The organism is Arthrobacter sp. Soil782, assembly GCF_001428435.1.
GTDB classification, from domain to species: Bacteria; Actinomycetota; Actinomycetes; order Actinomycetales; family Micrococcaceae; genus Arthrobacter_D; species Arthrobacter_D parietis.
On sequence record NZ_LMSO01000010.1, the window covers coordinates 115344 to 172706 of the forward strand.

General features: G+C 61.1%; 58 protein-coding genes (2 of these 58 running past the window's edge). 25 read left to right on the forward strand and 33 right to left on the reverse strand.

The features are described from left to right. The 6 genes from ASH00_RS13945 to ASH00_RS13970 all read left to right on the forward strand — a co-directional run. Nucleotides 1–769, forward strand: partial view of a dipeptidase gene (locus tag ASH00_RS13945; protein WP_157359147.1) — the 3' portion only. Its footprint begins 632 nt before the window's first position; 769 of the gene's 1401 nt are visible here — the last part of the coding sequence; its start codon lies beyond the left edge, outside the window; its stop codon occupies nucleotides 767–769. 204 nt (nucleotides 770–973) lie between these two features. Beyond that, on the forward strand, nucleotides 974–1357 hold the full coding sequence (locus ASH00_RS13950; protein ID WP_026544041.1) for a HesB/IscA family protein: 384 nt from the start codon (nucleotides 974–976) through the stop codon (nucleotides 1355–1357). Between the two features lie 221 nt (nucleotides 1358–1578). Then, nucleotides 1579–2460, forward strand: a complete 882-nt coding sequence (gene ctaC, locus ASH00_RS13955) for an aa3-type cytochrome oxidase subunit II (protein ID WP_056549517.1) — start codon at nucleotides 1579–1581, stop codon at nucleotides 2458–2460. A 4-nt stretch (nucleotides 2461–2464) separates the two neighbouring features. Then, on the forward strand, nucleotides 2465–4186 hold the full coding sequence (gene ctaD / locus ASH00_RS13960; RefSeq protein ID WP_056549519.1) for an aa3-type cytochrome oxidase subunit I: 1722 nt from the start codon (nucleotides 2465–2467) through the stop codon (nucleotides 4184–4186). Beyond that, on the forward strand, nucleotides 4187–4588 hold the full coding sequence (locus tag ASH00_RS13965) for a cytochrome c oxidase subunit 4 (protein ID WP_056549522.1): 402 nt from the start codon (nucleotides 4187–4189) through the stop codon (nucleotides 4586–4588). A gap of 184 nt (nucleotides 4589–4772) precedes the next feature. Next, nucleotides 4773–5555: a GntR family transcriptional regulator gene (locus ASH00_RS13970; protein WP_056549524.1), complete on the forward strand. Its 783-nt coding sequence runs from the start codon at nucleotides 4773–4775 to the stop codon at nucleotides 5553–5555. 104 nt (nucleotides 5556–5659) lie between these two features. Here the strand turns inward: ASH00_RS13970 and qcrB are convergent, their stop codons facing one another. The 4 genes from qcrB to ctaE all read right to left on the reverse strand — a co-directional run bounded on the left by qcrB (nucleotide 5660) and on the right by ctaE (nucleotide 9981). After that, entirely contained in the window at nucleotides 5660–7345 is a 1686-nt protein-coding gene (gene qcrB / locus ASH00_RS13975) for a cytochrome bc1 complex cytochrome b subunit (protein ID WP_056549526.1), read from the reverse strand. Continuing rightward, nucleotides 7342–8370, reverse strand: coding sequence for a cytochrome bc1 complex Rieske iron-sulfur subunit (gene qcrA, locus ASH00_RS13980; protein WP_056549529.1), 1029 nt, complete (start codon nucleotides 8368–8370; stop codon nucleotides 7342–7344). The genes qcrB and qcrA overlap by 4 nt, the downstream gene beginning before the upstream one ends. 72 nt (nucleotides 8371–8442) lie before the next feature. Further along, the gene (gene qcrC, locus ASH00_RS13985) at nucleotides 8443–9231 is read right to left on the reverse strand and encodes a cytochrome bc1 complex diheme cytochrome c subunit (protein WP_056549531.1); all 789 of its coding nucleotides are present in this window, start codon (nucleotides 9229–9231) and stop codon (nucleotides 8443–8445) included. 111 nt (nucleotides 9232–9342) lie between these two features. Beyond that, nucleotides 9343–9981, reverse strand: a complete 639-nt coding sequence (gene ctaE, locus ASH00_RS13990) for an aa3-type cytochrome oxidase subunit III (protein WP_082566157.1) — start codon at nucleotides 9979–9981, stop codon at nucleotides 9343–9345. A gap of 149 nt (nucleotides 9982–10130) precedes the next feature. On the opposite strand from ctaE, the gene trpD reads away from it, so the two are divergent. Then, a complete protein-coding gene (gene trpD / locus ASH00_RS13995; RefSeq protein ID WP_056549536.1) occupies nucleotides 10131–11201 on the forward strand; it encodes an anthranilate phosphoribosyltransferase in 1071 nt (356 codons plus the stop codon). Here trpD and ASH00_RS14000 read toward each other — a convergent pair. Both ASH00_RS14000 and ASH00_RS16500 read right to left on the reverse strand, forming a co-directional pair. Next, nucleotides 11198–11479, reverse strand: coding sequence for an Lrp/AsnC family transcriptional regulator (locus ASH00_RS14000; protein WP_056549538.1), 282 nt, complete (start codon nucleotides 11477–11479; stop codon nucleotides 11198–11200). The genes trpD and ASH00_RS14000 overlap by 4 nt on opposite strands. Further along, complete coding sequence (locus ASH00_RS16500; RefSeq protein ID WP_082566158.1) at nucleotides 11476–11919, reverse strand: DUF3054 domain-containing protein; 444 nt, start codon at nucleotides 11917–11919, stop codon at nucleotides 11476–11478. Before ASH00_RS16500 ends, ASH00_RS14000 begins: the two co-directional genes overlap by 4 nt. A 115-nt stretch (nucleotides 11920–12034) precedes the next feature. Here ASH00_RS16500 and ASH00_RS14005 point away from each other — a divergent pair, with 115 nt between their 5' ends. The 4 genes from ASH00_RS14005 (at nucleotide 12035) to ASH00_RS14020 (ending at nucleotide 14797) form a co-directional block, all read left to right on the forward strand. Further along, nucleotides 12035–12307, forward strand: coding sequence for a DUF2277 domain-containing protein (locus ASH00_RS14005; protein WP_056549540.1), 273 nt, complete (start codon nucleotides 12035–12037; stop codon nucleotides 12305–12307). Nucleotides 12308–12466: 159 nt separating this feature from the next. Beyond that, on the forward strand, nucleotides 12467–12886 hold the full coding sequence (locus ASH00_RS14010; RefSeq protein WP_056549542.1) for a VOC family protein: 420 nt from the start codon (nucleotides 12467–12469) through the stop codon (nucleotides 12884–12886). A gap of 31 nt (nucleotides 12887–12917) precedes the next feature. Beyond that, nucleotides 12918–14168 (forward strand): MFS transporter, encoded by a 1251-nt coding sequence (locus tag ASH00_RS14015; protein ID WP_056549544.1) that lies wholly within the window; start codon nucleotides 12918–12920, stop codon nucleotides 14166–14168. Next, on the forward strand, nucleotides 14168–14797 hold the full coding sequence (locus ASH00_RS14020; protein WP_056549546.1) for a peptide deformylase: 630 nt from the start codon (nucleotides 14168–14170) through the stop codon (nucleotides 14795–14797). The genes ASH00_RS14015 and ASH00_RS14020 overlap by 1 nt, the downstream gene beginning before the upstream one ends. A 27-nt stretch (nucleotides 14798–14824) precedes the next feature. On the opposite strand, the gene ASH00_RS14025 is transcribed toward ASH00_RS14020, so the two are convergent. After that, complete coding sequence (locus tag ASH00_RS14025) at nucleotides 14825–16840, reverse strand: S9 family peptidase (protein ID WP_056549548.1); 2016 nt, start codon at nucleotides 16838–16840, stop codon at nucleotides 14825–14827. A 66-nt stretch (nucleotides 16841–16906) separates the two neighbouring features. Between ASH00_RS14025 and ASH00_RS14030 the strand changes: the two genes are divergently transcribed. From ASH00_RS14030 to ASH00_RS14045, 4 genes are all read left to right on the forward strand, one after another. Continuing rightward, complete coding sequence (locus ASH00_RS14030; RefSeq protein WP_235563320.1) at nucleotides 16907–17782, forward strand: putative RNA methyltransferase; 876 nt, start codon at nucleotides 16907–16909, stop codon at nucleotides 17780–17782. A 130-nt stretch (nucleotides 17783–17912) separates the two neighbouring features. Beyond that, the gene (locus ASH00_RS14035) at nucleotides 17913–18392 is read left to right on the forward strand and encodes an NfeD family protein (protein ID WP_056549549.1); all 480 of its coding nucleotides are present in this window, start codon (nucleotides 17913–17915) and stop codon (nucleotides 18390–18392) included. 36 nt (nucleotides 18393–18428) lie between these two features. Beyond that, entirely contained in the window at nucleotides 18429–19376 is a 948-nt protein-coding gene (locus ASH00_RS14040; RefSeq protein ID WP_056549550.1) for an SPFH domain-containing protein, read from the forward strand. A gap of 235 nt (nucleotides 19377–19611) precedes the next feature. Continuing rightward, nucleotides 19612–19959: an RNA polymerase-binding protein RbpA gene (locus tag ASH00_RS14045; protein ID WP_056549551.1), complete on the forward strand. Its 348-nt coding sequence runs from the start codon at nucleotides 19612–19614 to the stop codon at nucleotides 19957–19959. Nucleotides 19960–20073: 114 nt separating this feature from the next. Here ASH00_RS14045 and ASH00_RS14050 read toward each other — a convergent pair whose 3' ends face one another. The 18 genes from ASH00_RS14050 to ASH00_RS14135 form a co-directional block, all read right to left on the reverse strand. Continuing rightward, complete coding sequence (locus ASH00_RS14050) at nucleotides 20074–20811, reverse strand: polyprenol monophosphomannose synthase (protein ID WP_056549552.1); 738 nt, start codon at nucleotides 20809–20811, stop codon at nucleotides 20074–20076. A gap of 444 nt (nucleotides 20812–21255) precedes the next feature. Further along, the gene (locus ASH00_RS14055) at nucleotides 21256–22884 is read right to left on the reverse strand and encodes an amidohydrolase (RefSeq protein WP_235563321.1); all 1629 of its coding nucleotides are present in this window, start codon (nucleotides 22882–22884) and stop codon (nucleotides 21256–21258) included. Nucleotides 22885–22918: 34 nt separating this feature from the next. After that, nucleotides 22919–25738: a DEAD/DEAH box helicase gene (locus tag ASH00_RS14060; RefSeq protein WP_056549554.1), complete on the reverse strand. Its 2820-nt coding sequence runs from the start codon at nucleotides 25736–25738 to the stop codon at nucleotides 22919–22921. A 50-nt stretch (nucleotides 25739–25788) separates the two neighbouring features. Next, entirely contained in the window at nucleotides 25789–26574 is a 786-nt protein-coding gene (gene tatC, locus ASH00_RS14065) for a twin-arginine translocase subunit TatC (protein ID WP_235563322.1), read from the reverse strand. 47 nt (nucleotides 26575–26621) lie between these two features. After that, nucleotides 26622–26912: a Sec-independent protein translocase subunit TatA gene (tatA, locus tag ASH00_RS14070; protein WP_056549557.1), complete on the reverse strand. Its 291-nt coding sequence runs from the start codon at nucleotides 26910–26912 to the stop codon at nucleotides 26622–26624. Between the two features lie 39 nt (nucleotides 26913–26951). Then, entirely contained in the window at nucleotides 26952–27287 is a 336-nt protein-coding gene (locus ASH00_RS17065) for a hypothetical protein (protein WP_056549559.1), read from the reverse strand. Nucleotides 27288–27297: 10 nt separating this feature from the next. Then, the gene (locus ASH00_RS14080) at nucleotides 27298–29277 is read right to left on the reverse strand and encodes a helix-turn-helix transcriptional regulator (RefSeq protein WP_056549562.1); all 1980 of its coding nucleotides are present in this window, start codon (nucleotides 29275–29277) and stop codon (nucleotides 27298–27300) included. Between the two features lie 90 nt (nucleotides 29278–29367). Beyond that, complete coding sequence (locus ASH00_RS14085; protein ID WP_056549564.1) at nucleotides 29368–29763, reverse strand: FKBP-type peptidyl-prolyl cis-trans isomerase; 396 nt, start codon at nucleotides 29761–29763, stop codon at nucleotides 29368–29370. Between the two features lie 11 nt (nucleotides 29764–29774). Then, nucleotides 29775–30710: an FKBP-type peptidyl-prolyl cis-trans isomerase gene (locus ASH00_RS14090; protein ID WP_056549566.1), complete on the reverse strand. Its 936-nt coding sequence runs from the start codon at nucleotides 30708–30710 to the stop codon at nucleotides 29775–29777. A gap of 129 nt (nucleotides 30711–30839) precedes the next feature. Beyond that, entirely contained in the window at nucleotides 30840–32201 is a 1362-nt protein-coding gene (gene pafA / locus ASH00_RS14095; protein WP_056549568.1) for a Pup--protein ligase, read from the reverse strand. Beyond that, nucleotides 32201–32932: a proteasome subunit alpha gene (prcA, locus tag ASH00_RS14100; protein ID WP_056549570.1), complete on the reverse strand. Its 732-nt coding sequence runs from the start codon at nucleotides 32930–32932 to the stop codon at nucleotides 32201–32203. Before prcA ends, pafA begins: the two co-directional genes overlap by 1 nt. 2 nt (nucleotides 32933–32934) lie before the next feature. Next, nucleotides 32935–33753, reverse strand: coding sequence for a proteasome subunit beta (gene prcB / locus ASH00_RS14105; RefSeq protein WP_442854361.1), 819 nt, complete (start codon nucleotides 33751–33753; stop codon nucleotides 32935–32937). A gap of 6 nt (nucleotides 33754–33759) precedes the next feature. Next, nucleotides 33760–33969, reverse strand: coding sequence for a ubiquitin-like protein Pup (locus ASH00_RS14110; RefSeq protein ID WP_056549574.1), 210 nt, complete (start codon nucleotides 33967–33969; stop codon nucleotides 33760–33762). A 38-nt stretch (nucleotides 33970–34007) separates the two neighbouring features. After that, nucleotides 34008–35591, reverse strand: a complete 1584-nt coding sequence (gene dop, locus ASH00_RS14115; RefSeq protein WP_082566167.1) for a depupylase/deamidase Dop — start codon at nucleotides 35589–35591, stop codon at nucleotides 34008–34010. Between the two features lie 62 nt (nucleotides 35592–35653). After that, nucleotides 35654–37420: a proteasome ATPase gene (arc, locus tag ASH00_RS14120; protein ID WP_056549621.1), complete on the reverse strand. Its 1767-nt coding sequence runs from the start codon at nucleotides 37418–37420 to the stop codon at nucleotides 35654–35656. 108 nt (nucleotides 37421–37528) lie between these two features. After that, complete coding sequence (locus ASH00_RS14125; protein ID WP_056549576.1) at nucleotides 37529–38620, reverse strand: tRNA (adenine-N1)-methyltransferase; 1092 nt, start codon at nucleotides 38618–38620, stop codon at nucleotides 37529–37531. A 64-nt stretch (nucleotides 38621–38684) separates the two neighbouring features. Continuing rightward, nucleotides 38685–39839: a site-2 protease family protein gene (locus ASH00_RS14130; RefSeq protein WP_056549578.1), complete on the reverse strand. Its 1155-nt coding sequence runs from the start codon at nucleotides 39837–39839 to the stop codon at nucleotides 38685–38687. Continuing rightward, nucleotides 39836–40606, reverse strand: a complete 771-nt coding sequence (locus ASH00_RS14135; RefSeq protein WP_082566160.1) for an HAD family hydrolase — start codon at nucleotides 40604–40606, stop codon at nucleotides 39836–39838. Before ASH00_RS14135 ends, ASH00_RS14130 begins: the two co-directional genes overlap by 4 nt. Before the next feature lie 149 nt (nucleotides 40607–40755). Between ASH00_RS14135 and ASH00_RS14140 the strand changes: the two genes are divergently transcribed. Further along, a complete protein-coding gene (locus ASH00_RS14140) occupies nucleotides 40756–41607 on the forward strand; it encodes a proteasome assembly chaperone family protein (protein ID WP_056549625.1) in 852 nt (283 codons plus the stop codon). Here ASH00_RS14140 and mshC read toward each other — a convergent pair. Together mshC and ASH00_RS14150 are read right to left on the reverse strand one after the other, a co-directional pair. Beyond that, entirely contained in the window at nucleotides 41604–42887 is a 1284-nt protein-coding gene (gene mshC / locus ASH00_RS14145) for a cysteine--1-D-myo-inosityl 2-amino-2-deoxy-alpha-D-glucopyranoside ligase (protein WP_056549579.1), read from the reverse strand. The genes ASH00_RS14140 and mshC overlap by 4 nt on opposite strands. Before the next feature lie 48 nt (nucleotides 42888–42935). Next, nucleotides 42936–43760, reverse strand: a complete 825-nt coding sequence (locus ASH00_RS14150) for an undecaprenyl-diphosphate phosphatase (RefSeq protein ID WP_056549581.1) — start codon at nucleotides 43758–43760, stop codon at nucleotides 42936–42938. Between the two features lie 105 nt (nucleotides 43761–43865). Between ASH00_RS14150 and ASH00_RS14155 the strand changes: the two genes are divergently transcribed. Beyond that, a complete protein-coding gene (locus ASH00_RS14155; RefSeq protein ID WP_056549583.1) occupies nucleotides 43866–44801 on the forward strand; it encodes an aldo/keto reductase in 936 nt (311 codons plus the stop codon). 58 nt (nucleotides 44802–44859) lie between these two features. Here ASH00_RS14155 and ASH00_RS14160 read toward each other — a convergent pair whose 3' ends face one another. After that, nucleotides 44860–45126: a hypothetical protein gene (locus tag ASH00_RS14160; RefSeq protein ID WP_056549585.1), complete on the reverse strand. Its 267-nt coding sequence runs from the start codon at nucleotides 45124–45126 to the stop codon at nucleotides 44860–44862. Between the two features lie 41 nt (nucleotides 45127–45167). Here ASH00_RS14160 and ASH00_RS14165 point away from each other — a divergent pair, with 41 nt between their 5' ends. Next, nucleotides 45168–45401: a DUF5703 family protein gene (locus ASH00_RS14165; protein WP_056549587.1), complete on the forward strand. Its 234-nt coding sequence runs from the start codon at nucleotides 45168–45170 to the stop codon at nucleotides 45399–45401. Between the two features lie 10 nt (nucleotides 45402–45411). On the opposite strand, the gene ASH00_RS14170 is transcribed toward ASH00_RS14165, so the two are convergent. Together ASH00_RS14170 and ASH00_RS14175 are read right to left on the reverse strand one after the other, a co-directional pair. Next, on the reverse strand, nucleotides 45412–46569 hold the full coding sequence (locus tag ASH00_RS14170) for an acyl-CoA dehydrogenase family protein (protein WP_056549589.1): 1158 nt from the start codon (nucleotides 46567–46569) through the stop codon (nucleotides 45412–45414). Continuing rightward, the gene (locus tag ASH00_RS14175; protein ID WP_056549590.1) at nucleotides 46569–47870 is read right to left on the reverse strand and encodes a M20/M25/M40 family metallo-hydrolase; all 1302 of its coding nucleotides are present in this window, start codon (nucleotides 47868–47870) and stop codon (nucleotides 46569–46571) included. The genes ASH00_RS14170 and ASH00_RS14175 overlap by 1 nt, the downstream gene beginning before the upstream one ends. A 183-nt stretch (nucleotides 47871–48053) precedes the next feature. Here ASH00_RS14175 and ASH00_RS14180 point away from each other — a divergent pair, with 183 nt between their 5' ends. Further along, the gene (locus ASH00_RS14180) at nucleotides 48054–48656 is read left to right on the forward strand and encodes a DUF6318 family protein (protein WP_056549592.1); all 603 of its coding nucleotides are present in this window, start codon (nucleotides 48054–48056) and stop codon (nucleotides 48654–48656) included. A 58-nt stretch (nucleotides 48657–48714) separates the two neighbouring features. Here ASH00_RS14180 and ASH00_RS14185 read toward each other — a convergent pair whose 3' ends face one another. Then, nucleotides 48715–49047, reverse strand: coding sequence for a hypothetical protein (locus tag ASH00_RS14185; RefSeq protein ID WP_056549594.1), 333 nt, complete (start codon nucleotides 49045–49047; stop codon nucleotides 48715–48717). Between the two features lie 196 nt (nucleotides 49048–49243). On the opposite strand from ASH00_RS14185, the gene ASH00_RS14190 reads away from it, so the two are divergent. The 3 genes from ASH00_RS14190 to istB all read left to right on the forward strand — a co-directional run bounded on the left by ASH00_RS14190 (nucleotide 49244) and on the right by istB (nucleotide 52175). Beyond that, nucleotides 49244–49588, forward strand: coding sequence for a hypothetical protein (locus ASH00_RS14190; RefSeq protein WP_157359148.1), 345 nt, complete (start codon nucleotides 49244–49246; stop codon nucleotides 49586–49588). 581 nt (nucleotides 49589–50169) lie between these two features. Next, complete coding sequence (gene istA, locus ASH00_RS14195) at nucleotides 50170–51387, forward strand: IS21 family transposase (RefSeq protein WP_157359149.1); 1218 nt, start codon at nucleotides 50170–50172, stop codon at nucleotides 51385–51387. Further along, nucleotides 51387–52175 carry an IS21-like element helper ATPase IstB gene (istB, locus tag ASH00_RS14200; protein ID WP_056549599.1) on the forward strand — a complete coding sequence of 263 codons (789 nt, stop codon included), beginning with the start codon at nucleotides 51387–51389 and terminating at the stop codon, nucleotides 52173–52175. The genes istA and istB overlap by 1 nt, the downstream gene beginning before the upstream one ends. Nucleotides 52176–53052: 877 nt before the next feature. On the opposite strand, the gene ASH00_RS14205 is transcribed toward istB, so the two are convergent. Beyond that, nucleotides 53053–53955: a hypothetical protein gene (locus ASH00_RS14205; RefSeq protein WP_056549600.1), complete on the reverse strand. Its 903-nt coding sequence runs from the start codon at nucleotides 53953–53955 to the stop codon at nucleotides 53053–53055. Between the two features lie 249 nt (nucleotides 53956–54204). Here ASH00_RS14205 and ASH00_RS14210 point away from each other — a divergent pair, with 249 nt between their 5' ends. After that, nucleotides 54205–54906, forward strand: coding sequence for an ATPase, T2SS/T4P/T4SS family (locus tag ASH00_RS14210; RefSeq protein ID WP_162252861.1), 702 nt, complete (start codon nucleotides 54205–54207; stop codon nucleotides 54904–54906). A gap of 112 nt (nucleotides 54907–55018) precedes the next feature. Beyond that, entirely contained in the window at nucleotides 55019–55468 is a 450-nt protein-coding gene (locus tag ASH00_RS14215) for a hypothetical protein (RefSeq protein ID WP_056549602.1), read from the forward strand. Nucleotides 55469–55713: 245 nt separating this feature from the next. On the opposite strand, the gene ASH00_RS14220 is transcribed toward ASH00_RS14215, so the two are convergent. Further along, on the reverse strand, nucleotides 55714–56532 hold the full coding sequence (locus ASH00_RS14220) for a hypothetical protein (RefSeq protein ID WP_056549603.1): 819 nt from the start codon (nucleotides 56530–56532) through the stop codon (nucleotides 55714–55716). Between the two features lie 479 nt (nucleotides 56533–57011). Between ASH00_RS14220 and ASH00_RS14225 the strand changes: the two genes are divergently transcribed. After that, a protein-coding gene (locus tag ASH00_RS14225; RefSeq protein WP_157359150.1) for a hypothetical protein crosses the window boundary here: on the forward strand, nucleotides 57012–57363 show its 5' portion. The gene runs 86 nt beyond the window's last position; the window shows 352 of its 438 coding nt (coding positions 1–352); the start codon lies at nucleotides 57012–57014; the stop codon falls past the right edge of the window.

The window sequence follows — 57363 nt, forward strand, 5'->3', positions numbered from 1 at the left end:
AACCAGCCTGCGCGGATTGGTTGATGGTGTCATCGAGGTCAGAGTCCTGGAACACGCTGTCCATTCCGGTATGTTCGGCGGCCCTGTATTGGATGCGCCGACCCTGCTTGCCCGATTAATTGCCACCCTTCACGACGACGATGGCAGCGTCGCCATCCAGGGCCTTGTTTCGAATGACGACGCGGATGTGGACTATGCGGAAGCTGACTATCGCGCGGATGCCTCGGTTCTCGACGGCGTACAGCTGGCTGGTACCGGCTCCCTTGCGTCACGGTTGTGGACGAAGCCCGCACTGTCCATCATCGGCATCGATGCGCCAGGAGTAGCTGTCTCATCGAACACGCTCCTGCCCACAGCGCGGGCGAAGTTCAGCCTTCGGCTAGCGCCCGGACAGGAGCCCCAGAAAGCTATGGCCGCCGTCGAGCGCCACGTGCGCTCCCACGCTCCGTTCGGCGCCACGGTGATGTTCACGCCGGGGGAGTCAGGCAACCCCTTCTCCACCGACACAACGAGGCCGGCAGCCCAGATCGCACTGTGGGCCTTGCAGACCGCCTGGGGAACGCAAGCCGTTGAAGCGGGGATCGGAGGGTCCATACCCTTCATCGCCGATCTGACTGAAGTCTATCCGGAGGCGCAAATTCTGGTGACCGGCGTCGAGGACCCGGACTCACGGGCGCACAGCGCCAATGAATCGCTCCACCTGGGTGAGTTCAACCGTGCGGTGCTCGCAGAGGCTCTGATGCTCGCGCGGCTCAACGCAGGCGGCTGACACCAGTGCCCCGCCGCGCACTGCCCGGCCGGCCCGGAATGTTTGACCAGCATGGATCGTTACACAGCTGGGCAGGCTGTGCTCACCGGACGTACCATGGGACGGACAGCGCTGCGAGGCGCTGAAAGCCACACGCCGCCCGGCGTTATGATCGCAGGCGGGGGAACCGGCGCGGCGGGCACATAGTAAAGGAGAACGCACACCATGAGCACATCAACAAGCGAACCAACCACTGAGACGGCCGCAGATACCGAACTGCCGGTACATGAGGTTAACCTGTCAGATGTTGCTGCCGGCAAGGTACGCAGCCTCCTTGAACAGGAGGGCCGGACTGATCTGCGTTTGCGCGTGGCGGTCCAGCCCGGCGGGTGTTCGGGGCTGATCTACCAGCTTTACTTCGATGAACGCGTCCTCGATGGCGATGCGGTTCGTGACTTCGACGGCGTGGAGGTCATCGTTGACCGCATGAGCGTTCCCTACCTCGCCGGGGCCTCCATTGACTTTGAGGACACCATCTCCAAGCAAGGCTTCACCATCGACAACCCGAACGCCGGCGGGTCCTGCGCCTGCGGTGACTCCTTTCACTAGAGGTCCATCCCGAAAGTGGGGTACCAAAGCCCCCGTCACGTATCCGAAAACGGTGCGGACGGGGGCTTTGTTGTCACACGATGGCTGTCGTTGCGGGTAAGCTCTACAGTGAGTAGTAAAACTGAAAGTGCATCGCGTTTGAGTAGCAGCTCAGTCAGCACCGTGCACGGAAATGCTGTCACCGTCGGTGGCACCGCACGTGAGAAAAGGAAGGGCCGTCTGTGAGTTCGCAGGACCGAACCGGCAGCCGACGCGCAAAGATTTTCAAGGTCTCAAGCCTCGTGGTCGTGGCTGCGCTGTTCTTGTCTGGTTGTTCATCAGAAGTCCAAAAGGGTTGGTTACCCACCGAGCGTGATACCACCAACCACACCGGCCGGATCATTGACCTGTGGGTCAACTCCTGGATCGCTGCCCTGATAGTAGGCGTCATCACCTGGGGCCTGATCATCTGGTGCATCGTCGCGTACCGTCGTCGTCGCAACGAGACCGGGTACCCGCGCCAGATCAGCTACAACCTTCCGCTGGAAGTGTTCTACCTGACAATTCCGATCTTCATGGTGCTGGTGCTCTTCTACTTCACCGACCGTGATCAACAAATCATCGACGCCCGTGTCGAGGACCCCGATGTCATCATCGATGTGCGCGGCAAGCAGTGGTCGTGGGACTTCAACTACGTGCTCGAGGACAAGTATTCCTCAGGTGTCCAGGCTCAACTCGATGGTGAGCCGGGCGTCCCGGAAACTCTTCCGACGCTTTATCTGCCGGTCAACCAAACGGTGGAATTCCGACTCAACTCCCGCGACGTAATCCATTCGTTTTGGGTTCCGGCCTTCCTTCAAAAGCGGGACATGATTCCCGAACGGGAAAACTACATCACCCTGACTCCCACGCGTGAGGGCGTCTTCGAAGGGAAGTGCGCCGAGCTGTGCGGCGAGTACCATTCGGAGATGTTGTTCAACGTAGCGGTTGTCTCCGAGGAGGAGTACCAGGCCTATCTGGAAACCCTTGAGGACGGCCAGCTGGGCGAAGAGTATGACCGCAATCCGCAGACTGTGACCGGCGACAGCCCCAGCGGAGCTGACGAGCAAATTGGGCAGGATTAATTAGATGTCTACTTACGAATACACTGCCGAGGACGCCGGCACCACGGTTGCTCCACGGGTTGTACCGCGGTCCAAGGGACGCATAGTCGTCAACTGGATCACCTCCACTGATCACAAGACCATCGGGTATATGTACCTGATCGCATCATTCGTGTTCTTCTGCCTGGGTGGGGTAATGGCGCTTGTCATCCGCGCCGAGCTGTTCGAACCGGGAATGCAGATTCTGCAGACCAAAGAGCAGTACAACCAGCTCTTCACCATGCACGGCACGGTTATGCTGCTCATGTTCGCAACCCCGCTGTTTGCCGGGTTCACAAACGTCATCATGCCGTTGCAGATCGGTGCACCCGACGTCGCCTTCCCACGGCTGAATGCCCTTGCTTTCTGGTTCTTCCTTTTCGGCAGCACCATCGCAGTGTCCGGATTCATCACCCCGCAGGGCGCTGCCTCGTTCGGCTGGTTCGCGTACGCCCCGTTGTCCAATACAACGTTCTCGCCTGGTGTTGGTGGTGACTTATGGGTGTTCGGGCTTGCTCTTTCCGGATTCGGCACCATCCTTGGCGCCGTCAACTTCATCACCACAATCATCTGCATGCGTGCTCCCGGCATGACCATGTGGCGCATGCCGATTTTCACCTGGAATGCACTCGTCACGTCGATCCTCGTGTTGATGGCGTTCCCGCCGCTCGCTGCCGCTCTGTTTGCGCTCGGTGCCGACCGGCGGTTCGGAGCACACATTTTCGATCCGGACAACGGAGGAGCGATCCTATGGCAACACCTCTTCTGGTTCTTCGGACATCCAGAGGTGTACATCATCGCGCTGCCGTTCTTTGGTATTGTCTCGGAGATCTTCCCGGTCTTCAGCCGTAAGCCGATATTCGGCTACAAGGGCATCGTTTTCGCAACGATCGCCATTGCAGCACTTTCCGTGACGGTGTGGGCGCACCATATGTACGTGACCGGCGCCGTTCTGCTGCCGTTCTTCGCCTTCATGACGATGCTGATCGCGGTGCCCACGGGAGTGAAGTTCTTCAACTGGATCGGCACTATGTGGCGGGGATCGATAACATTCGAGACCCCGATGCTCTGGAGCCTCGGTTTCCTCGTCACCTTCCTGTTCGGTGGTCTGACCGGAATCATCCTTGCATCCCCGCCGTTGGACTTCCACGTGTCCGACACCTACTTCGTAGTGGCTCACTTCCACTACGTGGTCTTCGGTACCGTAGTCTTCGCGATGTTCGCCGGCTTCTACTTCTGGTGGCCTAAGTGGACGGGAAAGATGCTGAACGAGCGGCTGGGCAAGATCCACTTCTGGCTCCTGTTCCTTGGCTTCCATGGAACGTTCCTGATCCAGCACTGGTTGGGGGTCATCGGTATGCCACGGCGCTACGCTGACTATCTCCCAGAAGACATGTTCACTGCAATGAACCAGTTCTCCACCATTGCTTCCTTCGTTCTGGGCGCGTCGTTGATTCCGTTCTTCTGGAACGTTTACATCACCTGGCGGATCGGTACAAAGGTCGAGGTCGACGATCCGTGGGGCTTTGGAGCATCCCTGGAGTGGGCTACCTCCTGCCCGCCACCACGGCACAACTTCACCTCCCTGCCACGTATCCGCTCGGAACGCCCTGCGTTGGATCTACACCACCCGGAGCTTGCGCAGTGGCACACACCAGGTTCACCGGCAGGCCAGCTGCTCGGATCCGCTGATCGGAAGGACGCTTAAGTGAAGGTAGAAACACGACTGTTCCTTCTACTGGTTCCCTTCTTTGTACCTGTAGCAGTGGTCTACGGTTTCCTGACCAATTGGTCTGAGTGGGTTGGCATTCTAGGCATCCTGCTTGTGGGCGGTGTCGCCGCCATGATCGGCTTCTACCTCGGGTTCACGGGGCGCCGCGTGGGAATGCGCCCGGAGGATCGCCGCGACGCGGAGATTCATGAAGGCTCGGGCGAGCAGGGGCATTTCAGCCCTTGGAGCTGGTGGCCGCTTGTCCTCGGCCTTGCTGCAGCCGGCGGTTTCTTAGGCCTCGCTGCTGGATGGTGGATTCTCTACGTGTCGGCGGGCCTGGCCGTTATCGCACTGGTTGGATGGGTCTTTGAGTACAGCAGGGGAGACCACGCGCACTAGTCGTCCAAAGCGTGTTCGAAATGGAGGGTCCCGTACATATTTTGTGCGGGACCCTTTGTGTACTTCCTCTTGAGAGTAGTTGCTCTGGATTACTCCGTCGCCGCTCCTGCTACCAAGCTATAGAATATGGTGACCATACCGGTCTATCTAGCTGGGTTCGCACCCGTGCATAACAGGAGCCGTCATGCCGGATCAACTCGACGCACTGCGTACTACTCTCGACGGCAAGGCGGCCAAGCATGTTCAGCTTCGCGAACTGCTCCGCGAGTACATCCTGTGTCACGCCGAGCCTGGTACAGCCATTCCGTCTGAGCGGAAGCTGACCGAACACTTCGGTGTTGCGCGGATGACTGTACGGCACGCCATCGACGCACTGGTTGCCGAGGAGGTTCTGGAACGAATCGTAGGCCTTGGAACCTTCGTAGCCCACACAAAGCTCGATCTGCAGATGAAGCTCACCTCCTACAGCGAAGAGATGCACCGGAGGGGCATGGTCCCGGATGCTCGGGTACTCAGCTTCGAGCAGATGGCAGCCACGCCGCTCATTGCCCGCGAACTGCAGATTGAGCAGGGCGTCCCGGTTGTCAGGTTCCGGCGTCAGTTGTTGGCAGACCGCGAACCAATGAGTGTGGACGAAAACTTCATCCCGGCACACCGCGTACCGGGAATACTTGATGATGCTCCGCCGACGTCGCTGTATAACGTTCTCAGCGAGAGATACGGGCTCGTGATGGAATGGGGGGAAGACACAGTTGAGGCGACTGCGGCCTCGCCCTCTATTGCCCGTCTTCTGAACGTCGAGATGGGCGCCCCTCTCCTGAAGATTCAACGCCATGCGTACGTGGCCCGGGCCATGGTGGACTATTCGGTCTCGTACTACCGGGCTGACAGGTACAAGCTGTGGGTTCCACTTCAGCGCCCCGGTGTCCGCACACCTCGCACCTACACTGCCAAGCGCTTTAGCTGAACGTCATCTGCCAAACGAGCCCAGCCCGATCGAGAGACAGCTATAGAAAGAGGAGTGGGGCGCACTGGGCGCCCCACTCCTCTTTCTATAGCTCTCAGCCCGGACTACTTGTTGGAGATGGCAGCCTTGTCATGCTCGCTTGCAACTTCGCCATGGTGGCCGTGCGAGTGAGCCTCTTCAAGCTCCGCTGGTGTGACTGGTGCGACACGATCCTCGAAGAAGAACTTCGAAGCCCATGCGCGGCCCTTCTCACCCTTTGACACATGACCGTTGACGTCCGCTTCAGCGGACAGAGTGACGGGCGAATCGAAACTAACCAGCTTGTAACGCTTGTACTCGTCCACCGGCTCGTGGACCTCGATGAACTCGCCGTGGGGGAGCCTCACGATACGACCCGTCTCTCGTCCGTGGAGCACAATCTCGCGATCCTTGCGCTGGAGGGCCAGCGCGATACGACGGGCCACGATGAAACCAATCACGGGCCCGATGATCACCAGGACACGGAGCCAGTACGTCACATCATTCAGCGAAACCATGAAGTGCGTAGCGATGAGGTCGGAACTGGCTGCTGCCCACATGACGCAGTAGAACACCACGCCTGCCACGCCGATGCCGGTGCGTGTAGGAGCATTACGCGGCCGATCGAGCAAGTGCTTCTCCCTGCGATCCTTGGTCACCCAGGCTTCAATCCACGGCCAGGCAAACAGCAGTGTAAAGACAATGCCCGCAGGCACGAGCGCAGGGAACAGCACGTTCAGAGAGAGGGTGTTAGTGCCCCAGGGGAAGGGGATTTCCCACTCGAACGGGAAACCCGCCAGAATTCCGGGCATAAGACGCAGGGCGCCGTCCACCCACCCGATGTACCAGTCGGGCTGGGTGCCGGCCGAGACAGGGGAGGGATCATAAGGTCCATAGTTCCAGATGGGGTTGATCGTGAATGCCGCTGATATTGCGGCGATGATACCGAAGACGATGAAGAAGAAGCCGCCGGCCTTCGCCGCGTAAACGGGACCGACCGGATAGCCAACTACATTGTCATTGGTGCGGCCCGGGCCGGGGAATTGAGTGTGCTTGTGAACGACCACCAGGAAGAGGTGCATCGCGATCAGCAGGAGAATCAGAGCCGGAATAAGGAGGATGTGGAGCACATACAATCGCGGGATGATCACGGTGCCGGGGAATTCACCGCCGAACAGGAAGAAACTGATGTAGGTTCCCACCACGGGAATTGACTTGATCACGCCGTCGATGATTCGAAGACCGTTACCGGAGAGGAGGTCGTCCGGCAGTGAATACCCTGTGAACCCTGCGGCCATCGCAAGAATGAGCAGAACACCGCCGATAACCCAGTTCAGCTCACGCGGCCGCCGAAATGCACCGGTGAAGAAAACCCGCAGCATATGCACTGACACGGCAGCAACGAAGAGCAGTGCAGACCAGTGGTGTACCTGCCGCATGAACAGCCCGCCACGGATATCAAAGGAGATATCGAGCGAGGAAGCGTAGGCCACCGACATTTCGATACCGCGCAGCGGTACGTAGCTTCCTTCGTAATGTGTTTCGGCCATCGAAGGGTCGAAGAAAAAGGTCAGGAACGTACCCGACAGAAGAAGGATGACGAAGGAGTAAAGCGCTACTTCGCCAAACATGAACGTCCAGTGGTCTGGGAAAATTTTCCGCCCAAACTCTTTGACTATCGCGGATCCACCGACGCGGGTGTCGACGAAGTTGGCAATCTTGCCGACGTTTGTCTTTGGCTGGTACTGGTGTCCAGCTGCTGAGCTGCTCACACTCCACGCTCCCAGTAACTTGGTCCTACGGGTTCTTGGAAGTCGCTCGTCGCCACCAGGTAACCTTCATCATCCACGGAGATGGGAAGTTGGGGGAGCGGCCGGGCGGCCGGGCCGAAAATAACCTTCGCTTCTTGGGTGACGTCAAAGGTTGACTGATGGCACGGACAAAGCAGGTGATGGGTCTGCTGTTCGTAAAGGGCTACAGGGCAGCCCACATGGGTGCAAATCTTGGAATAGGCAACAATGCCTTCATAGCCCCAATCCTCGCGCCCCGGAGACGGGTTCAGCGATTCAGGACTCAGGCGCATGAGTAGAACAACAGCCTTAGCCTTTTCCTCGAGTTTGTGTTCCGCCTCATTGAGGCCCTCGGGAATGACGTGGAACGCTGAGCCGATAGTGACGTCCGAAGCCCTGATCGGGGTGCCGCTCGGATCACGGGTCAGCCGTACGCCTTCATCCCACATGGTCTGGCGAAGCACGTCACCGGGTAGCGGACCGAGGTCCCGGAAGATTGCGATGGCCGGGAAGATTGCGAGGATCCCCGCGCCGAGGAGCGTATTGCGGATCAGCGGCCTGCGCTTGATTCCGGATTCTTCCAGGATGTCACCAACGATTTTCTCAGCGTCAGCGCGGTCTGCTTCGGGGCGAATCTCGTGCCGGTCCTCAGCGATCTCATGATCCGGCATCAGCGTCTTGGCCCAGTGCACGATTCCGACACCAATGCCAAGCATGGCGAACGCCGTTCCCAATCCGAGGAGCAGGTTCTGTAGGCGGAGGTTCGCGATTGTCTGGTCGAGGGGGATAAAGAAATATCCGAAGAAGAAAAGCAATGTTCCAAAGATGGAGACGAGGAACAGCACTCCGACCTGACGCTCTGCGCGTTTCTCAGCCCGGGGGTCTACGTCAGCCAAACGCGGCCGGTGCGGTGGGAGTCCAGGATCCTGGAACTTCTGCACGCCGCCCTGACCCGGCTTAGCTACGGTAACCGCGTTCTCCGGGCTGCCGTCACTATGGTCGGCCATGATCCCTCTCATCCTTCTTTAGAAACTTCACTCGTCAATCCTGTGTCCTTGGTTTAGTGCTGTGGCCGCCCGCTACGAGGAGCGGGAGGTCAGCCAGACTGTGAACGCGATTATCACTCCGAGCCCTGCAACCCAGATGAACAGTCCTTCTGACACCGGTCCTAGGGAACCCAGGTCCGCACCACCGGGGGAACCCTGCTCTTCGATGATGTTGAGGAACGCGATGATGTCCTGCTTGCCCTCAGGTGTGATGTTCGCGTCGCTGAAGACCGGCATGTTCTGCGGCCCGGTGATCATCGCTTCGTAGATGTGCTTGTCCGTTACGCCTTCGAGCGCCGGAGCGAACTTGCCCCGGGTCAACGCTCCACCAGCAGCGGCAGCGTTATGGCACATTGCGCAGTTCACTCGGAAAAGTTCACCGCCGGCAGCGGGGTCGGCACCTTCCAGGTCGAGCTCTTCCTCGCCGGGAATTGCGGGACCTGCGCCCAGCGAGGCGACGTAGGCGGACATCTGCCGGATCTGCTCATCGGTGAACTGAACCGGCTTCTGAAGCGCCTGCGGGCCCTGCATCTGAAGCGGCATACGCCCGGTGCCAACCTGGAAGTCAACTGCTGCGGCTCCCACGCCGACCAGCGACGGTCCGTCTTCAGTGCCGGCCGCTCCCATACCGTGGCACGTTGCGCAATTTGCGACGAAAAGTTTTTCGCCTTCTTCAATATCACTGGCTGAGAAAGTGGTTTGTGCCTTGGCCTCGTTCGCGTTGCTTGCGACGGCATAGATGCCACCTGTTAGCAACAATCCCATGAGCAGCAGCGCTATTGCTGCCAGGGGGTGACGCCGCCTCTGCGAAAGTGCCTTCACGTCCTGTTTCCTGCCTTCTGTATTGCTTCGGTACGGTACACGATTGGTGTCAGCCACCCTCGCGACCGCCACGCTAATTCTACACCGGGTAGAAAAGGGTTCAAGAGCAATCTACTTCAAGAAGTAGATGATGATGAACAGCCCGATCCACACCACGTCGACGAAGTGCCAGTAGTACGAAGTGACAATCGCCGACGTCGCTTCAAAGTGTCCGAACCGTTTGGCCGCGTAGGCGCGTCCAATAATGAAGAGAAAGGCGATCAGACCGCCGATGACGTGCAGGCCGTGGAAACCGGTGGTGATGTAGAACGACGATCCATAGGCATTGGCGGAAAGGGTGATGCCTTCGGCCACCAATTCTGCGTACTCATATGCCTGCACTGCCACGAACACTGCGCCCATGAGGAAGGTCAGCAGGTACCACTCGACCATGCCCCACTTGGCGATGTTGAACACTCCACCCGCCCTGCGGGGCTGGAGCCGCTCGGCGGCGAACACACCCATCTGGCAGGTGAACGAGCTCGAAACCAGAATGATGGTGTTGATCAGCGCAAAAGGTACATTCAGCTTCTCCGTCTCGGCAGCCCAGAGTTCGCCGGACGTGGAGCGCAATGTGAAGTACATGGCGAAGAGTCCGGCAAAGAACATAAGTTCACTGGAAAGCCATACAACGGTGCCTACCGACACCATGTTTGGCCGGTTGAGTGTTGGATGCGCAGTGGAGCTGGGGGCATGGGTCGCTGTCGTCACTCTGACATTATGTCTCTAAAAGATCCCACTTCACCAATGCGAAACGGCCTCGGCGTGCCCAGCTCATATGTGCGGATGCGAGAGTTGCCTGTAACGGCGCGGGAGTAACACCGTGATGAGTTTCTACAATTCGTAGATAACCTAGGGGAGTGACTGCGATTCCCGCTCCAGAAGCCCCTGCAACCAGCTGGCCGCAGCTGATCTCGAAGCTCATCGAGGGAGAGGATCTCACTGCGCCGCAGACCCGTTGGGCAATGGATTCCATTATGGAAGGACTCGCCTCGCATGCACAGGTCGCCGGATTCCTGGTTGGCCTGCGAGCAAAGGGGGAATCTGTTGAGGAACTGGTGGGCCTCGTCGAGGCGATGCTCTCGCGTGCTCACACTATAGACGTGCCAGGTCCTGCCCTGGACATCGTGGGAACCGGCGGAGACGGCCTGAACACGCTCAATATCTCGACCATGTCCTCGCTGGTGGCCGTTGGTGCCGGTGCCAGGGTAGTCAAGCACGGGAATCGCGGTGCCTCCTCGTCCTCGGGTGCAGCTGATGTCATCGAGGCGCTGGGGGTGCGGCTTGACTTGTCTATCAGTGACGTAGCGCGCTCGGCGGAGCAAGCCAATATCACCTTCTGTTTTGCGCAGGTCTTTCACCCGTCGATGCGCCACGTTGCAGTACCGCGCAGGGAACTCGGTGTCCCTACCGCCTTCAATTTCCTGGGTCCGCTCAGCAATCCGGCCGGAGTCGAAGCGCAGGCACTGGGTTGCGCCAGTGAACGGATGGCGCCGCTCATGGCGGGTGTTCTCGCAGCCCGGGGAGTCCGGGCGCTGGTTTTCCGGGGCAGCGACGGCCGCGACAAGCTGACAACGAGCGGATCATCCACCGTCTGGGAGGTGCGTGGCGGGGCCGTCGCCGAGCACACCGTCCATCCGGGTGATTTCGATCTGCCGGAAGCGGCTGTCGAGGCTCTGCGGGGTTCAGACGCCCAAAGCAACGCGAAGGTGGTTCGCGCCGTACTGGCGGGGGAGAAGGGGCCGGTGCGCGACGCCGTCGTCCTCAATGCGGCAGCGGGACTGACTGCGCTGGACACTGAGCACTCGGCTCCGCTTGTTGAGCGGATTCGAGCAAATATGCGCCGTGCAGAGCTGTCGATCGATTCTGGCGCGGCCCAGGCAGCGTTGGACCGCTGGATAGCGGTCACCAGCTCACAAGCGGGTGCTTAGCCCTCGAAACCGAGGGAGAAGGCGGCGTCGAGATCATGCTTCGAGTAGGACCGAAACGCAATCTGGGTGGTGGTCGATTCGACGCCCTCCACTTTTGACAACCGGTCGGCAATTACGTCCGCGAGATCTTCGTGGCGGTTCACCCGCGCAATGGCAATGAGGTCCCATTCGCCGGTGACTGAGTACACCTCGCTGATGCCCTCGAGTTCAGAAATTTCCTGCGCGCACTCGGGGATACGGCTGGCGTCGGTCTGGATGAGTACGAACGCACTGATCATCTGGGTGCTCCTTGGTTTCGACTGGTGTCCGTTGTGGGTTGTGGTTGAGGACGACGGCGCTGCATCACCCGTACACCGGCGCGAGGGGCAATCAGGAACAGCCCCAATACGCCGAGCGCGACAATCTGAAATGACAAAGCCGCACCATCACCGAGAAGCACCCGTAGCGCCAGACCGCCGGCTGCCGTTCCCAGCCATAACGGGACTGCAGTGCACAACAGCGCAAGGGGCCGGTGCCATGAACGCAAAATCGCCGTCGTGACGAAGTAGGCAATAAGGAAGGGGAGTGCTGTACGAGTAATGCCGGAGGCGGAAAGCGCACCATAGTGGGAGAGGTGCCCGAGAAGCGCGAAGAGGGAAATCAACAAGACGTCGGTGGTCAGCCAGGATGCGTACCCCCGACTTCTGGCAGCCCCGCGGCCGGAACTTACGCTCGTCATGATGTCAGCCTACTGGCTCCGGAAGCGAGACACCGCCTGCACCCAACGCCGAGGTGTCAGGGCAGTTGCATGCCCGCCTGTTCCATAGCGAAGAGACTCGATCTACCCTTGAATCATGTGCAGGAACATCAAAACACTCCATAATTTTGAACCGTCAGCAACCAGCGACGAGGTTCATGCGGCTGCGCTGCAGTACGTCCGGAAAATCAGCGGTACCACCAAACCATCTAAGGCGAACCAGGAGGCTTTCGATCGGGCTGTGGAGGAAATCGGATTCATCACCGATCGACTCCTGGCGGAACTGGTCACGTCCGCGCCGCCGAAGGACCGGGACGAGGAAGCCGCCAAGGCGAAGGAGCGCTCAGCGCGTCGCTTCGCAACCGCCTGACCGGTTCGCTCGCGCCGCGCTTTCGCACGGTCGAAAAACCAGGTGCAGAAGGACTGGGAGCGGAACCTTTCGTGGTGCACTATGGTGACGGAGCGCACCGCAAGCGCGCCTCAACGAGAGGCACCGGTCGCCCCGGTGATGCGACACGAGGAGACCGATATGAGCACCCGCCTGAATCCTTACCTGGGCTTCCGCGATACCGCCCGGGAAGCGATGACGTACTACCAATCAGTCTTCGGCGGTGAACTTACCCTCAGCACGTTTGGTGATTTCCAAGCCAGCGCGGACGAAAGCGAGCTGGACAAAATCATGCACGGAATGCTGACCGCGGACAATGGGATGGTGCTGATGGCAGCTGACACGCCCAACAGCATGGACTACACACCGGGCAATACGTTTTCGATTTCCCTCAGCGGCGAGGACGAAAATGAGCTGCGCGGTTATTGGGACCGCCTGGCTGGAGAAGGGACTGTAACTGTTCCCCTCGAAGTTGCTCCTTGGGGTGACCACTTCGGTATGTGCACCGACAAGTTCGGTGTTGCCTGGCTGATCAACGTCGCCGGCCAGCCGCAGCAGTAGTGGCAGGGAATCCGATCCTTTAGTTGACATAATGTCGATTATCGGCACTTCGCGGGAGGGGTCTGGAAGGGGCAGGCCGGGTGTCTCACGGCGGAATGTGCTGATCGTTTTATGTCTGACTGAAATCACCAGTTGGGGCATTCTCTTCTACGCCTTCCCTGTTCTTGCCGGACAGATCAGTTCGACCACCGGCTGGACGCTCCCTGTTGTCAACGGTGCGTTCTCGACCGGACTGGTGTGTTCGGCGCTCACAGGACTGGTTGTCGGTCGAATTCTGGACCGCAGCGGACCTCGGGCCGTCATGACTGCAGGGTCTTTCCTCGCCGTGCCGGCGCTGTGCCTGGTCGCCCTGGCTGCCAACCTCCCGATGTTTTTCGCTGGCTGGGTGCTGACCGGCGCAGCCATGGGCATGGTCCTGTACCCACCGGCGTTCGCCGCTGTAACGCGTTGGTGGAGCGTTGGGCGCACCCGCGCGCTGACCATTCTGACCATCGTGGGCGGACTGGCCAGCACCGTCTTTGCGCCGTTGACAGCCGTCATTTCAGCCGGCGTCGGTTGGCGCTCCACCTACCTGATCCTCGCGCTCGTGCTTTTCGTCGTCACCGTTCCGGCGCATTTTTTCGGGCTTCGCCGGTCGTGGGCGCCGCACCGGTCCCACCCCGGGCTACCCGAGGTTGCGCACGGGCAGCCCGACGAAATCGCCAGGAGCGTGCCGTTTCTGGCCCTCGTAGCGGCTGTCAGTCTGGCCGCCCTCGCGTCCTTCGCCGCCGTCGTCAATCTGGTTCCGCTACTGACCGAGCGCGGGATCAGCACCGCGCTGGCGGCTACGGCGCTGGGAATAGGCGGCGTCGGCCAGGTTCTCGGCCGCCTGGGCTACAGCCTCTTCGAACGGCTTCCGCTTCGTCTCCGGACAGCACTGGTGCTACTGGGAACAACGCTGACGACGGCGCTGCTGGGCCTGACTGAGACCCTCACCGCCGCACTGTTGATCGCTCTCGCAGCCGGTGTTGCACGCGGAATCTTCACCCTCCTGCACGCGACTGCTGTTCCGGATCGCTGGGGCCCGGCCCATTACGGCCGGTTGACGGCTCTCGTTGCCTCACCCATCACCCTCGCCACGGCACTCGGTCCGTGGGCAGGCGCCGGCCTCGCCGCTCTATTGGGAAGCTACTCACGCGCTTTTCTTGTGCTTGCAGCCATCAACGCCGTCGCCATCCTGTTGGCCTTCTACAGTGTGCCGAGGGGATCATCCATGCCAGGCGGCGAACCTAGGATGGACTGATGAACTTCCACTCTCCCGAAAGTATCCGGGCGCTGGTGCACCGTGTTATCGAGCAGGACCAGCCGCCGATCGTCCAACTGGGTGATCCGGTGCTGCGGAACGCCGCCGCCCCGTTCGACGGTCAGCTCGACGATTCAGAGCTGGCCGGACTTCTCGCCGTTATGCGCAAGGCCATGCGGGACGCACCGGGCGTCGGACTGGCAGCACCGCAATTGGGAATACCGTTGCGCCTGGCGGTCATCGAAGATGTTCTTCCCCAGCCCGTCGAGGTTGCCGAACTCCGTGAACGGCCGCTGCTGCCCTACTTTGCAGTGATCAACCCGACGTACACGCCCATCGGCCGGGAGACGTCGTCGTTTTTTGAAGGTTGCCTGTCCTTCAGCGGTTGGCAGGCCGTGGTTGAGCGGAGTCGATCGGTACAGCTCGAATACCTGACGCCCGAAGGCAAGAATGTAACCCGGCAGTTCACGGGCTGGCCCGCCCGCATCGTGCAGCACGAAACCGATCACCTGAACGGTGCCATCTATATCGACAAGGCCAACACGCGATCGCTTGTCAGCAGCGCAGCTTACAGTGAGCGTTGGGCGCAGCCCGGAATCGAACTGGCCCAACGCTCACTCAACTTTTAGGCACCTTCACCTCAGATGCGCGCAGGGTCAAGCCGGCTGATTCTTCTTGCTCGGCAACTTGTCAGCCCACCACCGCAGGATGTGCTCGAACCGCTGCCGCCGGTGCCACGGTGTGCCGGAGCGCGACAGTTCGTGCGTCTCCCCCGGGAAAATCAACATTTCGGTCTCCACTCCGTGGCGCTTCAGAGCGGTATAGTAACGCTGCGCCTGCTCGAGCGGACAGCGCAGATCCTCCTCCGAGTGGATAACGAAGGTGGGGGTCCGAACCTTGTCGACGTGCGCATACGGACTCTGCGCCCGGACCTTCTCGGGGTCCGTGCCGGTGTAAGCCTCGGAGAAGAACCAGCCGATGTCCGACGAGCCGATGAAGGACTCAGGGTCGAGGAAGCCCCGTTCAACGATGGCGCCCTGGAAACGGTGGTCGTTCGCAATCAGCCAGGCTGTCAGGTAACCGCCATAGGAGCCGCCCATCACACCCATCCGGTCTCCGTCCAGCCCGTCATACTTCGCCACAGCGCCCTCAAGGAACGCGAGGACGTCCTGCATGTCCACCGTGCCCATCGCTTCCTTGATCACGCGGCCGTGTTCCTGACCGTAACCGGCTGCGCCGCGGGGGTTGCACATGAGAACCGCGTACCCTGCCTCGAGAAACACCTGCGCCTCGTCGAAGTAGCCCCAGCCGTACTGGGCATAGGGCCCGCCGTGGATGTTGAGGAGAACCGGATGCGGGCCCTCGCCCTCCGGCACCAGCACCCAGCCGTGCACGGGATAGCCGTCCGGCGCAGTGAACGTCTCCTCCTGCGGTTCGACGACTGTTGTCTCGCTGCGCAGGGCAGCCGAGAAGTCGGTCAGCCGTGTCAGCGTCTTGCCGTCGATCCTCGCAACGTCTCCCATGGTGCCAGGGTCCGTGTAGGTGACGACGATGATGCCGTCACGGCTTGCGGCGCCCGTCGCGATGTATTCACCGTCCGCCACCGTTTGGATTGCACCCTGCGAATTCACACGGCGCAGATCTCCGGCGCCGCGGCTGCGGTTGAAGACAAGGACGCTGTCCGCTCCAGCCTGGACAACTTCGCCGACTTCCCCGAGGTCGAGCACTTCCGGATCCGTCAATACGCGCACCTGAGCCGGATCCTCGACCGGCGCAATGTACAGGGCTGTATTACGCGCCACGAAGTCGACGCCGCTCGTTGACAGCGAGCTGCCGAGGTAGAAGAGCCATTGGCCATCCTCGCTGTGAACCGGGTTACCGCAGCTGATGAGTTCGTCGGTGAAGTTGCTCAGCCGCTGCATGTCGGAACCATCCAGCGCAATGGAATAGATGTCCGAACGCAGGTTGGTTGCGGAGTCCGGCTCCAGGGCGGCGCTGAACAGGATGCGCGAGCCGTCAGCGGAGAAAGTCGGCTCGGAGTGGTCGGCATCCGCATCGGTGAGCTGCTTCGGCTCTGCGAAAGCTGAGGGCGCGTCCTCCTCTCCAGAGCGTGCCGCCCGCCCGACAGGCTTCACAAACGGCTCCTCACCCAACGGCGGAACATCCAGGAGAAAAAGCTGTGACCGCTTGTCCGCGATGTATCCGGCACCGTTCATCTGGTATTTGAAGCCGTCGATGAGCCGTGGATTCTCCTGCCCGCCGGACACTCCATCCACCGTGCCGTACCGGCCGTCTTCGGGCACGCGAGCGGACAGCACCAGCTGTCGGGAGTCGGGCGACCATGCAAACCCGGACACGCCGAGCGGTCGGTCGGTCAACTGCTGCGGCTCCCCTCCCCTGCTGTCCGTAAGGAAAACCTGCGGCTTACCCCCCGCGGATGTCCGCAGGAAAGCAAGCGCGGCGCCGTCGGGCGAGTATTTGGGTGAGCTGTCCCGAAAGCCGCGGGTGAGGCGGCGGGGAGAACCATTCTCCAGCGGCACCTCCCATAGCTGACCGACATAGGCGTCGGCGTCGTAGTCCGGCCGGGTTACGGAGACTACGCAGCGTTGGGTGTCCGGGTGGAGCGAGGGTGCGCTCACTGAATGAAGAAGATTGAGTGTGTTTGGTTTCACATTTCGAGACTATGCCTCCGAGGCGCCGACACTCAAAATGGGCAGGGGTCCACCTACGATGGTGGGGTGCCGACTTACCCGGAATCCCTGCTCCTCTGTCCGGTTTGTCGGGATCCGTTGACGGTGAATTCCGCCGGTCAGCACGGGAAAAAGATGGACGACGGCGCGGCACGCTTCCTGCGCTGTCCGCGGGGCCACCGCTTCGACGCGGCACGGCAGGGCTACTTCAATCTGCTGACCGGACGGGGAACCGAGTTCGAATCAGATACCGCAGCGATGGTGCAGGCCCGTGTCGACTTCCTCGGGGGCGGGCATTTCCAGCCGCTGGCGAACGCGGTCACCTCGGCCGCCGAGAGTTTCGCCGGGAACCTGCCTCTGGTCCTCGATGTCGGAGCGGGGACCGGTTACTACCTCAAGGCGCTTCAGGAAAAGGTGTCCGTCTCCGCATCGGTCGCGCTGGACATCTCGAAGTATGCGTTGAGGCGGTCAGCAAAAGAGCTACCGGATGCACTCTGCCTGGTGTGTGATGTCTGGAGACCCCTGCCGGTCGCTGATCAGTTCGTAGACCTCCTCCTCAACATCTTCGCCCCGCGGAATGTACCTGAGTTCGCTCGGGTTTGCAGCGACGGGGCGGTCGCTCTGGTGGTCACTCCGCTGCCACATCATCTCCGGGAAATTGCAGAGCTTGCGGGGCTCCTCGGCATCCGTCCTGGAAAGGCCACAGAGGTGGCCGCCTCGATGGCGGAATTCTTCGACGAGAGTGAAGCCAGAAGAGTGGAGTTCGGGATGCGCCTCTCCCCCATCGATGTGCGCAACGTTGCGGCCATGGGCCCGGCAGGCCACCACACCCTGAGCATCGACGTCGACTCCCTTCCTCCCACTTCGGACGTCACCGCGGCCTTCACCGTTCAGGTCTTCCAAAAGCGCGCGCACACAGGCTAGCCGGTCAGGATATGTCGCGCAGGGATATTCCGCCGGAGCTATATATTTCGCTCCGCGGGTTTGGCATGATGGTGGGTAGGCACTCCGGGCGTATTGCAGAGCCGCAGTGCCGTCAGGGAGGGGAAGACTGATGCTTGACTGGCTGGTTCAGAACACCTGGATACTATGGCTCGTGCTTGTGCTCGGCCTGGCCGCGGTTGAGACGCTGACTCTCGACCTGTTCTTCCTCATGTTGGCAACGGGAGCCCTTGCAGGACTGGTGGGAGCGCTGGCAGGAGCAAGCTTCTTCATCCAGGTCGTGCTCTTTTGCGTCGTCTCCCTCCTGATGGTGGTGCTCGTTCGGCCGGTGGCCCTCCGGCACCTCAAGAGCGGCTCAGCCGAGCAGCTCAGTAATATCGACCGGCTGATCGGTGAGCAAGCCCTCGCCTTGGAACCGGTGACCGGGGTGACCGGCACAGTCAAGATCGGTGGTGACACTTGGACCGCGCGGACCTCCGACGGCTCTTCGTTGCCCGCCGGGAGTCGCGCCACCGTCTCCCGGATCGATGGGGCGACTGCCGTCGTCGTCGGCACACAACAGGCGGAAAGCGGACCGATCATCCCGTCGTGAGACGGGACCTGCACCATTCACACAACAAGGGGAACCATGTTCACAGATTCAGGCGCAATCGGACTCACCATTGTTCTGATTGTTCTGATCGTTTTCGTCCTGATCATCCTGGTGAAATCCGTGCGGATCATTCCGCAGGCTCGCGCCGGTGTCGTAGAACGGCTCGGAAAATACCAGCGGACACTTCTGCCCGGACTGACCATCCTCATTCCGTTTGTCGATCGACTGCTTCCACTCCTCGACCTGCGCGAACAAGTCGTCTCGTTCCCTCCGCAACCCGTCATCACCGAAGACAACCTCGTCGTATCCATCGACACAGTGGTCTACTTCCAGGTGACGGACGCGCGGGCTGCAACCTATGAGATCGCCAATTACATTCAGGCTGTCGAACAACTGACCACCACCACGCTCAGGAATGTCGTGGGCGGGCTGAATCTTGAGGAAGCGCTGACCTCACGGGACCAGATCAACGGTCAACTCCGGGGAGTTCTTGATGAAGCCACCGGACGGTGGGGTATCCGGGTCTCTCGCGTGGAACTGAAGGCGATCGATCCCCCGCACTCCATCCAGGACTCGATGGAGAAGCAGATGCGTGCAGAACGCGATCGCCGTGCTGCCATCCTTACTGCCGAAGGCACCAAGCAGTCACAGATCCTCACAGCAGAGGGCCAACGGCAGGCCGCAATCCTGGCTGCAGAAGGTGATGCAAAGGCTGCCATTCTGAGGGCTGACGGTGAGTCGCAAGCCATTCAGAAAGTCTTCGACGCCATCCACAAGGGCAACCCGACCCAAAAACTGCTCGCTTACCAATACCTGCAGACACTTCCGAAGCTCGCTCAGGGCAATTCAAACAAGTTGTGGATCATCCCGAGCGAAGTAGGGGAAGCACTCAAGGGAATTGGCAATGTACTGGGCGCGCAGGAGCGCGGTGAAATGGAGGACTCCGGGTCTTCCCTTCCTGCAGAGGACAACTCCCGCTCCTGAGGTTCCTCCGCTGAGATCATGCCGTTCGCTGGCTGGCCGATCGAATTGGGCTATTCCAGAAGCGTCGGTATAGTGGGGTGTTTGCCGAAGGAGTGTGCCGCCGGGAACAGACGGCGGTTGAGTGACGTTATACCTGTGGTAACACGGCGTCGAAGTCGTTGTGCTGTGCTCCCGAAGGGAGTGCGGCAGAGGCATCTGGGAGTCCAGGATGCCATACGTAGTTTAGGGAGAAAAGATGAGCGACCGTAGCCTGCGGGGTATGCGCCTTGGCGCCCAGAGCATGGAGACTGAGTCCGGCGTTGAGCCGGCACCCCGTCAGCGTGTTGAGTACCGTTGCGAGGACGGCGAACGTGTCTTCGTGACCTTCGCCGCTGAAGCGGAAATTCCTCCGGTATGGGTTTCCAAGACCGGCAAGGAAGCGCTGCTGGTGGATGGCGAGCGTCCCGACACCTCCGGGGACAAGCCCGTTCGTACCCACTGGGACATGCTCCTGGAGCGCCGTTCCATGGAGGAGCTGGAGCAGATTCTCGAGGATCGCCTGAACATCCTTCGGGAGCGCCGCGGGGAGCGCCGCTCCGCCTGATTCGTCGATACCTGAGAAGCCCGGGAACTTCACCAAGTTCCCGGGCTTCTCTTGTATTCCAAAAGGCCTGCTTCTGCTGCGCTGGATGTCGGGCGCGGGGCTGCCTCCTGGTGGCTACGGTCTCCCGGATAGGTGCCCGGCCAGAACCGACCACCGCGCTGCAATGCCCCAGCGGGTGACGTTGGCAATGGCCTCAAAGACGATATTGCCGCTCATCTTGGAGTCTCCGTACTCGCGTTCCACGAACGTGATGGGCACCTCAACAATGCGGAGCCCACATTTGGCTACCCTGAACGTCATGTCCACCTGGAACCCATAGCCGACAGAATCCACCGTAGCCAGATCGATGCTTTCGAGGGTCTCTCTGCGGAAAGCCCGGTAACCGGCTGTGATGTCGCGGACCGTCAGCCCCAGCATGGTACGTGAGTAGAGGCTGCCTGCCCTGGATAGCAGCTTGCGGTGGAGCGGCCAGTTGACCACCGATCCGCCAGGAACCCAACGGGACCCGATGACCAGGTGGGCGCCCGCAACAGCATCAATCAACGCAGGTAGTTGTTCCGGTTGGTGGGAACCGTCAGCGTCCATCTCGACGAGGACGTCATAGCCTCGCTCGAGCGCCCAGCGGAAGCCGGCGATGTAGGCAGCCCCCAACCCATCTTTGCCGTGCCGGTGCAGGACATGAACTGCGGGGTCCTTGGCGGCGATCCTGTCCGCGACTGCTCCTGTGCCGTCCGGGCTATTGTCATCCACTACCAGGACGTCCGAATCCGGAACTGCGGCTCGTAGCCGGTCAAGAGTCAGCGGAAGGGACTGGCGCTCGTTGTAGGTAGGAATAATGGTGACAACGCGCACTCATGAACCTTTCGATGGGCCTGTGCGCAGGGCGCAACAGCCGAAGAATCCGGACCGGCTTCCCAGTATAGGCCGATGCGCGGAGCGCATCCTCGACATGTGGCTACGGGGACATGGTGGTTACGGGTAGGTTCACACGCCTTCGGGCCAGCAGTGATCAATTGATCGGCGCTGTTTTCTACTGACGTGCAAACCTACCCGTTGTGATTACCAAGCCTTCCACCACGAAGAAAATCCGCGACGTTCGCGTCTTTCGTCCCCTTCGGCGTCCACGGTGTGTGGTGGCTCGGTCAGGTCTGTCCGGAATGCCGGATCTCAACCCGTAGATCTAAAAGCTTACGGCCTGTAGTGAGAGTGTCAACATCGCTCTGACCTGCTAATTTATATGTTTATGCAGGTCAGCGTCACGCCCGGTGAGAGCGCCGGTTTGGCATTTGTCGGTCTTCACCGTGCGTCCAGCCCGCCGCGAGTGAAGAGCTGACGGCCGTGATGCACGGTCTCAAGGCAACGAGGCTCACTGCCGGTATCCAGCGCGGGAAGCAAGGGAGTCCCTGCCCTCGGGTCAGTGCTCCAGGACTGTACTCTGCTGTCCGGTGTCTGGACCATGAGTTCGTCCACCTCCCATACCGCGTAGGAAGCCGGAGCCCCGGGGACCAGTTGGCCCAGCAGTGGGTTTTCGGCACCCACCGCGCGCCATCCTGCGCGCGTGTGAGCAATGAAAGCCGCACGCGCCGAAATTCTCTCCTCTGGGCTGGCGTGGGTCATGCATGCCCGGACAGATTGCCACGGTGACATTCTGGTGACCGGTGAATCTGAACCGAGGCACACAGGCACGCCCTGACTCAACAGACTCCCGACCCGATTCATCGGCACATAGCGGTCACGGCCGAGACGCTGTTCGTACAGGCCTCCTGGAGCTCCCCACAGAGCGTCAAAACCGGATTGGGCGCTGACAATAGCGCCGAAATGGACGAGGCTGCGGATGGATTCGTCATCGGCCATCTCGACGTGCTCAAGGCGATGCCGTGCGGCTCGGACCTTCTCGATTCCGTGGACCGCAGCGGCCTTCTCAAGCCCGGCGATCACCGTATCGAGTCCCTCGTCGCCGATGACGTGGAAACCGGCCTGCCTGCCGGCAGCGGTGGCCGCACCGAGGTGGGAAGCGACGTCGTCGGCGTGCATGAAGGCGGTTCCGCTGGAGTGCGGCGCGTCAGCGTAGGGGACGCGCATGCGCGCCGTATGGGAACCGATCGAGCCGTCCACGTTGAGATCCCCGCCCAGGCCCAGGACCCGACCATCGAAACCAGCGAGCACTGAGCGGAGCTCCTCTTCGGAAGTCACTGCCTGCCCCCAATAGGCAAGAACCTCAGGATGCGCTCCGTCAAGGGATAGCAGCGAAAGGACGTCCTCCCGCGGGGCTATGTGGGCCGCAGCCATCTCGACGACCGCAACGATCCCGTTGGCGGCCGCATTATCCAGCGCGGTTCGCTGTAGGGTTGTCCGCTCAGCTGGGCCGGGGCTGCGGACGGCGGTCCGTGCGGCGAGGTGCGCCTCCCGCACAACAAACCCGTTGTCCCATCCTGAATATGTGTGGAGGGCAAGCCGCTGTGCCAGGGACGCGGATACGACGGCGGAATGAACGTCAGCCCGGACAAGGTAGACGTCTCTGCCCCCGGAGGCGTTGTCGAGTTCTGCCGCTGTAGGCGGACGCCGCTCGGACCACCTCGATTCATCCCAGCCGTTTCCCATGATGGTTCCCGGGATACTTGCGGCAGCGCCGGCAATGAGCTCCAGCAGCTCACCCAGGCTGTTGACCTCCGTGAGGTCAAGGGAGGTCAGCGCCAGACCGGTCTCGGTGGTGTGGAAGTGTGAATCGACGAAGCCGGGGGCTATGAGCGCTCCCTGCAGGTCAATCACCACCATGGTGCTGTCCGCCAGTGACGCCGCCGCATGTTCCGACCCGACCCAGGCCACCGTATCGCCGGTAACCAGCATCGCAGTTGCGAACGGATCGGCTGCGCTATAGACGGAACCGTTGCGGTAAAGAATGGGCTTTCGATCATTTTCAGACACGGGCGTGCAACTTTCAGTGAGATGAGCCGGCAGGCTATTCGGTAACGGCGGAGTAGGCGACGACGCCGCGGCGGATCAGGTCGATCGAACTGATGCATAGGCGGCGGAAACCGGGGGGCAGATCCGGTACTTTGGCCAATTGGTCGATGAGGTCGATGATCTGCTTGGTCCACCGGACGAAGTCCCCGGCCGCGAGATCGGTACCCTGCAGGGCGCTTTGGAGCCCCTTTCCTCGCGCCCACTTGTAGATCGGCCACACCAGGCCGAAGTCAGGTTCACTCGTGACCGACAGACGGTGCTGCTCCTCCATATCCGTCAGGCGTGACCACTGGCGGATAACGACGTCGATCGACGTCTCAAGGGAGACTGACGGCATCCGTGGACGAAGTCCGCGTTCCTCCCGTTTAGCCTGGTAGACGAGCGCCGACGCAAACGCAGCGAGCTCCGCCGCATCGAGGTCGTCGAATCCGCCGTGCTCCAGGGACAGCGCGATCAGCAAATCCTTTTCGCCATAGATGCGGCGCAGCTTCTGACCTGCAGGTGTGGTGGACAGGCCCTGATCGGCGTCTTCCTGAAGGTAGCCATACTGAAGCAGTACTTCGGAAACCCGGTCGAACGTTTTCGCGATGGTGTTTGTGCGGCCCTGGATCTGTTGGACCAGGCGGTCTGTCTCCCGGCGCAGCTTCCACCATCGTTCGGCCCACCGAGCGTGGTTCTCGCGGTCGCTGCAGCCATGGCAGGGATGCGCCCTGAGCCGGCGGCGGAGCTCAGCAATCGCCTTTTCCTGACGCTCGGTACCGGTCGCTGGGAACTCAACCGGCGCTCTGGTGGCGGGCGGGCGCCGGTCGTTCAGGGAGTTCCTGAGAGAGGCAGCGAGGTCCCGGCGGTCCTTCGGCTTTCGCGCGTCGAACTGTTTCGGAACCCTGATCCGCGAAAGAACCGCCACCGGCCCGTCGAGGTCCTGTACCGACAGCCGGCGAACGTGTTTTTCCATGGTGAGAACGGTAGGGCGGGGATCCCGCGTTGCGTCAGCAGACAGCACGACCGCATAGCCCGCGATCCGACCGGCAGGAATATCGACGACGTCGCCTGGGCGGAGTCCTTCAAGAGAGGCGGCAGCGGCGCTTCGCCGGTTCCGGCTGCCCGCTCTGGATGCGGCAGCCTCGAGATCGGACAGTTCCCGGCGGATCGAGGAGTACTCGGAGAAGTCACCGAGGTGACACGTCATCGCCTCCGCGTAGCCCTTGAGGGATTCCTCCCGTGTGCGGACCTGACGAGCCAGGCCCACCACCGAGCGGTCAGCCTGAAACTGGGCGAACGAGGTCTCAAGAATCTCCCGCGTCCGGTACTGTCCGAACTGCGAGACGAGGTTGATGCTCATATTGTAGGTTGGCCGGAAGCTGGAGTTCAGCGGGTAGGTCCGGCGCGAGGCGAGACCGGCGACCGCCCCGGGATCTGTCCCCGACTGCCAGAGCACGACGGCGTGACCCTCCACGTCGATTCCCCGACGGCCAGCCCGGCCGGTAAGCTGCGTGTACTCTCCCGCCGTGATGTTCACGTGGGCTTCCCCGTTGAACTTGTCGAGTTTCTCGAGCACCACGGACCTGGCCGGCATATTTACGCCGAGAGCCAGGGTCTCGGTAGCGAAAACGGCTTTGACCAGTCCCTCTTCGAAAAGCTTTTCCACCACTTCCTTGAATGTGGGCAGCATCCCCGCGTGATGCGCGGCAAACCCGCGGATCAGCCCTTCACGCCAGGACCAGAACCCAAGTATCTCCAGATCCTCCTCCGGGATGTCGAGGGTTGCTTCCTCGACCCGCTCACTGATGACGCCGCGCTCGTATTCCGTGGTGAGCCATAGCCCGGCATCGAGGCACTGTGTAACTGCTCCCTCGCAGCCATTGCGCGAGAAGATGAACGTGATCGCAGGCAGAAGACCTTCCCTGTCGAGGGCAGAAATCACCTGGGGGCGGCTTGCCCGTCGCACAGCGACCTGTGGCTGCTGGTAACGGTTCGTGTTGCCTCGCCCTCGCTTGGAGCCGCCCGCCCCCCAGCGGGCCCTTTGATTCAATCGGGTTTCGGTGGTGGCCAGGTTTAGCAGCTCCGGATTCACGGCAAATTTTTCCTCCGCGCCGGTTGAGGATCCCTCGGCCGCTGCCTCGTCGAAGGCGACCTCCCCTGCGAAGAGGTCGAGCAGATCATGACCGACCATCACGTGCTGCCAGAGCGGTACGGGCCTGTGCTCGGACACCACCACATCGGTGTCTCCCCGCACGGTATCCAACCAGGCCCCGAATTCCTCCGCGTTGGACACCGTTGCACTCAGGGAAACAACCTTGACCTCGGTTGGCAGGTGGATGATCACCTCTTCCCACACAGCGCCACGGAACCGGTCAGCCAGGTAGTGCACCTCATCCATGACGACATATCCGAGGCCGGCAAGGGTATCCGAGTCCGCATACAGCATGTTGCGAAGAACTTCGGTAGTCATCACGACGACGGGGGCTTCAGAGTTGATACTCGTGTCACCGGTGAGCAGGCCTACGCGGTCTGCTCCATGGACCGCGGCAAGCTCCGCGTACTTCTGATTGCTGAGCGCTTTGATGGGGGTGGTGTAGAACGCCTTGAGGTGGTCCTTGAGCGCCATGTAGATGGCAAATTCACCGACTACTGTTTTTCCTGCGCCTGTGGGCGCGGCTACGAGGACTCCCCTGCCCGCTTCAAGTGACGTGCACGATTCGCGTTGGAACTCGTCGAGCTCAAAACCGAGGGTCTGTTCAAACTGGTGAAGCCGGGTTTTCTCGTACCGGTTGCGTGCCTGCGCTGCCTGGTACCGCTCGGCTGGGGAGGTCATGGTTCAAGCCTAAGCTCTGCAGGGTCGCGGCTCCTGCAACTGAGCCAGGCTCAGAGCCCGTCGATCCTTGAGGCGCTATCCGCATTGGCCTCAATGTCAGCGTCCCTCGCAGCGTTTCGCTTATCACGGCGTTTGTCATTGACCAGGCAGAGCGCAACTGCCACGAAAAACAGCAGCAGCAACGGCACCGCCAGGTAGAACATGCTCATGGCATCTCCGCCTGGTGCCGCCATCGCCGCGAACAGACAGATCAGGAACACGGTGACGCGCCAGGATTTCAACACTTGCTTGCCTTTGATGACACCCACGAGGTTGAGTCCGAAGAGCACCACGGGCAGGAGGAAGGCAATACCGAAAGCGAGCATCAGCCGCAGGAGGAAGGTTATGTACACAGGAACCGAAATGAGGTTCGCGAAACCTTCCGGTGTGAAGTCTGTCAGTACCCGCACCGCACCCGGCAGGATCAGCCAGGCCAGGGAAAGGCCTCCGATGAACAGTGGAACGGCAACGGCGATGAAACCGAGCGCGACGCGCCGCTCCTTGACGCGCAGACCCGGCGTGATGAATGCCCACAGCTGGTAGAGCCAGACGGGGCTGGCGATCACGAGACCGAGGAAGACCGAGATCTGAATCATCAGGTCAAACGGGGACCCGACGCCGTCGAAATTCAGCGCCGCATTTCTTCCGTCAATCTCATTGATGTTCCGTACCGGCTCAGCGAGGGCTTCGAGCACCGGGTTGTAAATGAAGAATCCGACGACGGTCCCCACGACGAGCGCGATGGCGGACTTGAAAAGCCGGTTGCGCGCCTCGATCAGATGTTCTTTGAGCGCCATCCTCCCCTCGGGGTTCGATTTGCGCCCTTTTACCCTCGGCATCCTGCTCAGCTGGTTGAAGACGAGCTGCCCGGTCCCGAGGAGCGGGTGGAGCCGTGCTGGGGATCGGTGCTCCGCGGCGCTTCATCGCGGCGGGGCTGATCCATTACCCGTCCTTCTACCGGCGCGGAATCATCAGCGTCGGTGGAACCGTTTTCTTCCTTCATCTGCCGGACTTCCGACTTGAAGATGCGGAGCGACTGGCCGACGCTGCGCGCCAGACCGGGGAGTTTGGGCGCGCCAAACAGCAGGATCGCGATAACGATGATGATAAGGATGTGCCAACCCTGGATCTGCATGACGAATGTCCTCTCGGTGAGTCTGGATTCAAGTCTAGGTCATAGGTGCGGTAAGTCACGCAGGAGCTGAGGCTGCCCGTGAAGTGAGCGCCGCCGTACTCTTCGCTCCAACCGCTGCCACTTGCGGGTCCTGGAGGCAACAGCATTCTGGGTGCGGACCACAGCAGGAGATGCAAAAACGGCGAGGGGCACCCGCCGCTCCTCAGCAGTCCGCTCCACAGTGCCGAAATCAGGTGCCAAGAGCTCCGAGGCTCGCCCTGCTTCCTCCATGAGCGCGGTGAAGCCGCGGAAGAGGCGCCAAGCGAGGAAACCCAGAAAGAGAAGCGAAAGCGCGGCTAGCGCGAGCCACAGAAGAATCCACGTCCACCATTCCATAGGGTCAAGTCTAGGTGGCGGTGCGCGGTGCTCGAACGGTCAGCGCTGCGTCAATGAAGCTGAGGGCATGTTCCCGCTCCTTTTGCGGGGATGCCACGCTGCACTCACCTCCAAGGCTCGCCACCAGACCCGGTAGCCAGGCGGTGGTGCCGACACTGATTTCCGCGACAAGCCTGCCATCGTCAGTCTTCGCTGTTCGCTCAGCCGCATAGGATTGCGCGATCCACTGCACGCTTGGGTTCAGGATAAGCACAACCTTGTGATCTGCGACTGACCGGTCGAAGATCACGGATGGAGTCTCCGCCTTCTGTGTGCTCGGCAGTTCGGTCAGTTCCACCCGCTGGATGCGGTCAAGCCGAAAGTTGCGACGACCGCCGGCGCTGTGACACCAGGCATCCAGGTACCAGGCATCCTCGTGGAGGAACGCGCTGAGAGGCTCCACGAACCTCTCGGTCACCTCGTCACGGGCAGGTACGACGTAGCGCAGGTGCAACTGCCTCCGCTGCTCGATTCCGGCACGCACCGCGGCAAGGACAGGAGCAACCTCGTCCTCCGTGATCCTCGTGGCGATCGAGTCATTCATGCCCCCTGCCTCCCCTGCACCCGCGCGGAGCTTTTCCCGTGCCGAGCGGACCGCTGAGTGATCGGGCAGGCCAGGGAGGTTGATCAAGGTATCCAGTCCCACCAGGAGTGCGCAGACTTCATCAAGGCCGAAGCGGATGGGATCGCCCAGCGACTGGGGGTCGCTGATATAAATTCGGCCGTCGTCGAGCTCGATGTCTATCAGGCCGTCCGGGTAGAAGCGCGGACCGCTCACGAAGAGCAACTCCACATCCTTGATCAGCTGAGCCGGGGTGATGCTGAAGGCGCGAGCCGCTTCGGCCACCTCCACTCCTGGGTTGTTGAGCAGATAGGGCACCAGGTCGAGCAGCCGTAACACTCGGTCCTCGGTCGAAGCGGTTGGCCGGGAGGCAGGTTGTGCCGTGTAGTTTCCTTCCAGAAAGAACGACGGCGGCGTATCCCGTAGCGCACGCGCCGCTCCGGTCAGCAGGCGTCGTACTTCCGCAACCAGCGGTTCCGGGGAGAGCGCTTCAGCGTTCGATCCGAAGGACGCGATCACACCTGCCGCTGTTGCTTCATTTGAGTAAGGAAATGTCAGGATGTCCCACCCATCACCGTGCAGGGTTGAGCGTGCGCCGGGCCGCGCCCGGAGGAGTTGGCAGGTTCCCGTCCGGATTGCGACGGTCGCCCGTCGGTTAGGATTCTCGGCCTTGAGTGTTGCGAGCGAAGTGGACATGGAGAAGCCGGCCGGAACGCTGTATGTACCGCGTAGCGTTGCGGGGGGCGTGGTCATGCGGGTAAGGCGGAACCAGCGCTCTGCCTCCCGGTCGAGATCGAAGCCAACGAGATACCAGTGCCCAAACCGGCTACCCATTCCCCACGGCTGCACCCTGCGCTCCCGCTCCTCTCCGGTACTTGCCGCCCTGTACCCGAACCGAACCACTCTGCGCCCTGTGGTGGCTTGCCAGAGCGCGTCCCAAAACGGTTCATTCGTTTGGATACGGGCATTGATCGGAGACGGAGAGACTGTCTCCGTGCCTACTCCCCTGCCCTGCAACTTTCTTAGCGCGCGGGATGCCGCCGCACCCAGCGAGGCTTCTTCCCACATACCCGCCGCGATGGTGAGGGCCGCGGACTCAGCGGCAGTGAAACTCATCCCCGGAAGGCGGTAATCGTCAGCGTTGATCCGATAGCGGATGGACGCATTGTCATTGTCGAACAAAGGATCTTCAGTGAATGACTCAAGCGGGATACCCTGTTCCCTCAGCGTGGCTTTGTCCCGGTCGAAGAGCTTCTCCCGGGCAGCGGGCGTGGGCGCCTGCTCATACTGTTCGATCTCACGGAACAGGTCCTCCTTGGTCCATCCCTGGCGGGTGGACAGGAGCAGCATCACCAGGGTGAGCAGGCGCTCCGTTCGTTTCGCTGACACGGTGGCAAGGATACCTTCCCGAAGAGGTTCAACGACGAAGGGCGGGCAGCCACACCATTTGGTGTTGCTGCCCGCCCGCGTTTCGGTCCGTTACCGGACGCCCATCAGGTCCACGATGAAGATCAGTGACTCTCCGGGTGCAATGGCTGAGCCTGCGCCGCTATCGCCGTACGCGAGATGCGGCGGGATCTCCAGCCGGCGCCGTCCGCCGACCTTCATGCCCGGAATACCCTGGTCCCAACCCTGGATGACCTGACCCACTCCGATACGGAAGTCCAACGGCGTACCGCGGTTCCAGGAGGAGTCGAACTCCTCTCCGGTGGAGAATGCGACGCCGACGTAGTGCGCGGAGACGGTATCCCCCACTTCCGCTTCACGGCCTGTTCCTTCGATCAGGTCCTTGATGATGAGGTCCGCCGGAAGGTCCTCGCCGGGGAAATCGACCTCTGGCTTGGTTCGGTCATATTCACGCTGTCCGAAAGACATAGAAACTCCTCTTACTCTGCGGATACTTTTTCGACTATTTCGACATAGAAAGCGAGCGGTCCCGCCGGTCCCTGCGCCGGCTGATCACCGTACGCCATGTCGGACGGAATCACGAGCAGGACCTTGGCGCCGACCTTCAGGCCGGACAGTCCCTGGGTCCACCCGGGGATGACACCGCTGAGCGGGAACTCGGAGGGTTCACCGCGATCGAAGCTGGAATCGAACTGCTCGCCCTGCCAGGACCATCCGGTGTAATTGGCGGCGATGGTGTCCGCTTCCGTAACCTCTTCGCCGGTTCCCTCTTCGATGACCTTGACGACGAGGTCTGCTGGGGCTTCGTTGTCCGGGAATTCGATCGAGGGAACACCCTCGTCGTTAAGCGTCACAGTAGGCAGCTGTCCGGCTTCCTCAAGCTCGGCAACTTCCTCAGAGGAGAGCTTCTGGGGAGGATTCTCGGCACTGATTACCTGCAGCATCAAGAGCACATCCTGCGACTGGGGCACTTCTTCTTCCGCAGGTATTGCAAAGGCTATGTGGGAGCCCACCTTGGATCCAAGGAGGACTTCATATAGCGGCGGATAGACTTCCTGAAGCTCTTCATCCAGCGGTAGGGTCTGGGGCGCCCCGGCCTCATACGAGTTCTGAAGCGGGCTCCCGTCCTCAGGGTTGAGAGACAGAACATGGACGCTCACGTTCTGGCCCGCCTCGAGGGCCGCGCCGTCCCCCTCGGTCATGGCGCGAGCACCTTGTTCCGTGATGTCAAGCGGAGCGTCGAACTCAACTTCCGGAGCGGTGTCCGGTCCGGCGTCGGTGACCTCTACCGATTCAAGGGTCTCAACTGCCCCGGCGGACTTGCCGTCCTGGTCGAACTCCGCGGGTGTGCTTGCTCCGCCGCATGCCGTCAGGAACAGCATCGTGGGCAGCAGGAATGCTAATACTTTGCGCACAGTATTTCTTTCACGTGGGATGGAGAACGCGGTTCCGCGATCCTGCCGGCCGTCCTCTCGGCACCGGACTTACCTACCCTAACGGGTTGGGTGGAAAAGTTTCTCCCGTTCCGGTGAGCGGGACAGGGCCTAGAGATGCTCCAGAAGAGCACTCACGCGCTCGTCTTCTGCGGCGAACGGATCCTTGCAGAGGATGGTCTGCTGTGCCCGGTCATTGAGCTTCAGGTGCACCCAGTCGACGGTGAAATCGCGGTTGGCTTCCTTCGCGCGGCGCACGAACTCGCCCCGCAGCCGAGCCCGGGTGGTCTGGGGCGGAATATCGACCGCGGCCTTGATGTCGACGTCGTCCACTACGCGATCAGTCTCCCCGCGGGCCTGCAACATGAAAAATAGGCCCCGCGACCGCGAGATGTCGTGATAGGTGAGGTCGAGCTGGGCGATCCGTGCTGAATCAAGGTCGAGGTTGTTTCGTTCCATGTAGCGATCCAAGAGCTTCTTCTTGATCGCCCAGTCGATCTCGCGATCGACCTGCGTGTGGTCGCCGGTTTCAACGGCGTTCAAGGTCCGCTCCCACAGTTCCAGGACCCGTGGAAGGTGCGGAGTATGCGCTCCCTCAGCGGCGACGAAGGCGCGTGCACGGCTCAGATACTCCCGCTGGATGTCCAGTGCTGATACACGACGCCCATTGGCAAGCTTCAACGGCTGTTTGCCAGTGAGGTCGTGTGAGATCTCCCGGATGCTCCGAATGGGATTCTCCAGACGGAAGTCCCGCATGATGACACCGGCTTCAATCATGCGCAGGATCAGATCGACGGATGCGATTTTCAGCAGGGTGGTTGTTTCCGACATGTTCGAATCACCCGCGATGACATGGAGGCGCCGGAAATATTCGGCGTCGGCATGCGGCTCGTCCCGGGTATTGATGATCGGCCTCGAGCGGGTAGTCGCTGACGACACACCTTCCCAGATGTGATCGGCGCGCTGTGAAAAAGCGTACAGCGATCCTGACTGCGTCTTCAGAACTTTGCCTGCTCCGACGAGGAGTTGGCGGGTAACGAGGAACGGGATCAGGATGTCGGACAGACGGGAAAATTCCAGCTTGCGCGGTATGAGGTAGTTCTCATGGGATCCGTAGGAGTTGCCGGCGGAATCGGTGTTGTTCTTGAAAAGGTAGACCCGGCCGTCGTAACCCTCCTGGCTGAGCTTGCGTTGAGCCTCGGCAATCAGGTCTTCGAGGATGAGTTCGCCGGCGCGATCATGCGCGATGAGCTGCGCGACGTCGTCGCACTCGGCCGTTGCGTATTCAGGGTGCGAGCCCACATCCAGGTAAAGACGTGACCCATTGGTCAGGAAAACGTTCGAGGACCGGCCCCAGCTCACTACTTTGCGGAACAGATAGCGAGCCACTTCCTCCGGCGAAAGCGGCCGGGAGTTGGGACCGGAGTAGGCAATCCCGAACTCTGTCTCAATTCCGTAGATCCGGCGGTCCATTACAGCGATGCCCGGTCGGAGTTCAGCATGACATCCAGCTCCTGGGTGCTAATACGGCGGAAAGCTCGGGCGCTGCCGCGCGTTGTCAGTGGGTTGCGGTCCAGAACCGCCACCTCGAGGGTTTTCGAACCGGGATGCTCCCTGGGCTGGGAGTTTGGACCGCCGTCATAGCGAAGGGAGTCAACTGCTGCACGAATGCCTTCACCGAAATCCTGGTCAGCGTTCCAGCGGTCCTTGAGGGCTTCCACGACGGCGTCAGCCTGACCCCCCATCACAATGAAGCCGGTTTCATCGGCAATGGAACCGTCGAAGGTCAACCGATAGATGTGGTCCTGCGCACTGGACGCGCCGACCTCCGCCACCGCAAGCTCCACCTCGAACGGCTTGCTTTCAGCGGTGAAGACCGCGCCGAGGCTTTGCGCGTAGACGCTCGCAAGGCCGCGAGCAGTCACGTCCTCGCGGTCATACGAATAGCCGCGCACGTCCGCATACCGCACGCCGGCCTGGCGAAGACTCTCGAACTCGTTGTACTTGCCCACGGCAGCAAACGCTATGCGATCGTAGATCTCGCCAAGCTTGTGCAGCGAGGGTGAGGGATTTTCCGCGACCAGGGCGATGCCTTCCCTGCAGCTGAGAACAACGACGGACCGGCCGCGTGCAATCCCCTTACGCGCGAAATCGGCTCGGTCCTTCATGAGTTGTTCGGGGGAAACGTAGAACTGCTGAGTCATTATTAAGCCTCCCGCCCTGAGACCGAGCGCGACGCGATGATGTCCTCGGCGGCTTCCGCCAGCATTCGTTCGGGGATTCGCCGCGCTCCCGCACCGTTGACCGTGTAGACCACGGGCCAGAGCTGGCGCACGACGTCCGGGCCGCCCGTTGCGGAATCGTCATCGGCCGCGTCATACAGGGCTTCCACCGCCACCTTCACGGCGTCGTCTTCCCCGAGGTTGGGCTTCCACAGCTTCTTGAGTGCACCGCGGGCGAAAACGGAACCGGAGCCAACGGAATGGTGCTCCTGCTCTTCGTAACGGCCGCCGGTGACATCGAAGGAGAAAAGTCGTCCGACCCTGCGGGTGGTATCGAAACCAGCGAAGAGCGGAACAACGGCCAGGCCCTGGAGCGCCAGCGGCAGGTTTGCCCTGATCATGGCGGCAAGGCGGTTCGCTTTACCGTCGAGGCTCATCCGTGTGCCCTCGATTTTCTCATAGTGCTCCAGTTCAACCTGGAACAGCCTCGTGATATCGAGCGCGATTCCAGCGCTTCCGGCGATCCCGAGGACCGAGAACATGTCCGCCGGAAAAACCTTCTCAATGTGGCGGCTGGCAATGATGTTGCCCATCGTTGCGCGCCGGTCACCGGCCATCAGCACGCCGCCCGCATAGGTGAGCGACACGATGGTTGTGGCGTGCGGCGCGAGGTCAGCGCCTCCGGCCGAATGGTTCGCTGCATTGCGGGCGGAGGGAAGCGCGGCTGGATTCTGTGCGGCGATGTAGTCGGAGAAAGAAGTGGAGGCGGCCCGGCCTATGGTTGCGGCCGCGTCTTCCGGCAGCATGCGCTACTGTCCACCCTTCTGCACGAATCCCCGGACGAACTCTTCCGCGTTGGATTCAAGTACGCCGTCGATCTCATCCAGAAGGTCATCTACACCTTCGGTCTGGCTGCTGTCCTGCGACTGAGCGGCGGCAGGCGCCTGCGCAGCGTCGACGGTGGCCTCGTCCTGCTCCTCGGGGCGTGATCCGGTGTTCCGCTGATCCTGTGTTGCCATGATGAGAGCCCTTCTCTTCGGCCTGTTGTCGGCTACTTCTATGGTGCCATGCTGGGTTCCGGACCGCGCTGCAGCCGGGACACAAATTCCTCCGCCGTCCGCGAACCGGCGAACAATTCCTCCGTCAACGCGGCCGTCCCGCGAAGTGGTTCGCGCGTCTGGATACGCTGAAGCCTTCGCTGCGACGGCAGTTCGAAGATAATGGAATCCCAGCTCGCACCAACCACTTCCTTCGGGAAGGCCGAGATACAGCGTCCGCGAAAGTAGGCCCGCGTGTCCGTGGGGGGATCCGTGACTGCCGCAACGACGTCGTCGTCGCTCACCAGGCGTTCCATTGCGTTCCTGGCAGCGAGACGGTAATAGATGCCCTTGTCCGGCCTGAGATCCGCGTACTGCAGGTCGATAAGCGCCAGCCGTGGATCTTTCCAACCGAGGCCATCCCGGTCACGGTATGCCTGTAATACTTTCAGCTTGGCGACCCAGTCCACCTGACCGGCAGCTTCCATGGGATCTCGACGCAGCGTTTCAAGCAGGGACTCCCACCGGGCAAGCACATCCGCTGTTTGTGCATCTCCCCCGCCCTGGGCGGTCACTGCGGACCGTGCAGCTTCGAGATACATCTGCTGAACGTCGAGGGCTGTCACCCTTCGACCATCGGTGAGTCTGATGAGGTGACGCAGGGAGGGGTCGTGACTGACCGCCTGCAGTTCCCGGACCGGTTCGGCAATTTCCGGGATGGGAACCAGCTCATGTTCGATCAGCGACAGAATAAGCGAGGTAGTTCCGAGCTTCAGATAGTTGGATACCTCGCTCAGATTCGCATCACCGATGATGACATGCAGTCGGCGATACTTCTCGGCGACCGCGTGCGGCTCGTCCCGTGTATTGATGATCGGCCTGCGGACGGTGGTTTCCAGACCAACTTCATTCTCGAAGAAGTCTGCCCGCTGGCTCAGCTGGAAACCGGGCTGCTGATTAAGGGAACCCATACCCACCCGTCCCGCTCCGCACATGACCTGGCGGGTTACGAAGAACGGGATCAATGCGGCGGCGATCCTGCCGAAGGGAACGCTTCGGGGTACAAGGTAGTTTTCGTGGGACCCGTACGAAACACTCTTGCTGTCGGTGTTGTTCTTGTAGAGGATGACGGGCGCGAAGCCGTGGGTAGCCGCGATACGGGCCATGGCGCGCTGCACAACAACGTCTCCGGCACGATCCCAGCGCACAACATCCAGCGGGTTCGTTACCTCCGGACTTGAGTACTCCGGGTGGGCGTGGTCCACGTAAAGCCGCGCGCCGTTACTCAGGACGAGGTTCATCAGCACCGCAGCATCTTCCGAAGGATCGGTGCCCCCCTGGTCAACGAGGGCGACCTCCTCCGCCGTGAGCACTGGGGGTTCATCGGTGAGCTGGGAAGAGTCAGCGACGGACCGTCCCATCTGCCAGCCGCGGGCGTCGGACAGCGGGGCTTCGTCCGTGTAGTCCCAACGGGTACCGGCGAGATTCCCCAAACCTTCGCGCAGTGTTGCAGCGTACGCGTTCACAACCTGTGTGGAAAGCACGGTTGCATTCGCATCGGAGATACCGGGAGCGATGATTCCGTATTCGGTTTCAGTGCCCATGACACGGTGGACGGTCAGAGGCGGCACATCGACTGTTGATGCAGCAGTGGATGAAGGTTCGGTCACAGATACTGCCCGGTGTTAGCAGTGGTTTCGATGGTCTTGCCCGGTTCCTGCCCTGCCTTGCCCTGCACGATGGTCCGGATGTACGTGATGCGCTCACCCTTCTTGCCCGAGATGCGCGCCCAGTCATCGGGATTTGTGGTGTTCGGCATGTCCTCGTGTTCGCGGAACTCGTCCACCACGGCTTGCAGCAGGTGCTCGATTCGCAACCCCTTCTGACCGTTCAGCAGGAAGTCCTTGATTGCGCTCTTCTTCGCGCGGTCCACCACGTTCTGGATGACTGCGCCGGAGTTGAAGTCCTTGAAGTAGAGCATCTCCGTGTCACCGTTGGCGTAGGTCACCTCCAGGTACTCGTTCGATTTCTCCGTCGAATACATCTTCTCCACAGTGCGGCGGACCATAGCCTGGATGGCGGCAGCGGTGCTGCCGCCATATTCGGCGAGATCATCCCTGTGAAGGGGTAGGTTGCCGGTCACGTACTTCGCAAAAATCTCCGCCGCACCCTCAGCATCCGGTCGGTTGATCTTGATCTTCACATCGAGGCGTCCCGGGCGGAGGATGGCTGGATCGATCATGTCCTCACGGTTCGAAGCACCGATCACGATGACGTTCTCCAGCTTCTCGACACCGTCGATCTCGCTGAGCAGCTGCGGCACGATGGTTGTCTCTACATCGGATGACACTCCGGTACCGCGCGTGCGGAACAGCGAATCCATTTCGTCGAAAAAGACGACAACGGGCGAGCCGTCCGAAGCTTTCTCTCGTGCACGGGCAAAAATCAGCCGAATGTGCCGTTCGGTCTCACCGACATACTTGTCCAGCAGCTCGGGACCCTTGATGTTAAGGAAGTAACTGCGGGTTTCCTCTGATCCGGTACGCTCGATTGCCCTCGCCGCCAACGAATTGGCTACGGCTTTGGCGATGAGCGTTTTGCCGCACCCTGGCGGACCATAGAGCAGAATCCCCTTGGGAGCCTTCAACCCGTGCTCGCGGTAGAGGTCCGGGTGGAGGAAAGGCAGCTCGACGGCGTCGCGAATCTGCTCAATCTGCGGTCCCAGACCTCCAATATCCTCGTAAGCAATGTCAGGCACTTCTTCGAGAACGAGGTTCTCCACCTCAGAACGTGCAATCTTCTCCAGCGCATAACCAGTCCGGTTGTCCACGGACAATGCATCCCCGACACGGATCTTCTGCTGCTGCAATGGGCCGCTCAACCGGACTACGCGCTCTTCGTCGGCGCGCCCGATGACCAAAACCCTGTCCTTGCCGAGCAGCTCCTTGGTGGTCACCAGTTCGCCGGCGCGCTCGAATGAAAGCGCCGCGACGATTGTCAAGGACTCGTTCAGCAGAACTTCCTGCCCGGGCATCAGCTGGTCCATGTTCACAAGCGGACTGACAGCGACCCGCAGCTTCCGGCCCGACTGGAAGATGTCAGCGCTGACCTGTTGTGCGGCCTGAGCACCGTTAGCCTCGCCGGACGAAATACGGGCGTTCACTTCGATGACAGTCGCGAAGCTGAAGGGCGCGGCCCCCTCTTTTTCGAGGGCCGCCTTGAGCCGAACAATTTCGGTCCGGGCGGCTTCCAGCGCCGAAACAAGCTTGGAGTTGTTCTGCGTGGCGGACGCCAGTTGTCGATCAATGTGCCGAAGCTTGTCCCGCAGGACATTGATCTGGCGCTGCGCAACTGCCAGCTGTCCGTCGGTCGGAGCCGGGTTGGCATTGGGCGCGGACCGAGGCGTTCCGGACTCATTACTCGATGTATCCAACGCGATCGCCACCTTCACCGTTGTCTGTTGCGTTCTCTTTTGACCATAGCGCAGTGCACATCGGATTATGCCGATAGTGACAACTTCGTCATCTCGGAAGCGCTCGGGTCAGTCGGTCTGCCGGGATGCCTCGGATTCACGCCGGAACTGCGCCTCCTCGTCAGACAATGCGCCGCGCTGGATGGTCGAACTTGCATCACGCGCGACCCGCCGCAGCCGTTTGTCCGACACTGAGCGCTCGCCCACCGCCTGCGGCGTCCAGGCGTTGAGGTCTTCTTCACTGAATCCGGTCTTTGACGGTCGGCGCTTCGTGCTGATTCCGGTCACTCCGTGCGCGAGACGGCGGGTAATGAGCAGGAATCCGGTATGCGCCACCATCCGGTGGTCGGGGCGCACAGCCAGTCCTTCAAGGTGCCACCCACGCACCATCGACTCCCACGCGTCCGGTTCAATGAACCGGCCATCGGCGCGGATCGCCTCCGCTGTCCGGGAAAGCTGGGTAACGGTGGCCACATAGCTGATCCACACTCCGCCCGGTGCCAGCACGGTGGCGACGGCGTCAAGGCACTCCCATGGCGCGAGCATGTCCAGAACGACGCGGTCAACGCTTCCCGGCTGCTCCGTTTCCAGAACCCGCTCCTGGAAATCCCCGAGCGTGATCTGCCAGGCGGGATGTTCGCCGCCGAAGATCGTTTCGACATTGCCTTTGGCGATGTCCGCGAATTCCTCGCGGCGTTCGAACGAGTGCAGGTATCCGTTGTCACCGACCGCGCGGAGCAGCGAGATGGACAGTGCACCCGAACCCACACCGGCTTCCACTACCCGGGCTCCGGGAAAGATGTCTGCCATGGTGATGATCTGACCGGCATCCTTGGGGTAGACAACCGCAGCGCCGCGAGGCATCGACAAGACGAAGTCGGACAGCAGCGGGCGGAGTGCCTGATACTGCCCGCCGGTGGTGTTGGTGACGATTGTTCCTTCAGGAATGCCGATCAGCTGGTCGTGGCTGAGAAACCCCTTGTGAGTGTGGAATGCACCGCCCGGAGTCAGGGTAACGGTGTTCATTCGCCCCTTCTCGTCGGTCAGCTGTACGCGCTCACCGGGACGCAGCGGCCCTCGGCGGGCTGCCGCGCCGTGGGGTTGCGGTGCAAAGCGCTGGTTTGACGGAGCCTCATCCGTCTCATGCTGGCTGGTGTTCATGGAGTCCTCCGGTGGTTCTGCTGAGGCAACCTGACGGCGCCCGTGTTCGTGGGTATGCGTAGTGTCAGTTACTGCCTGGTTGAGCACGGCCTGTGATAGCCGCGATGACAACGGACTGATGCAGAACGCCGGTGACCGACCCTTGCCGGTCTGTCACCGCGTACTCACTTCCGGCCAGCCTGGCCAGATACTGCACCAGTTCCTGCCCTTCGGCAAATTCAGGCACGTAGGCGCCCGGCGCGAGCGCGCGCGCGACAGCATTCGCCGACGTACCCTCGGCCTGCGTGTCGGGGACGGCCGTCAGCGCGCCTTGGTCCACCACCGCTTCCGGCAGTCCATCCGGGCTGGTCAGGACGACCTCGTGCCCTGGCCGGTCGGCGAGCAGCCGCCGGACCCGCTGGACGGAGGTTCCCGCCGGGACGCTCACCGCGGGACGCTTCAATCTCCCTGCGCTGACCTCGGGTAGTCTCAGCCGCATCTGCGCGTTGGCTATCGCTGAGCTGGCCCCAAGCCATAGGAAACCGCCCATAACGACGGCGACAATCACCGTGACGGTGCTGGGTTGGGAACCGCCAAGAAGCGGCACCAGCACAACGGCAGCAACGAGGAGGACGGCGATAGCCCTCCCTGTCCAGCCGGCGGCCACCGTTCCTTTTTCCTGGCTGCCGGTAGCACGCCAAACAGCAGATTCGACGATCCGTCCGCCGTCGAGGGGCAGGCCGGGCAGTACGTTGAAGGCCGCGACAAGGAAGTTGGCCCAGATCAGGATATTGGCCAGGAGATTTGCCACGCCGGTTGGTTCGATGATGACCAGCGCTCCCCAGCCGGCGACAGCAAGGACCAGGTTGGCTGCGGGTCCCGCCATGGCAACGACCAATGACCTGCCGGGGCTGGCGGCGAAGTTTTCAAACTGGGTGTGTCCGCCCCAGAGATTCAGGACGATACGTGTGGTCGGCCACCCGAACCTTCGGGCTGAGAGCGCGTGTGCAAGTTCATGTATGAGGACGGACGCTGCGAGCAGGACGGCATAGGTGAGGGCAACGCCGTACGCGCCCAAGCCAATGGCAGGGTACAGGTCTGCCACCTGCGGGCCGAAGACGATGACCACGAAAGCCGTGATGATGAACCATGACCATGCCAGTACAACCGGAATGCCGAAGATCCGCCCTAGCGGAATACCTTCCTGGCGTACGGGCTCAGGGCGTCGTGACCTGTTCACGCAGTTGCCCTTTCGCCTGTAGCGCGTCCAGCGTGGAAGTGGACGAGGTCTTCAACATCTTCCACGGTGCGTCCGGCGAGGCTGGTCCACTGTTGGTCAGCAGATTCAGCGGGCAAGGCAACGAAGTGAGGTACGCCAAGGGTGACTAGTCCGGCGGCCCTGGCTGATGTGACCCCGGGAAGGGAATCCTCGATGGCCACCACGCGCTCCTTGTGCAGCATGCGACCCTCCGAGAGGAAGTCAAAGGCCCTCTGGTATGCCTCGGGATCGGGCTTTCCCCGGGCTACCTGGTCACCGGTTACCAACAATTCGAACGTACCCTCTGGCAGGTGGCGTGACACCTCGAGCGCCAATTGCTGCTCGGACATCGTGACCAGTGCACAGGGAATCCCGGCCTGCCGCAGGGCGGTCAAGAGTTCGCGGGCACCCGGACGCCACGGAACCGACTCGCTGACCCTTGCTGTCACCTGTGTCGTGAGCGTGTCAATGATCTCGCGCACGCTCAACCTGACACCAGCGGCCTGCAACACGCCGGCCGAAAAGGTGAGTGCCTGGCCTACCAGGCCCGTTGCCTGCTCATCGGACCAGGATCCGCCGTGGGCGGCGACCAGCGCACGCTCAGCTTCAATCCAGTACGGTTCGGTATCCACGATCGTGCCGTCCATGTCCCACAGCACAGCCTGAAGGATGCGCTCCGCGGAAGTACGGTGCTCGGCATGCTGTCCGTTATCTGAGGGCACAGCCGTATTGCTGAAAGGGGCGACCATCCCCCAAGTCTACGGGGCCACGCAGGGCCGGCCGGCGGGTCCGCTCTGCGCGAAGCTGCGTTGGCACGCCTGACACGACAGCGGCGGAGGATTAGGGTGAAACGGTGAGTACGTTTGAAGACAACCAGACTCAGGGTGTTCCTGACGGCATTCCCGGTTTGTTCCCGGAGACGGAAACCGGAGGAAGAGTCACGGTCATGCTCGCCGCGTTCGAGGGATGGAATGATGCCGGCGAAGCTGCCAGCGATGCTCTGAAGTTTCTCGGAACGCAGTGGGGCGGGGAAAAGATCTCGACCATCGATGCCGACGAGTTCTACGATTTCCAATTCACCCGGCCCGTCATCAGGCGCAATAGCTCCGGACTGCGGCGCATTAAATGGCCCACCACCCGCATTAGCAAGGCCTCAGTGCCTGAAAGTAACCTGGACGTCATCCTGGTCCACGGTGTCGAACCGTCCTACAAATGGCGCGGATACACAGCCGAGCTGGTGGGTATGGCCAAGGAACTCGACGTCGACTGCCTTGTCCTGGTCGGTGCGCTCCTCGCGGATGTGCCGCACACCCGTCCGATTCCGGTCACGGTGTCTTCCGACGACGAACTCATTCGCGAGTCGCTCAACGTCGAGGCCTCCACCTACGAGGGACCGATCGGCATTGTGGGAGTGCTTGCGGAGGTGGGCCAGCTCGCTGACATACCCACCCTGTCCATGTGGGCGGCTGTCCCCCACTACGTCGGACAGTCACCGTCCCCGAAAGCCCAGCTCGCCCTGTTGAACCGGCTTGAAGAACTACTCCGCGTTGGCCTGGACACGCAGGCACTCGCAGAGGAAGCCGAAGCATGGGAGCGGGGAGTGGATGAGCTGTCCACTGAGGACCCGGAGGTGGCGGCATACGTGCGCCAGCTCGAGGAGGCAAAGGACACCGCTGACCTTCCGGAGGCAAGCGGCGAATCAATTGCACGTGAGTTTGAGCGTTACCTCAAGAAACGCCGTAAGGACTAGTCCTTCAGCCGGATCCCCAGCAGCGCGTCGAAAGCTTCAGCAGCCAGCTGCGCGCCTGAGTCTGTTCCTGCGAGGTGCGCTGTTTCAGCGCACCAGCGATCCACTGCCAGCAGGGCCGCCGGAGCATCAAGGTCATCCGTCAACGCCGCCCGCATCGCTCCGACAAGATCCTCTACCGATTCCACCGTTGCTCCGGCGAGTGCGGCCCGCCACGTATCCAGCCTGTAGCGCGCGGTATCCAGACCGATCGATGTCCACGACCAGTCGGAACGGTAGTGGTTCGCGAGGATGGCGAGGCGAATGGCAGCTGGATCGGTTCCGGCTTCGCGCAATGCAGAGACCAGCACCAGATTGCCTTTGGACTTGCTCATTTTCTCGCCGTCAAGCCCTACCATGCCCGCATGCGCGTAGTGGCGAGCAAGCGGACGCCCGGAAATGGCCTGAGCGTGGCCAGAGCTCATTTCGTGGTGGGGAAACATCAGGTCCGCTCCCCCGCCCTGCACCGCGAAAGGCGCCGGGAGATGCTGGAGCGCAATCACCGAGCACTCGATGTGCCAGCCTGGCCTTCCGTCGCCGAGGGACGCACCGTCCCACGCCGGCTCCGACGGACGGGCGACCCGCCAGAGCAGGGGGTCGAGCGCATTGCGCTTTCCCGGTCGGGCAGGATCGCCACCGCGCTCGGCGAAGGTGGGAATCATCTCGTCTTCGCCCAGATGCGAGATGAAGCCCAGCTTCCACTGCGTTTCTCCGACGGCGTCCGATAGTTCCGTTGCCTGGTCGACGGAGAAGTACACATCGCCGTCGGGGTCGGTTTCGGAGCCCGGAACGCGGTACGCGAGGTCGCGCTTCAGCAAATCCTCGATGACCGGGACAATGGCAGCGACGGATTCGACTGCTCCCACGTAGTGGGCGGGAGCGAGGACGTTGAGCGCTTCCATGTCCGCTCGGAAAAGGTCCGTTTGCGAGCGGGCGAGATCCATCCAATCGACGTTGGTGGCGCTGGCGCGCTCGAGCAGCGGATCATCTACGTCTGTCACGTTCTGGACGTAGTCCACCGCGGACCCGGCATCCCGCCAGAGCCGGTTCAGCAGGTCGAATGCCACGTAGGTGGCCGCGTGGCCCATATGCGTGGCGTCGTAGGGGGTGATTCCGCAGACATACAATCCCTGTCGCTGCCCAGCGGGAAGCTCTATGAAGCGCTTCAGGGCGCTGTCCCACAGGCGAATGGGAGGAGGGCTGCCGGGCAGGCCCGGAACGGTCCGGGAATTCCAGGAAATCACTGTTCTACCTTACGGGGTTGGATGCTGGCGATCGGCGCGACAGACGCGTCAGGCGGTAATGACGCCGAAGCCGAGAAGCAGGAAGATTACCAGGCCGAGGACGATCCGGTACCAGACGAAGACGCCATAACTGCGGGTGGAGACGAACTTCAGGAACCACCCGATGATGACGTAGCCCACCCCGAAGGCGATGACGGTTGCGAGGAGGGTCTCCAGGCCACCATAGGGACCGGGCGTCCCGGCACTCTTGTAGAGCTGGTAGAGACCGCTGCCAAAAACTGCGGGGATGGCGAGCAGGAAGGAGTATCTCGCGGCTGCTTCGCGCGTGTAGCCCATCAGCAGTCCGGCAGTGATCGTTCCACCCGAGCGGGAGACACCCGGAATAAGAGCGAGCGCCTGCGCAAGCCCGTACAGGATTCCGTGTTTGTAGGTCAGCCGGTCAAGAGTTAGCCGTTGGCGGCCAACGGCGTCCGCAACCGCGAGGATCACGCCGAAAACGACCAGCATGGTAGCCACCAGCCACATACTGCGGAACGTACTTTCGATCTGCTCCTGGAAGAGCAGCCCGAGGATGACGATCGGCAGGCTGCCGAGGATGACCAGCCACCCCATTCGAGCGTCCGGATCGTTCCGCGCGGTTTTGCCGGTGAGGGAGCCGAACCACGCCCTGATGATTCGGACGATGTCCCGCCAGAAGTACACGATCACCGCGGTTTCTGTCCCGAGCTGGGTAATCGCAGTGAAAGCTGCCCCCGGGTCCTGTGCCCTGGGCAGAAGCTCTCCGGCGATTCGCAGGTGTGCACTTGATGAGATTGGCAAAAATTCGGTAAGGCCCTGAACGAGGCCCAGGACGGCCGCTTCGATCCAATTCACAGATAAGACCCTACGTCACCGTGCCGGCCCTACACTTCAATGAGTCCTCGCCTTCGCCCCTCGCCCGCACTCGGCGCGGGTCCCTCGGCCAGTAGGCTTAGGCGTATGCAGTGGCGAAACGCAGGCGGTAGCGGACAACTGGTATCAGTGCTCGGCCTCGGAACAATGACCTGGGGCAGCGACGTTGACGAAGAAGCGGCGCGGGAGCAGTTGCGCCTGTTCGTCGAGGCCGGCGGAACGCTGATCAGCACGGCCGCACGTTTCTCTGAGGGACAGTCAGAGGCGGTACTTGGATCGCTGCTGGGCGATCTTGTTGCGCGCTCAGAGGTGGTCCTTGCCGTGTCCGGCGGCATTCCGCGGCACTGGTCCGAGGGACGCCTCGACGCGTCCCGAAAAGGCTTGCTGGATTCCCTGGATGCTTCGCTTTCGCGCCTGGGTACCGACAGTGTTGATATCTGGATGGCACCCGCTACCGGTGCGAACATACCCGTAGAGGAGACGCTGGCTGCGCTCGACTACGCCTACAGGTCGGGCAAGGCACGCTATGTGGGGGTGACCAATTACACAGGTTGGGAATTGACCCGGTTATGTTCAACGGCGGGGTTTCCCCTTTCAGTCCACGAGACGGAGTATTCACTGCTCAGCCGTCGCCCGGAGGACGAGGTGCTACCGGCTTCGGACGCTCTCGGAGTGGGAACGCTCGCATGGGCACCGCTTGGACGCGGTGCACTGACAGGCAAGTATCGATCGCAGCTGCCGTCTGACTCACGTGCCGCGTCCGATGAGTGGGCCGGCTACCTCGAACCGTACCTGTCAGGGCGAGCAGCGCGCATTACTGAAGCGGTGGCCACCGCCGCGAGAGGTTTGGAACTTTCGCCCGCCGAAGTAGCGCTTCGCTGGCTTCTCCAACGCCCCACCGTGGCCTCGGCGGTGCTCGGAGCACGCACTGGCGCGCAGTTGAAGGAACTGCTGGCATGCTCGCTGGCGCCTCTTCCTGCGCAGATCTCCGAGGTGTTGGACGAGGTCTCCGCGCCACGCTGAGCGCTCACATCCCGAAACGGTCTCAATGCGGCGTCGCGGCCGAAAGCTGACGGCCAGGTCAGGAGCCGCTGGCCGGTTCCCGCACTCCATTTCCGCTGCTGCCCTCTTCGTCATCTTCCTCGTCGTCTTCGTAGATGACGAGGGGAGTCACTTCGCCGTAGGCGTCATACAGCGATTCCTCGTAGGTCTCAAACGAATCGGCGATGGAAAGATAGGCGGCTTCGACCGCGGGATCATCCTCTCCCCTGCGTGATGCTGCCGCGGCGAGGTGTTCTTCCAGTGCGGAAACCAGCGATTGCAATGCGACACGCGGATCGATGCTCATGGTCTAGACGTTATCGGTAAAGTGAAGCAAATTGGAGGGAAATGCGCGAACAATTTCTGAACTCAACCGCCATTCGGAAACGGGATTACGGCCGCCAGTATGAGTACCTCGTGCTCACCGTCAACGCCGGCGAACCACTCTCCATGGCGCGCCAGCTACTGACTGAGCATGCAGAGTACGGCAAGTGGGAACTGGAGCGGAGCTGCATTTACGTAAACGGTCACCGACGCTTCTGGCTACGGCGCAAAGTGCTCCGAGTAGAGCGCACCGCCTGAGCAGTGGTTCTTACTGCTGCTCAGGACCAAGCCACGCCGATGCAACCGTGCGGCGCGCCGACTCCAGGTTGGACGGATGAAAGAAACCCGCTGCTACGTCCCGCGAGATGCGACTGATCTCGCTGTCATTGGAGTAACCCTGTCCACCGGATAGAACCACTGCCGCGTCCACCAGTTCGCGGGCGGCGCTCGTAGAGTGAATCTTCAGCGCCACCAGTTTAGCGAACCAATGATCCCCATGAGCTGCCCCGGAATCAAGGTCCGAGGCCAGCAGCCGAATGTGGGCATCAACGCGCTCCCAGCTCATGGCGGCGTCTGCCACGGCTGAACGCACGCCAGGACGGGATGTAACAGGAATTCCATCCATCCCCGGAGCCCGCTGGAGCGCGGCCTGCACAGCCAATTCAAGGGCGCGGTCGGCAATGCCGGCATAGACGGCGCTGATCAGCGTCTCGAACGCCGCAAAGATAGCAAAGACAAGTGGATCCCGATTCGGCCCGACCGGTAGCTTCCGGAAGATCCTTGACGGTGGAATCAAGACGCCGTTCAGCAGGGTTGTGTGGGATTGCGTCGCCCGCATGCCAAGCATGTTCCAGTCCGGCAGGATCTCTGTGCCGGCCGAGCCGCGGGTGACGAATCCGTGAACCAACCGTTCACCGTCTTCATCCATGCACTTTCCGAACACACCAAGCCGGGTCCACACGGGCGAAAGGCTAGTGAAGATTTTGGTGCCCGTGAATGCGTAACCGCCATCCGGGCGACGCTCTACGACGGTGCTCGAATCAAACAACACCGAATCATTGCCAGGCTCCGAGAGCCCGAAGGCGAATATTTCTCCCGCGGATGCCTCGCTGAGGATGAAGCCCAGCGAACTGTCTCCCTCCTGTGCGAGCAGCCTGGCCACAGCCGTCCAGACCAGGTGCATGTTCACAGCGAGGGCCGTGGCAGGGGCGGCCGATGCCAGCCTGCGTTGGCAGGCCACTGCCTGGGCCATGCCCACGGCTGCTCCGCCGTCGTGCTCCAGACAGAAGAGGCGCAGGTAGCCACGGGAAGCGAGCTCCTCAAAATCTTCCGTGCAAAAAACATTCCGGGCATCGTAGTCCGCCGCACGTGCACGGAACCGCTCGAGGAGATCCGCTGGAAGCATTTCCTCTGCGACGGAACTCATCAGCTGCCTGTGAGTAGACGGTTGAGCACGCGCGCACCGAAGCGGAGTGAATCGGTGGGCACCCGCTCATCCACGCCGTGGAACATGCCGGTGAAGTCGAGGTCATCGGGCAGCCGCAAAGGAGCAAACCCATAACCCGTGATGCCGAGCCGGCTCAGCGACTTGTTGTCGGTTCCGCCGGAAAGAGTGTAAGGCAGCACCTTGGCTCCGGGGTCCTCGGCGAGTAGCGAATCCACCATGCGGTCCACCAGGTTCCCCGCGAACGGTACTTCGAGCGAGACATCCTTATGCTCGTAGCTGACATCCACGGAATCGCCGGCCAGCGACTTGATCGTCTCGAAAACCTCCTCTTCCTGTCCGGGCAGAGTGCGGACATCAACGAGCGCTTCGGCGCTGCCGGGGATGACGTTGTGCTTGTAGCCACCCTTCAACACGGTGGGGTTGGACGTGTTCTGCAAGGTTGCGCCGACGAAGCGCGCAACGGTTCCCAGCTCCTTCAACAGGATTTCCGGGTTATCTGCGTCGAACTCAACCCCCGTCAGCTCCGTGACGCCGTCGAGGAATTGTCGCGTGGTCGGCGTAAGCTCGATCGGCCACTGATGTTCACCGATGCGCGCTACTGCGCGCGCGAGCTGCGTTACAGCGTTATCGGTATTGATCTGTGAACCGTGGCCTGCGCGGCCGTGCGCCACCAACCGAAGCCAGGAGATACCCTTCTCTGCCGTCTGCAGAAGATACGTGCGTTGGCCGCCGATGGTTGCCGAGAACCCGCCAACCTCCGAGATCGCCTCAGTTGCGCCGTCGAACAGTTCAGGTTTGTTGTCCACCAGCCAGGAGGCGCCGTAGTTTCCGCCGGCTTCCTCGTCTGCGAAGAACGCGAAGATGAGGTCTCGTTTGGGCCGTGTGCCGTCGCGCTGCATTGAGCGCAGGACGGAAAGAATCATGGCGTCCATATCTTTCATGTCCACCGCTCCCCTACCCCAGATCAATCCGTCGCGCTCCTCTGCACTGAACGGATCGACACTCCAGTCCTCTTTCTGAGCAGGTACGACGTCGAGGTGGCCGTGCACCACCAGGGCCGGAAGGCTGGAGTCGGTTCCTGACATCCGGGTCAGAACGGAAGCCCGTCCGGGGGCTGACTCGAACAGTTGCGCCTCGAGCCCTACTTCTTCGATGAGACCTGCCGTATATTCTGCAGCCTTGCGCTCTCCTGGTCCCTGGCTATCTCCGAAGTTCGAAGTGTCGATCTGGATGAGTTCCCGGCAGATGCGGACAACTTCTTCTTCGGGGGCGACGCCCATTGCAGACCTCCATCGAATAGCGGGTGTTAGGACCAGCCTACCGATGCCGCGTCCGGGGTCTGCCCATGCCGTGTGATTTCCAGCACGTTCAAGCCAGCTTCGGCTTCCGTTGCCTCAGGCTACGGCTATCCTGATGGGCGTCGACGCCACTTCGGGCGCATCACTTACCTTTCTGGGGAGATCATGAAGACCATCAAGATTGCGGCCACCGCCGCCGTCGCCCTCGCTGTGCTCACCGGTTGCGGGGAGTCCACCGACTCTGCCGCCACCGGATCCAACGCGGCGCCCACGCCGGCAAGCTCAACCGCACCTGCAGAGAACATCGCCGAGCCTGCTGTCAATGACCTCATGGGCGAACCCACCGCTGACGGTGCCAAGGCCTTTCTGCACCACGTCTTCCAACTCAAGTCCTATGCCCAGCAGACTGGCGATGTGGAGGCACTGCTCGCCTCGCTGGACGGTGCTGAGGCAGCGGTTGCCGATGCAGAAACAATCAAGGGCATTTACGACGACGGCGGCTGGATTCTGGGCGGGCAGCCCAAGGTGAAGCAAATCCTCATCACGACCGCCGCCGAGGATGTGGCGGAAGGTGTTGAGGTTGACGCGATGATTCCGGTTAACCCGGATGCCTACACCGAGTTCAACGAGACCGGCGACGTGGAGGAGACTCGCCCCTTCGATTCTGCCGGTTCAATGTACTCCGCCACCGTGGTGTACTCCGATGGTGCCTGGAAGGCCACCTACCTCGAGGAGACGCCGGACGCGGAACTTCCTGCCACCGAGTAGGACCCGTCCACGCGTTACGCACCCGCTCCCTGCGTTCGACAGGAGCGGGTGCTGCCGTTCAACCAGACGAAAGATCCTCGTAGGTTCTGGTCCTTCGTTCGGCTTTCCGCCTGGTGAAGTAGCCCACGCAGGACAGCACGATCCCTCCCACCAGCAGGACAAGAGCTGAGATCAAGAGGAAGAACACCACCGCGAGACCACTGCTTCCGTCCCGGTAGGCCACGTCAACATACCGGCTCACACCTGCGACGAGCAGGCAGATGCCAATCAGGGCGAAGACGGACCCCGCGAGTATCTGACGTTTTCCAGCGGCCTCATTATGCTTTCGCCACGAGTTGGAGATGGAGAGCGACATCCGCTTGTCGAAGTTCCGGTACCACTCTTCGCTCATCGACAACCTCTCCTCACGTATCCGGGTGGACTCCCCGCCCACTGTAAGCACAAGGGACTCGCAGCGGATGCCCTATCAGCAATTCCGGTGCGCCCATCGAGGGTGTCCATGCCGCCTCCCAGTGTTCCTGAGACACCGCCCGACTGGCGAAGTTTGAGCGCACTGCACCTGTGATGCATCCCATACCCATGGTTCAATGGAGTCCCCAACCGGGGGGGAAATGATGTCTCACACCAAACTGCTCAGCACCGGCGGACTATCGATCGTGGTAGGTCTGACCGCCTTGCTACTTCCATTCGCCGATGTCATCGAAGGTAAGAGCGACGCCCTGGGCATAGCGGCCGTCGTCGCGGGATCGCTCCTCATCGCAGCCGGGGCTGTGGTGACCCTCCTGGGACTGTTGGCCCGCCACAAGGATCTGAGCAGACCGCGTACCTACAGTGAGTTGCCCGATGACGAGAAGTTTCAGCACAACGCTGGCACGTATCAAGGTGCGCGACACGGAGTGCAGGGGTATTCGGCCGGTGACCCTTGCCCTTAGACGCCGGCGCTCCTGATTCCTCCCGGAGGCCCGCGGCCGCGCCTGGCCTGCGAAGTGCGCAGCTCAGCCGAACCCATGAGGTGGGTTTGGCGGCAGCATCGACGTGGTCGAGGGCACAAAAAAACCCCGGCGAACCGGGGTTTTTGTTGTGCGCGGAGGGGGACTTGGACCCCCTTCTCGGCGTGGCGCCCACAGCGAGTTCCGCATGAATACGCGGTTTTTGGCACGGTATGTCCCGCATTGTGCCTTCATCTCACCTCGTATTCGACCACGCGAACCACGCGACTAATCCTCTGCCTCTGCGGCCGCTTTGAAGCGCTGCTCACTAGCTCGTCGGCTGTCGAGCACCGGCGCGCATAGGGGTAAGTATCAGGCCACTAAGTGCCTGCGTACTTCAAGAGGACGTCCGTATGTTCACCGAACCACAATTCCAATTGCTCACGCCAGAACAGGTTGCAGATCGCGTCGGCATATCGGTGCGCTCAGTGCGGGAAAAGGTCTACCGCGGTGTCGGTGACGGTCGAAAAGTGAGCCATTGTGACGGTTGAAAACTGAGCCACCTGTTCCAAACGATTGGGTGGGTGATCACAGTGGAGGATTGGGCTCTTATTCGGCGGTTGCATCTTGCCGAGGGTGAATCGATGAGGTCGATAGCGGCGAGGCTGGGCATCTCCCGTAACACTGTCGCGAAGGCGGTGAGTGCTGATGGTCCACCGACTTATGTTCGTGCGCCGCAAGCCTCGGGGATCAAGGCGGTGGAGCCGGCCGTTCGGGTTCTGTTGAAGGAGAACCCGCGGATGCCGGCGACGGTGCTGGCTGAGCGGGTGGGCTGGTCCGGGTCCCCGGCATGGTTCCGGGAGAACGTGGCCAGGATCCGCCCGGAGTACGCCCCGGCTGATCCCGCCGACCGGATCAGTTACGAACCGGGTGATCAGGCGCAATGCGATCTGTGGTTCCCTGAGGTGCGGATACCGGTCGGTGACGGGAAACCACGGGTGTTGCCGGTTCTGGTGATGGTGTCCTCGTATTCACGGTTCATCATGGCCCAGATGATCCCGTCCCGGATGACAGGGGATCTGCTGGCCGGCATGTGGGAACTCATCGGGCGTCTGGGTGCTGTTCCGCGGCGGCTGATTTGGGATAACGAATCCGGTATCGGGCGGCGGGACAGTTACGCTGCCGGGGTCGCGGCGTTCGCGGGGGTTCTGGCCACCAAGATCTTGCAGGTCAAACCGTACGACCCCGAAACCAAGGGTGTGGTGGAGCGGGCGAATCAGTTCTTGGAGACCTCTTTCCTGCCGGGCCGGTCCTTCACCTCACCGGAGGATTTCAACACTCAGCTCGGCCTGTGGTTGCCTCGTGCCAACGCCCGGCTGGTCCGGCGGACCGGGGCGCGGCCCGCTGAGCTGATCATCCGGGATAAGGCGGCGATGCTGGGGCTGCCACCGGTTCCACCGGTGACCGGTTTCAGGACCCGGGTCCGGCTTCCAAGGGATTACTACGTCCGGATGGCATCGAATGACTATTCCGTGCACCCGCAGGCGATCGGTAGGTTCGTCGAGGTCACCGCGGACTTGGACACCGTTACGATCCACCTTGATGGGCGGTGCGTTGGGAACCATCCGCGGTCCTGGGGAACCGGTCTGACGATCACCGACCCTGACCATGTCGAGGCCGCCGGCGCTCTACGCAAAGCCTTCCAACACCCTGCACCTGCCATGGATGTCTCCGGGCTGCGTGACCTGGCGGACTACGACCGGGCTTTCGGTGTGGTCCTTGATGACGGGCAGGTGGCCTGATGCTTGAGGCGAAGGAGACCATCAACCAGATTGAGTATTACTCCCGGGCGATGAAGGCGCCTCGGATACGCGAAGCGGCGCCCAGGCTCGCCGGTCAGGCCCGCGACAACAACTGGACGCATGAGGAATACCTCGCCGCGGTGCTCTCACGCGAGGTCGCCGCACGGGAAGCCTCCGGAGCTGAGACCCGGGCCAGAGCCGCTGGCTTCCCTGCCCGCAAGTCGTTGGAGGACTTCAGCTTCGATCATCAGCCCGGCCTTAAACGGGACACCATCGCCCATCTGGCCACCGGTGCGTTCCTCACCGAAGCATCGAATATCGTCCTGCTCGGGCCGCCCGGAACCGGGAAGACCCACCTGGCGACCGGGTTGGGGCTACGTGCCACCCAGCTCGGCCACCGGGTCCTGTTCGCTACCGCCACCGACTGGGTTGCCCGGCTGCAAACAGCTCATCAGAATGGGCGGCTGCCGCAGGAACTGGTTCGGTTACGCCGTTACCGGCTCATCATTGTTGACGAGGTCGGCTACATTCCCTTTGAGCAAGACGCCGCAAACCTTTTCTTCCAACTCGTGTCCTCACGCTACGAGCACGCCTCGCTGATCCTGACCTCGAACCTGCCCTTCGCACGCTGGGGAGACGTATTCGGTGACCAGGTCGTCGCCTCGGCCATGATCGACCGCATCGTCCATCACGCCGAGGTCGTCACCCTCAAGGGCTCCAGCTACCGGCTCAAACACACCCAAGCGGAGTCCCTGCCCTCGACAAGGCCGGAAAATACGGCAGAATAACCAACGTCAAAGTGGCTCACTTTTCAACCCACAAAACGGCTCACTTTTCGACCATCGCTGACACCGCGGGTCTTGGCCGCATTTGCGGATCGATGCGAGAACCGTCAGGTTCACCGAGGAGCAACTAATGGAAATCGTCGAAGCCTCCGCGAAATCGGGTCGCGGGGTGTTAATCCAACGTCCTGCGCGGGATGCCGGGAGGGAACTCGCGGCATTGCTGAACGGCCAACGGTGAGTACGGACCTCTGTGGTCAATATATCTAGCGGATGCCCCAGTACAACGCTCCCCGGAGGGACCAGGCCCTTCTCCTAACAGTCGAACTTGCAATGGCTCCAGCACCGACACCGATGCCGCACCAAGACAACTTCTTCTGTTTGCGTGCAATGCACGGTTTCATGGCAATACCAGCAATTACCCACAACACAGGGCTTCACGGCAAAACCAGCAATTACGCACAAAGCAGGGCCCCACGGCATTGGCAGTAGGGCACAACGTACGTCCACAGGAAGCTCATCTGACTGCGCTCCCCGGCAGCAAATGGGGAAGAACGGCACGAAGACACCACAGTGATCACCGCTTCCGCATGCGGTTCGGAGGAGTTTGGGAGGATCCCTCAACGGGCGCTTTGGTGGAATCACGGCCGGCGGTTGAAATGTGCTCCTACCGATGAATTTGCGCATCAGCGAAACAGCGCCAGCTCCACCACATCATGAGGCCTCATGGGCGTGGGCAACTAGAGAGACGCTGCCCAATGGCATAGGAGCGCAACCGTTGACGCGGGAGGGGCGCGTGGCATCCCCGTCGACAACACGGAGCAGCGTCAAGGGAGTAATACTCCAACTAGATTGTCACTTTTTCGATGAAGGGGTCTTGTTGCTAGTTGTGTGAAAAAGTGACGCTATTTCCACCGAGTCCATCAATGCGGACTTTGAAGGTAGGTTCAGAAGCGTCGTTGAAATTCCAGCCACTTCTCAAAGTTGAGCTTTGTCCTGGTTCAAGTTTTGCATCCCAATAGGCTTCCACTACGTCATCCTGGACGGAACGGACATCAAAGTCGCCATCCATAGCACTGTTAGCGACTAACTGGACGTCACTACGTCCCAAGACGACCCCTTCGGACAAATTCTTGATAGTGACATCGAAGTAAAGGTTGTCAGCACCTTTCTTTGGTGTACCCCCAAGGGTCGTGCTAGCGAAGTCAGCGTCTTTCCCAGGCTCGAATTCTTGAGGTTCTTGCACCGTGATCTCGAGCAAAACCTGATCCCCACTACGTCGAGAATCTTCATATATCGCAGTTTGCCCATACAAACATTTGCCGAAGTTCTCATCGATGTTGCAAGTCGTGTCTTCAACGCTGGCTTGTGGCTCAATAGCTGTGACCACAGGAGCAGGAGTCGGGGGCTCGGCTGACGGTGTCGTTGCTTCAGCCGGCACGGTTGATTCAGGCGGAGCGGTCTGGGCTTGGGTTTCTACGACTAAGGACGGGCTCGGCGACGGAAGCGCCTCAGCACTGCTGTCTGAACTACTCTCTCCCCCGAATGCACTGGCGATGAGCGATCCGACGATGAGGAGTGCGAGCAGGCCGCCACCCGCCCCGATCAATTTCCACGGAGTCTCTGGTTTACGGCGACGGAAGGTCAGCTCCGACCGCACTGTCCCCTGTTCCTGAGAGACGAACTCCCAGCCCTCTTTCTCTAATTTGGCTCTAGTCCTGGCCTCCAAGCCCCGAACCGTCTTGACGGACCTCGTCTCGTACTTCACACCTGTTGCTGTCGTCATGTTGCTCCCTCTTGGCCTGGACATCAAGCACTCTTCGAGAGCTTAGAGTGACGCGACCTTTCCCCAAAACGCCGCCATCTATCGCTGCATTTCACAGCGGAACCACTCCCCCGGCCATGGCCCGTCAGGTCTGTCCCAGTAACCGATCCTCCACCGCACTCGTGCAGCCATGTGAGCCGGGGAGTGAGCGCCTGCGAAGGCTTCATGGGGTGCCATGCAGCAGGCCCTCGACCCTGTAGCCTTACGGGCATGAGCATGGACGAGCCGGGCAGGCCTCCGCCCCCACCCGCTCCGAGCTTCAGCGACACCGGCCTAGACCCGGCAGGCCGCGATATTCCGAGGCTGACGTCCGCGCTGATCGTCTTCAGCGGATTAGCGGCCTCAGGGCGATCCACGTCCCAGGCGGCGTTGATCGAGGTAGCTCGGACTGCCTTCGGGAAGAGAGTCGCCACCGTCGAGAATCTGATCAGGTTCGCGTACGAGGACGCGCCGAACCTGCCAGCGATCACCCAATACGAGCTTGCCTGGGACAAGCAAACCTACGCCGCTGGGGCCCGCCGAGCGCTCCTCGACAACCCTGACCTCCTGCAGATCGAGCTCCTGCAACGCGCCGAGACCGTCGAGGTCGCGGTCAAGGCGGCCACCACAGGGACACTGGTGTTCACCTCGCTGTACGCATTGTCGCCGGAGCAAGCACACCTCCAGATCATCAACATGATGTCCGACTCGAGCCGGTCCGAGCTGACGGCCGCACTGTCGAAGGTGCCGGTGGTGGTCCTTCATCACCACCGTGAGCTGCCGGAGGCGGGCTCCAAAGAAATCCCTAGGCCCATCATCACCATGCGTGCCTGGCTCCCACCTGCGTATCCTCCGAGCTTCAGAGAGTCCCTCCGAGCCAAGGTCTCCAAGGTAATTTTCGGCGATCGCGGCGTTAATTGGCCCGTGCAGTAGGCCGGGTCCGCCGTTGACCTGACAAGTGACGAGGGACCGCGAATTTCCTCCTGGCCCTCACGGGTCGGAAGTTACCGCATCCGTTGCCAGTGACTAATGGAAGGATTCTGAGGTGTTTTCCATCCACCTGCCCGAAGGAGAGCCTTGGTACTCAGAGAAACGTTGCGTCCGCGATAACGACCGCGACGTGTCGCTACAGTTCAAAGGGGGTATCGGATCGGAGCCTGGCAGGGCGTTCATCCTCAGGCAGGGGTCTGAGGAGATTTCTTTGACGACGGCTGAGCAGCTGGGCTTCGTTGATCCCGGCAACAACAAGAAGCCCTACTTCATTTATTACATCCACCTATTTCAAACGGTGTACGAGCATGATGGTGGTACTAACGCGTCCCCGCGTCGCTTCGCCAATGACGGAGAAGAAGCTAACCGTTGGCTGCGCTTGGCCGCTGAAGCTCTGTTGATATTCGGGCGCGATTACAACGGTCCAGAACTAGAACCTGATTACGTCCGCGTCCTTCTCGACGGAAAGGTTCTAACTCGCCGAGATTTCGGTTACATCGACTAGCCTCGTCACTCTCCCGCGGGAGAAACCGACGCCGAGTTCGGACTCATATTGATTGCTCGATTCTAGGATCCCTCACCGCGCAGGTAATTTATGAGATCGAGTTCGGTGGCCCCACCTCATGACACCGGCCTATAACACCAATCCCGGAACTGCGAAGCTTGCAAGCAGGACCCGCTCTCCATCGTGAGGGCGAGCTTATCCGCCTGTAGTGATCTACCTCCTGCTCAGCTCATGTCTGGTTCTGACTAGAGATTTGCGCTCCGCGACTGGCGTTCACGCTTGTAATCGAAGTGGACCGATACATTCCTGAGGTGGCTCGTCTTAGAGTAGGCCCATTTTTCCTTGTGATCGATGTGATCTAGGAAGAGATCGCCAGTGAAGGCGGGCCCGACTCCCTCGAAGATGGTCGCAAGGACGACATCGTACGTCTTAGCCACCAGTGAACTGAATGCTCGAAGGGTCCTAGCGCTTTCAAAGCCTGGGTACTCGTCGCGCGAGACACGGCGGACCCGTTCATCTAGCATCTTCTTCGAAACATGGGTATAGCCACTCAGCGCCCCGAATGCGTCATGCACATCGGTGCAGAATTTCTCCCGGTCCGGCAGCATCCGTAGCCTCAATCGGTCAGCCACATCCACGGACGAGCGCGGAACGTCACTATGTAGGTAAGCAATACGATCAATTAGGAGCGCGTCACCCGGGAATTGTTGGTCGACGTAGACAGCCTTGACTGCCAACTCAAGCATGTAACGCAACTCGCGTCGGCCGACGTTGAACACACCCTGCATACCCAAGATATGCACTGAAACCGCCGACTCAATAAAGTCATCCATCGAGGACTGCAACAGCCAGCGCTCTGAACTGGGGTAGCGAGTGAAGGCAAGGGCGGTACTTCTCACTGCATCGACGAAGTCGGCGGTCAGTCGTTCCAGCCGCTTTTGCTCTGCCTGGAATTCGGAACCGCCTTGAAGATCGTCATGCTGACGTATCAGTCCCTCAAGCCTTGCGGCGGCGACGGCGAAGGGTTCTTCTGAGTCGGCTAGAGGGTCCGTCTCTTTCTCCATAACGCTGGCATCTCCTCATCTGAATATCAGTAGCATCTCGTAAGGATAGGATCCTTCAACAACTTTCGGGCCGATCGGTCTGCCAGCCAGTTGCCCCAGTGAAGAGCCAAAGTGGGCGCCTCTATCCAAGGCCACTGCTCGTCGGAAAGACCGGTCTGGTCTTACTCGATGGCCCGCCGAATCACAGCGCATCATCCGCGCAGTCAGGGAAGAGGCGGACTGTGTGCCGCGGATCAGGTTTGGGAGCCTCCGTATCCGGATTCTATGCAGGAATATGAGCGGAGAATCGATATAGACTCGGCCTCGTGCGGCGACCACAGGCTGTCGGGATGAGCGGGGATGGTCATAATGTCCAAATGGGAAGAACGCCAGGAATCCGGGCTAGGACGGAAAAGCAGCACACCAGCAGGGCCCGACATTTGGTTGAGACAGGCGCTGTAGCGGTCATCAGCGCCTTATTGGCGGCTGTTGTAGGGCCAATGATCACTGCAAACGCTGACCGTGAAGCAGAGCGCCGCCAGCAAGTCAGCGAGCATTACTCGACTTATCTTGAAGCAGCCAACGCCTATTTCGTGGCGTCACAATTTTTCGTCGGCTCTCTCGAAACGATGCAAGTTCAAGATGAGTCGGAACAAATTCGCCGTATGCAACCGGCGGCCCAAGCCGTGGAGCAGGCGCGGATTGACTACCACGCGGCGGCTAACAACGTGTATGCGTTCGGTAGCGAGGAAGCATGGCTGGCGCATGAGCAAGTGCTTGCCACGCTCCCCGAAAAACCGGAATACGCGCAAGCACGCACGATAGACCCTGGGGAGCCCGACGAATTCCTAG

Coding starts and splice junctions, on each gene's coding strand:
- ASH00_RS14020 (WP_056549546.1), top strand. CDS start 14,168: ATGAACTTCCACTCTCCCGAAAGTATCCGGGCGCTGGTGCACCGTGTT.
- ASH00_RS14045 (WP_056549551.1), top strand. CDS start 19,612: ATGAGCGACCGTAGCCTGCGGGGTATGCGCCTTGGCGCCCAGAGCATG.
- ASH00_RS14210 (WP_162252861.1), top strand. CDS start 54,205: ATGAGCATGGACGAGCCGGGCAGGCCTCCGCCCCCACCCGCTCCGAGC.
- ASH00_RS14175 (WP_056549590.1), bottom strand. CDS start 47,870: ATGGGCGTCGCCCCCGAAGAAGAAGTTGTCCGCATCTGCCGGGAACTC.
- dop (WP_082566167.1), bottom strand. CDS start 35,591: ATGGGCACTGAAACCGAATACGGAATCATCGCTCCCGGTATCTCCGAT.
- ASH00_RS14085 (WP_056549564.1), bottom strand. CDS start 29,763: ATGTCTTTCGGACAGCGTGAATATGACCGAACCAAGCCAGAGGTCGAT.
- tatC (WP_235563322.1), bottom strand. CDS start 26,574: ATGGCGCTCAAAGAACATCTGATCGAGGCGCGCAACCGGCTTTTCAAG.
- ASH00_RS14220 (WP_056549603.1), bottom strand. CDS start 56,532: ATGGAGAAAGAGACGGACCCTCTAGCCGACTCAGAAGAACCCTTCGCC.
- ctaD (WP_056549519.1), top strand. CDS start 2,465: ATGTCTACTTACGAATACACTGCCGAGGACGCCGGCACCACGGTTGCT.
- ASH00_RS14040 (WP_056549550.1), top strand. CDS start 18,429: ATGTTCACAGATTCAGGCGCAATCGGACTCACCATTGTTCTGATTGTT.
- prcA (WP_056549570.1), bottom strand. CDS start 32,932: ATGACTCAGCAGTTCTACGTTTCCCCCGAACAACTCATGAAGGACCGA.
- ASH00_RS14190 (WP_157359148.1), top strand. CDS start 49,244: ATGGAGTCCCCAACCGGGGGGGAAATGATGTCTCACACCAAACTGCTC.
- ASH00_RS14185 (WP_056549594.1), bottom strand. CDS start 49,047: ATGAGCGAAGAGTGGTACCGGAACTTCGACAAGCGGATGTCGCTCTCC.
- ASH00_RS14110 (WP_056549574.1), bottom strand. CDS start 33,969: ATGGCAACACAGGATCAGCGGAACACCGGATCACGCCCCGAGGAGCAG.
- ASH00_RS14180 (WP_056549592.1), top strand. CDS start 48,054: ATGAAGACCATCAAGATTGCGGCCACCGCCGCCGTCGCCCTCGCTGTG.
- ASH00_RS14205 (WP_056549600.1), bottom strand. CDS start 53,955: ATGACGACAGCAACAGGTGTGAAGTACGAGACGAGGTCCGTCAAGACG.
- ASH00_RS17065 (WP_056549559.1), bottom strand. CDS start 27,287: ATGGAATGGTGGACGTGGATTCTTCTGTGGCTCGCGCTAGCCGCGCTT.
- ASH00_RS14155 (WP_056549583.1), top strand. CDS start 43,866: ATGCAGTGGCGAAACGCAGGCGGTAGCGGACAACTGGTATCAGTGCTC.
- ASH00_RS14015 (WP_056549544.1), top strand. CDS start 12,918: ATGTCGATTATCGGCACTTCGCGGGAGGGGTCTGGAAGGGGCAGGCCG.
- qcrA (WP_056549529.1), bottom strand. CDS start 8,370: ATGGCCGACCATAGTGACGGCAGCCCGGAGAACGCGGTTACCGTAGCT.
- ASH00_RS13950 (WP_026544041.1), top strand. CDS start 974: ATGAGCACATCAACAAGCGAACCAACCACTGAGACGGCCGCAGATACC.
- ASH00_RS14160 (WP_056549585.1), bottom strand. CDS start 45,126: ATGAGCATCGATCCGCGTGTCGCATTGCAATCGCTGGTTTCCGCACTG.
- ASH00_RS16500 (WP_082566158.1), bottom strand. CDS start 11,919: ATGACGAGCGTAAGTTCCGGCCGCGGGGCTGCCAGAAGTCGGGGGTAC.
- ASH00_RS14035 (WP_056549549.1), top strand. CDS start 17,913: ATGCTTGACTGGCTGGTTCAGAACACCTGGATACTATGGCTCGTGCTT.
- ASH00_RS14010 (WP_056549542.1), top strand. CDS start 12,467: ATGAGCACCCGCCTGAATCCTTACCTGGGCTTCCGCGATACCGCCCGG.
- ASH00_RS14135 (WP_082566160.1), bottom strand. CDS start 40,606: ATGGTCGCCCCTTTCAGCAATACGGCTGTGCCCTCAGATAACGGACAG.
- ASH00_RS14060 (WP_056549554.1), bottom strand. CDS start 25,738: ATGACCTCCCCAGCCGAGCGGTACCAGGCAGCGCAGGCACGCAACCGG.
- ASH00_RS14125 (WP_056549576.1), bottom strand. CDS start 38,620: ATGAACACCAGCCAGCATGAGACGGATGAGGCTCCGTCAAACCAGCGC.
- tatA (WP_056549557.1), bottom strand. CDS start 26,912: ATGCAGATCCAGGGTTGGCACATCCTTATCATCATCGTTATCGCGATC.
- istB (WP_056549599.1), top strand. CDS start 51,387: ATGCTTGAGGCGAAGGAGACCATCAACCAGATTGAGTATTACTCCCGG.
- ASH00_RS14165 (WP_056549587.1), top strand. CDS start 45,168: ATGCGCGAACAATTTCTGAACTCAACCGCCATTCGGAAACGGGATTAC.
- ASH00_RS13970 (WP_056549524.1), top strand. CDS start 4,773: ATGCCGGATCAACTCGACGCACTGCGTACTACTCTCGACGGCAAGGCG.
- ASH00_RS14170 (WP_056549589.1), bottom strand. CDS start 46,569: ATGAGTTCCGTCGCAGAGGAAATGCTTCCAGCGGATCTCCTCGAGCGG.
- ASH00_RS14005 (WP_056549540.1), top strand. CDS start 12,035: ATGTGCAGGAACATCAAAACACTCCATAATTTTGAACCGTCAGCAACC.
- ASH00_RS14000 (WP_056549538.1), bottom strand. CDS start 11,479: ATGATCAGTGCGTTCGTACTCATCCAGACCGACGCCAGCCGTATCCCC.
- pafA (WP_056549568.1), bottom strand. CDS start 32,201: ATGGACCGCCGGATCTACGGAATTGAGACAGAGTTCGGGATTGCCTAC.